Here is a 57,671-nt window from a genome sequence, read left to right on the forward strand (position 1 = left end):
CAAAGAAACCGTTCCTTTCGTAAATGGTTGCTCGACACTTCCATTTTACCAAAGAACGGTTTCTTTTTGTTTTACAAAAACAGGACTGCCCCGCAGGTCATTTTCATGACCCTTTTGGGACAGCCCCTTTTATTATCTTTTAAAGTATAAGGGTGCGGCGATTCGTGACAGATAAGCGCGCTGTTTTGCATGCTGAGCTTTTAAAGGTTTTGCGGGTCCAAAAGCCTGCATCCGTACAGGCATTTTCTGCCGACCAACTGCTCTTGATCAAATACCTGCAAATGTGCAGGCAATTAGAAAGTAAAAGCCGGAAATGCGGTTATAGAAGGAAAATACCTGCATATTTGCATCTACTTTGTTTGAAATGCAACTAACGGACAAAAAAGATGTATATTTGCAGGTTTTGCGTTGCCTAACGATGGGCGTGGCGAGTGACCAACTTTTCGGGGAGACAGTCGACTGGTCCATCGACTGCCATTCCGTAAAAATTAAGTTTCGGAAGAAGGCGAAAAAGAGAGCAAGGTGTGAAAGGTTTTGAGGCTCTTGGTGAAGTTCAATAGAATAGTCGCCATCTGCAAGCGAAGGACGGGGGCGGACCTCCGTCCTTTTTGCGTGAATAGGTTTGAACGGAGGGCGATCTTCGTTTATTGTTATTCTCAACCGAATGATTGCAAATCGGTAAACGACGAAGGCAAAAACGTCACACAATTGCATACGATAAGGAAACGGCGGGGCGTTCGCTTCGGTTTGAAAGGAGAATCGCGTTTTGGAAACGGCGCTGCTTGGCAGCTTTATATCCGCGATGGCGACGGTGCTCGGAGCCGTCCCGATCTTGTTCATCAAGCGGCTGTCGGAAAAGTGGAAGGACATGCTGGTGGCGTTCACCGCCGGCATCATGGTGTCCGCGTCGATGTTCGGACTGATCCCGCAATCGCTCAACGAGTCGGGGCTCGTGCTGCTGACCCTGGGCCTGCTCATCGGCATCGTCTCTCTGGATCTGATCGAAAAAAACATACCGCACGTGGACGTCGAGAACGGCGCGCGCGTGCGCGGTTTCGACAACAAAGCTTTGTTAGTATTGGTAGCGCTCTTTATACACAATATACCTGAAGGGCTTAGCACGGGCTTCAGCTACGCCAGCGACAGCGAGGGGCTCGGCACGATGGTGGCCGTGGCGATCGGCGCGCAAAATATGCCGGAAGGCCTGGTACTGGCGGTCTTTTTGCTCCGGTCGAACGTCGGCAAGCTGAAGCTGCTGGCACTCGTGACGCTTACGGGGTTGATGGAGGTCGTCTCCGCGGTCATCGGCTACTTTACGGCAAGCTATGTCGACTCGTTGATCGGGATCGGTCTTGCGTTTGCGGCCGGCGCCATGCTGTTCATCGCATACAAGGAACTCATTCCGGAAAGCCACGGTCACGGGTACGAGCGTCCTTCGACTTATTCGTTTATTATTGGCTTGATCATTATGATCTATATCGCGCATTGGTTCGGTTAGAAATGGAGGGAGTCGCATGGCCTTCGAATGGCCGGGTTACGACCCGCCGGGGTACGGCGATACACATTCGCTTTTAGAGGCTGAGGTCATCGACCTGCAGGCGTTGCGCGGGGCGCGGATCTGCAACGTCTGTTCGGCATGGGACGTTCAAGCCGAGCGATGGTGCGCGTCTTCGCCGGTCGTATTCGAGCTGGAAGGCCTGCAGCTGGAGATCGGATTCAAAAACGACCGGCTCATTCGGTTGACGATCAACGAGATTCAGATGAGCGCCTCGAATGCGGGCGATCGCTTCGCAGGCCCGGGCGCCGGGCGTCTGCCATACGAGTGGCGGACGGACCGGTGCGAGCTGGCGCCCTATGTGGGCCGCTTTATTCTGGGCGCCGACTTTTTGGAAAAGAACGACGGCGTAAGAGGGATCGTCGGCATTTGTTTTCGGATAGACGGCGGGACGCTGGAGCTCGTCAACGTCGCTTCGGCCGGCGGCGTCGAGATCGGAATTAATCCGCCAGGCTGCGCCACGTCCGGAACCAAACGCGTAATCGCGATCTGATCGCTCACGAAGCCGATGACGCGGAGGATGCGAAAAGCAAGTATAAAAGTCAACCCGACCGGAGCGATTCATCGTTTCGGTTCTTTTCATGTTATAATAATGGCTTCGGCATTTTGGGCAGCACCAGACAAGAAAAGGTTGGAGGCAATGAAGATTGAGCAAGCGATATCCATTCGAAGTCGTGAGCGGCAAACCCTTCGTCGAACAGGTCGGGGAGTGGGTCGCAGACGTTTTTTACGATATTTTGCCCGAAGCCGGGTTCGAGGTTCGGGACGAGCAAATTTTTATGGCCTATCAGGTGGAGCGGGCGTATGCGGATAAAAAAACGATCTTTGCCGAGGCGGGCGTCGGTACGGGCAAAACGCTCGTTTATTTGCTTTATGCGGTTTGTTATGCGCGTTACACGGGCAAGCCCGCAGTCGTCGCATGCGCGGACGAGTCTCTGATCGAACAGCTCGCGAAGCCGGAAGGCGACCTGGCGAAGCTGGCCAAGCATCTGGACTTGACGGTCGATGCCAGACTGGGCAAGTCGCAGGATCGTTATTTGTGTCTGCAAAAACTGGATGATGCGCGGCTGGGGTATGCGGATACGGAGCTGTACAAGGATATTTACGATAGCCTGCCGCCTTTCGTCGGCAAGGCGGAGGCGCTCCAGTCGTTCCATGCGTACGGCGACCGCAAGGAATATCCGGATCTGGACGACGTGCAATGGGGGCGCATCGGCTGGGACAGCTTCCGAGACTGCTTCGTCTGCGACAAGAGGCATCGCTGCGGGATGACGCTGTCGAGGGAGCATTATCGCCGGGCGGCGGACGTCGTCATATGCTCGCACGATTTTTACATGGAGCATGTATGGACGTACGAGAGCCGCAAACGGGAAGGACAATTGCCGCTCCTGCCCGAGCACAGCTCGGTCGTATTCGACGAAGGCCACCTGCTGGAATCCGCCGCGCAGAAGGCGCTCACCTACAGGCTCAAGCATGCCGCGTTCGAGGAACTCGTCACGCGCTTGCTTAAAAACGATATCCGGGAATCGCTGGCGGTGCAGATCGACCGTGCGATCGAGCGGAGCGAGATGTTGTTCGACGCGCTGGCTGCGCGAAGCGTCAAGGTTGCGGGCTCCGACCGGATGGAGATCAAGACGGATGCGGCGCTGCTAAGGTCTGTCGCGGAGCTCGATGCCGTGCTGGAACGGATCGAGGAAAATCTCGTGTTCGAGAGCGAGCTGTTCAATCTGGACGGCTACCAGCTGCGGATCGTCGAGGAACATCTGGAAATGATGCGGATCGCGCTCGGCCTGTTCGCTGGTCCGACACCGCCGATCTGCTGGACGATGGACGGTTTGACAGGGCTCACGCTCGTCATTATGCCGCGCACCGTTCGCGAGGTGCTCGGAGAGCGGGTATTCGCGAAGCCGATGCCGATCGTATTCTCTTCGGCCACGCTATCGTCGGGCGAATCGTTCGATTATCTCGCCCATAGTCTGGGCGTGCCGAATTACTTATCGTTCAGCGTCGCTTCGCCGTACGATTATCCCGAGCGGATGAAGGTGTCGGTGCCGCGAGCGCATCCAGCTGCTTTAATAGAAGATTCAAAGGCGTTGACGGCGTGGAAAGCAGAAGCGGCGCTCGATGCCATTAGCCGGGCGAAGGGCGGCGTTTTGATCCTGTTTCCGACCCGGGAAGCGTTGGCGGCGTTTAAGGCGGCTTACGAACGTACGGGAGGGGAGGGTGGCCGCCGGTTTCTGTTCGAAGGCGATCGCGAGATCACGGTATTGATCTCCGAGTTCCAAAGCGATATGAGCAGCGTACTATGCGCGGTTACGCTGTGGGAAGGCCTCGACGTGCCGGGGCCGTCGCTTGCGACCGTCGTCATGTGGGCGCTGCCTTACCCGCCGAACGATCCGGTATTCGACGCCAAGCGCCGGGAGTCGGCCGACCCTTACCGGGAGGTGGACTTGCCCTACATGCTGCTCAGATTCAAGCAGGGCTTGGGGAGGTTGATCCGAACGCGCCAAGACAGCGGAGAGATCGTCGTATTAGAGCCATCCATAGCAGCGGGAGAGCGGCCCGAATCGGACATTCGGGCTTCGCTTCCAGCAGGCGTCGATTTAACGATCGCATAGCGATCCGGCCTGCCCGAACCGGATAAAAATTAACGAAAAGCAGCCAGCAATCAGGGCTGCTTTTGCATATTTATGGGGTTTTTTCGTAAAATAACGTTAATAAAGTTATGTAAACTAGATGCAATACGAATCAGCGTCAAGCGTTCGTACGCATACTCAAAAAAAATGTTTAAAAAGCCAGGAATCGAGTGATTCAGACAGAAGTCGAGTGGGTACATAACCATGACAGGTTTGCGATGAAACCGCCATAAGACTTTTTGCTCGACAATCTATCGAAATTCAAGGAGGAGCGGAATGGAAGACGCCGCCCATATCTTGCTAGTAGACGATCGTCCGGAAAACCTGATGGCCATCGAAGCGATATTAGCCGGAGAGCCATACATTTGCGTAAGGGCGTATTCGGGAATCGAAGCGTTGCGCTGTCTGCTTGAAAAGGAATTCGCCGTCATCGTCATGGACATCCATATGCCGGATATGGACGGGCTCGAGACGGCAGCCATGATCAGAGCGCGCGAGAAGTCGCGCGTCGTGCCGATCATCTTCGTCTCGCAGGATGCGCACGAAGGGCAGTACGATTTCGACGGCCATGCCGGAGGCGCCATCGATTACTTGACGAGACCGCTTGCACCGCACATTTTCAGATCGAAGATCGCGGGCTACGTCAGCATGTACGAGACGACCAAGGCATTGCAGATGCAGAGCGAGCTGCTGCAGCAGCAGACCAAGCAGCTTGAGCGGACGAATCATGCGCTTGTGCAGGCGAAGGAGACGGCCGAGATCGCGCTTCGGGTCAAATCCGAATTTCTCGCCGTGATGAGTCATGAGATCCGTACGCCGCTGAACGGCATCATCGGGATGTCCGATCTGCTGCTCTCGTCGGATCTGCCCGAGGAGTACGCCAGCATGGTCGGCATCATACATACGAGCGGCAACGTGTTGCTATCGGTCATTAACCACATTCTCGATTTTTCAAAGATTGAGTCGGGCAAAATGGAATTGGAGGAGGAGCCTTACGATCTCAGGCTTTGCCTCCTCGAGACGATCGACTTGTTCACGGCGGCTTCGCGCGAGCGTCAGCTGGAGCTGATCGTCGTGCTCGATCCCGGCCTGCCGTCGATCTTGATCGGAGACAAGAACAGGCTGCGCCAGGTGCTGATCAACATCGTAGGAAACGCGGTCAAGTTCACTAAAAAAGGCGGCGTCTACATATTCGTTAAGCAGCTGTCGGAGGAAGACGGACGTCTGGACGTCGAATTCACGGTACTAGATACGGGCATCGGCATTCCGGCGGACAAGATCGGCCAGCTCTTCCATCCGTTCGCTCAGCTCGATACGTCGATGAATCGCAAGTTCGACGGCACCGGTCTCGGCCTCTCGATCAGCAAATCGCTTGTTGAGCTGATGGGCGGGGCGATTCGCATCGAAGAGACGCGGGAGCCTGGCGCGATGTTCGTCTTTACGGTGCGGGCGGGCCGGGTGCCGGGGGATGCAGCAGAGCCGATGCGCCCCGATGCGCTCGCCGTGCTGCCCGAACGGACGGGCGAGGACGACAAGCGCTGGCCGGAGGGATTGCGCGTGCTGATCGGCGAGACTTGTCCGATCTATCGCTCATTGCTCGTACATATGCTGGACATGCTCGGCATTGACGCAAAGGTCGTCTCGGATCCGGAGGAAATGCATCAAGCGCTGCTCGGGGGCGTTTTCGATCTCGTCTTCGTCGACGAAGAGCTGCTTGCGACGGCTGTTCCGCAGGGAGGCGCAGATCGCAAAGGGCGAACGAGACGCGTTCCGAGAGAACCGCCGTTCGTAGTCGCTTTATGCTCGAGATACGAGGAAGCGATGGAACGCGCAAGCAAGGCAACGGCATCCGCCAACATCGACGACTATATACAAAAACCAATTTCCCTTGAGCGCTTAAAACGCTTGCTCGGCAACCTTTCAAATTAGAAAAGTTATTATTTATGCTTCATGGGGGATGAGGATCAATGACGGATCGGGATATGGATCAGCTGTCCGGAGACAATCTGGCGGATAGCGGAGAACTGCTGAATGCGCTGATGGCTTGGAAAAAAGGTAATTTCTCTTATCGCATGCCTTACCATTATACGGGCGTGGCCGGTAAAGTCGCCGATACGTTTAACGAGATCATGGATATTCAGGAATCGATGGTTCACGAGATTCAGCAGCTCGCCCGCGTCGTCGGCAAAGAGGGCAACCTGTCTCGCAGGTTTGCGCTGCAGCACAAGGGGGGAGCCTGGGACCAGACGGTCGAATCGCTGAACGGCCTGATCGACGATCTTACGCAGCCGACCAGCGCGATGGTTCGGGTCATCAACGCGGTCGCGCAAGGAGATCTATCGCAAAAGGTCGAGCTCGAACTGGAAGGGAGGCCGCTGACGGGAGAATTCCAGCGCACTGCGGCTAATATCAACACGATGGTCGACCAGCTGTCGATGTTCTCGTCGGAGGTCACGCGCGTGGCGCGCGAGGTCGGCACGGAGGGCAAGCTCGGCGGACAAGCCGACGTCAAGGGCGTATCCGGCACGTGGAAGGACTTGACCGAGAGCGTCAACAACATGGCGAGCAATCTGACCGACCAGGTGCGCAACATCGCGGCCGTGACGACCGCGGTCGCCAAGGGCGATCTGTCCAAGCAGATTACCGTTAATGCGAAGGGCGAGATTCTCGAGCTAAAAAACACGATTAACACGATGGTCGACCAGCTGTCGATGTTCTCGTCCGAAGTTACGCGCGTGGCGCGCGAGGTCGGCACGGAAGGCAAGCTCGGCGGTCAAGCCGACGTTAAGGGCGTGTCCGGCACCTGGCGCGACTTGACGGAGAGCGTCAACTACATGGCTTCGAATTTGACCAATCAGGTGCGCAACATCGCCGTCGTGACGACGGCCGTCGCGAACGGGGATTTGTCCAAGCAGATCACGATGGACGTTCAGGGCGAGATTCTGGAACTGAAGGTCACGATCAATACGATGGTCGGCCAGCTGTCGACATTTGCGTCGGAGGTCACGCGGATGGCGCGCGAGGTCGGCACCGAGGGCATCCTCGGCGGACAAGCTGAGGTCAGCGGCGTAGCCGGCACTTGGCGCGACCTGACCGAGAGCGTTAACTATATGGCTTCCAATTTGACCAACCAGGTGCGCAATATCGCCGAGGTCACGACCGCCGTCGCGAAGGGCGACCTGTCAAAGAAGATCACCGTCGACGCCAAGGGCGAGATTCTGGAATTGAAGAGCACGATTAATACGATGGTGGATCAGCTCGGCAACTTCGCCTCCGAAGTTACCCGCGTGGCCCGCGAGGTTTCCAACGACGGCATTCTCGGCGGCCAGGCGGACGTCAAGGACGTCTCCGGCACCTGGAAGGACTTGACCGACAGCGTTAACTTCATGGCCGGCACGCTTACCGACCAGGTGCGCAACATCGCCGAAGTGACGACGGCCGTCGCGAAGGGCGATCTGACCAAGCAGATCACCGTCAACGCCAAAGGCGAGATCCTCGAGCTCAAAAATACGATCAACACCATGGTCGATCAGCTGTCGACGTTCGCTTCCGAAGTTACGCGCGTGGCCCGCGAGGTCGGCACCGAAGGGATGCTGGGCGGACAAGCCCAGGTTAAAGGCGTGGCCGGCACCTGGCGCGACCTGACCGAATCGGTTAACGACATGGCGTCCAACCTCACCGACCAGGTGCGTAATATCGCCGTCGTCACGACGGCCGTCGCGAACGGCGACCTGTCCAAGAAAATTACGGCCGACGTACAAGGCGAGATCCTCGAGCTCAAGAATACGATCAACACGATGGTCGATCAGCTGTCGACGTTCGCGTCCGAGGTTACGCGCGTGGCGCGCGAGGTCGGCACGGACGGCAAGCTCGGCGGCCAGGCGCAGGTCAAGGGCGTCGGCGGCACCTGGAAGGATCTGACCGAGAGCGTCAACAACATGGCCCGCAATCTGACCGACCAGGTGCGCAACATCGCGGACGTCACGACCGCCGTCGCAAGGGGCGATCTTTCCAAGAAAATCACCGTAGACGTCAAGGGCGAGATTCTCGAGCTCAAGAATACGATGAACACGATGGTGGACCAACTCGGTAACTTCGCTTCCGAAGTCACGCGCGTCGCCCGCGAGGTCGGCACCGAGGGCAAGCTGGGCGTGCAGGCGGACGTCAAGGACGTATCGGGCATGTGGAAGGACCTCACCGATACGGTTAACTACATGGCGAGCAACCTGACGATCCAGATGCGCAACATCGCCGGCGTCACGACGGCGGTCGCGAACGGCGACCTGTCCAAGAAGATCACGGTCGATGTCAAAGGCGAGCTGCTCGAGCTGAAAAATACAATTAATACGATGGTGGACCAGCTCAATTCGTTCGCGTCCGAGGTTACGCGGGTGGCGCGGGAGGTCGGCACGGACGGCAAGCTCGGCGGTCAGGCGCAGGTGCGCGGTGTCGGCGGGATCTGGAAGGATCTGACCGACAACGTTAATATCATGGCCGCCAACCTGACCGACCAGGTGCGCGGCATCGCCAAGGTCGTAACGGCGGTCGCGAACGGCAACCTGAAGCTGAAGCTGACCGTGGATGCGAAGGGCGAGATCGCGGAGCTGACCGATACGATCAATAACATGACCGATACGCTGGCAATCTTCGCCGACCAGGTCACGACAGTGTCCCGGGAGGTCGGCGCGGAAGGAAAGCTGGGCGGACAGGCAAGCGTGCCTGGCGCCGCAGGCACCTGGCGCGACCTGACCGACAACGTCAACTACATGGCGAGCACGCTCACGACGCAGGTACGCGCGATCACGAACGTCGCCACCGCGGTGACGAACGGAGACCTGTCGCGTACGATCGACGTAGCCGCCGCCGGCGAAGTCGAGACGCTGAAGGACAATATCAACGAGATGATCCGGAACCTGAAGGAAACGACCCGGATCAACACCGAGCAGGACTGGCTGAAGACGAATCTCGCGAAGATCTCCCGGCTCATGCAGGGACAGCGGGATCTGTACGCCGTCTGCCGCATGATCTTGTCGGAGCTCGCGCCGCTCGTCTCGATGCAGCATGGCGTCTTCTATATGAACGACGTCGTGAACGCCCAGTCGGTGCTGAAGCTGTTCGCGAGCTACGCCTTCCACAATCGCAAGCATCTGTCCAACGAATTCCGCGCGGGCGAAGGCTTGGTCGGCCAATGCCTGATCGAGAAGCAGCGCATTCTGCTTACGAACGTGCCGGGCGATTACGTCGTGATCTCCTCCGCGCTGGGAGAGGCGACGCCGCTTAACATCGTGCTGCTGCCGATCATTTTCGAGGACCAAGTGCTTGCCGTGCTGGAGCTGGCTTCATTCAGATCGTTCAGCGAGATCGATATCGCGCTGCTGGATCAGCTGACCGACTCGATCGGTATCGTCATCAATACGATGCAGGCGAACCGGCGTACGGAGGAGCTGCTCGTCCAATCCCAATCGCTCACCGAGGAGCTGCAGAAGCAGCAGCTCGAGCTGCAGAATACGAACGAAGAGCTGGAGGACAAAGCGAAGCTGCTCGTCATTCAGAAGGCCGAGGTCGAGAGCAAAAACAACGAGGTGGAGGTCGCAAGACGATTCCTCGAGGAAAAGGCGGAACAGCTCGCGCTTACGTCGCGGTACAAGTCCGAGTTCCTGGCCAACATGTCGCACGAGCTGCGCACGCCGCTCAACTCGCTGCTGCTGCTCGCGGAGCAGCTCGCCGACAACCTGGACGGCAATCTGGCCGATCACCAGGTGAAGTTCGCCAAGACGATCCAGGATTCCGGCCACGAGCTGCTTAATCTGATCAACGACATATTGGATCTGTCCAAGATCGAGTCGGGCACCGTCTCGGCGGAGTTCAGCGAGCTTAACATCAGAGAGCTGACGGACGGACTCGACCGCTCCTTCCGCCATATGGTGGACGAGCGACTGCTCGCGTTCCGCATCAAGGTCGAAACGGAGGTGCCGTCGCGCATCGTCAGCGATCCGAAGCGTTTGCAGCAAATATTGAAAAATCTGCTCTCCAACGCCTTCAAATTTACGGAAAAAGGAGAGATCATGCTTCGGGTCCGCAAAGCGACGGAAGGGTGGAGCGATAGCGCGGACCGGCTGAACCGGGCGGCCTCCGTGCTGTGCTTTACCGTGAGCGACACGGGAATCGGCATTCCCAAGGACAAGCAGCAGATCATTTTCGAGGCGTTCCAGCAAGCGGACGGCAGCACGAACAGGGTGTACGGGGGCACCGGCCTCGGCCTCACGATCTCGACCGAGATCGCGGAGATGCTCGGCGGGGAGATTACGCTCTTCAGCGAGCCGGGCAGCGGCAGCGTGTTCAACCTGTATCTGCCGATCGATGCCTGGGACGTGCAGCCGGAGCCCAAGACGAGGCATATGCCAGAGGTGATCGACGTCTCTCCGCCCAAGCGCATCCGGTTGACCCCGCCGACCCAAGGGGCGCAGCTGCAGGATGACCGCGACGACATCGAGCCTGGCGATTCCGTCTTTCTGATCGTCGAAGACGACTTGAAGTTTTGCGAGATCGTCCAGGACGCGCTGAGCCGCAAGGGGATCAAGACGGTGATTACGTCCAAAGGCCTTCAAGCGCTCGAGCTGGCCAAAAAGTACAACCCGATGGCGATCACGCTCGATCTGCACCTCGGGGACACGGACGGCTGGCTCGTACTGGAGCATCTGAAAAACGACATGTCGGTCCGGCATATCCCAGTGTGCGTCATTACCGTCGACGAGGACAAGACCGAGCTGCTGCGCAAAGGCGTGTACGACTATTTGTGCAAGCCCGTCACCAACGACGAGCTTGATCTGGCGCTCGAAAGTCTCAATGCTTTCGCCTCCCGCGGGGAGCGTCAGCTGCTTGCCGTCGTGAAGTCGTCCGAACGCAGGAAGCAGATCGTCGATTCGCTCGCAGGGGGCACGCTCAAGATTACTGCGGTCGATACGGCGCGCAAAGCGTTGAATCAAATCGGCTCGAAGCCTTTCGATTGCGTCGTCACGGAAGGCGACCTTTCCGATATGCCGATGCCCAAGTTTCTGCGGGAGATCCAGAAGAAGTCGGTGGGAAGACGCATTCCGATCGTCGTGGAAGGCGGCATTAAGCTGAGCGGAGAAGAGCAGGAGGAATGGGAAGAAATTCTGAAGTCCTCCGTCGTAAAGGAAGCTCGCACCGCCGTTCAGCTGATGGACGAGACGACGCTGTTCCTCCACCGGAGATCGGACGAGCTGCCGGCGGGTTCGCGAGACGCGCTCGAGCGGATCTATCAGTCGGACGCAGCGATTCAATCGCGCAAGGTACTCGTCGTGGACGACGACGTCCGCAACATTTTCGCATTGACGACGATACTCGAGCGACACCAGATGACGGTGCTGCCTGCGGAGAACGGCCAGGCAGCGATCGACATTCTCGAATCGACGCCCGACATCAGCATCGTGCTGATGGACATCATGATGCCGGTCATGGACGGCTACGAGACGACCCGCGCGATCCGCGCGAACCCGGCGTTTGCGGAGCTGCCGATCATCGCGCTCACGGCCAAGGCGATGAAGGGCGACCGGGAGCTATGTCTTGAAGCCGGCGCCTCGGACTATATTACGAAGCCGGTCAACAGCGCGCAGCTGCTCGCCATGATGCGGAGCTGGCTCGACCGTGGAGAAGACAGCTAAGCGGTTCACTATTTAAGCAGAAACGTCCCCTTTCATCGAACCGATGAAAGAGGGGCGTTCCTGCTTTTTTTATGCTTTTCGGAAAGGGGCAGCAGAGCGTTCCCGAGAAGGCGAAGCCGCAGCATCAGACGACAAGAGCCGTCAGCCGGACCGGATACGTGCAGGAATCCGTTGAATGACAACGCATGGAAAGGGGAAAGACGCGCTTTCGCACGCTTCGTCGACAAAGGAAATCTAAATATTCGTTGACGAATTGACATGTTTTTCAAGGGGCCGTCTGTACAATCTATCCTATATTCACGATTCGCTCGTCCTTCATCAAAAGAAGAGAGGTGCAGTTATGCGTGGAGATAAGAAGCGGTTCCCCCTTGTTGTACTGATCGTCGCGACGCTATTTGCAACGCTTGGCCTGACCTCGCTCGCAGCATTGCAGGACCCGGCTGCGCCAGCCGCCGCAGCCCCGATCGCGACATCCTCACCCGCCGCCGTTACGGCCGGATCGCTGAGCAAGACGGCAGGGACTCAGGAACGGCACTCGTTTCCGGATATCGTACCTGCCCAAGCTTCGATCCATTTGTCTTACGTGGACGGTCCGTCTTCTGCCAATCCGAACGATCTGCCAGCGGATAACCGGAAAAAACCGCTTAAATTCACGCTGGACGAGGAACTTGGCACGAGCGGAGCCGGCACGGTCGCCGGCAGCGGCGAAAAGCCCGGCGGGGACGCTCCGAAAACGATAACGAAAACTTCATCCGTTTCTATATACGAAGTAACGGCCTATTATTTAAACGTGCGCGCCAATCCGTACAATGGCTCCAAGGTGCTCCGCGTGGTGGAAAAGGGGACGCGTCTTGAAGTGGCGGCAATTACGGATAAAGGCTGGCTCCGGTTGAAGGAAGGCGGCTACGTTCACGGCGGCTATGCATCGTTAATCGATCCTGACGCGCCTGTCGGCGCCTCTGCCGTTGGCAGCCCCTCGTCAGACCCGCCCGCGGAGCTGTCGCCCCCGGTGGCGGTGGCGGCCGTATCTGAGCCGCAAGCCGAGCCGACAGGATCGGACGCAGCGAATAGCGACGCCGCGGAGCAAGATCCGCCCGATCCTTCGAGTCCTACCAACCGGGTCCGTTCGGACTCCGGCTTGACGGAAGAACATATCGCCAAGCTGTTCGAAGGAACGGCGCTCGCTGGTAACGGCATCGAGGACGTCGTCCTGGAGATCGAGGACGAGTACGGCATTAACGCGCTGTTCACGATCGCGGTCATGAAGCTGGAGAGCGGCAACGGGAAGAGCAAGCTGTCCAAGACCAAAAATAATTTGTTCGGCTTGAACGCGACATCGGGAGACAAGGACAATAAAGCGTTCCGCTTTAAAACAAAAGCCGATTCGGTACGCAAGTTCGGACAGCTGCTTTCGGATAAATACGTAGAAAAAGGCTTGACGACCATCGATAAAGTCGCCGCCAAATACTGTCCGGCAAGCTCAAGCTGGGCCGGGAAAGTCATGGGAATTATGAAAAGCGATTACCGCAAGCTATAGTCTTGCGTTATAATGTTATTAGCATGTGGACTGTCGGATTTTCGACAGTCTTTTTCGCAATTCTGCAAAATGTTTTGAAATCGCTCTTTTGGGGTATAGACAGTCCGTGTAGACTCGAAACAGATCGGCGGACATGCGAAAGGAGTAAACGCGATGTCAGGCTTGCCGCAGTCCTTGCTCAGCTTGGGAGATCAGTGGTTTAAATTATCGCGTCACGGCATCGGAATCGCGGATTCCTCCGGAAGGTGGGTTGCGGTGAACGATGCGCTGGCGAGTTTGCTGGGATACGACGAAACCGAGCTGCTCGGCATTCCGGTACAAGCTTTATTCGCTCAGGACGACTATGAGGGAGCCGGGCGTCTTGAGGCAGCGCACTATACGGACGCCATGCGGGGCGTCCATCTCAAAAACAGCGGCGGCAAGCCGGTGAGGTTCGACGTCTCGTCGGGAAGGCTGGAGTCGGACGCGGGAGGGGAAGCGCTCACGCTCTGGCAATTCTATGAAGCAGAAGGAAAAAAACGGGCCGAAGACAAGCTGGAGGCCGTTCGGGAGCGACAGCAAGTCATTGGCGAAAATATCGTCGATCTCTATTACATATGCGATTCTGAAGGCCGGCTCGTGGAAACGGCGCCGAATGCTTATACGCTGCTCGGCTATAGTCAGGGCGAGCTCGTCGGGCTCGACGAGCGCATGCTTTTTGACGAACTGGATCAGAAGCGCTATAAGAGTCAATGCCCGAAGGCAGAAGAGCCGAAGGAATACAGGCTGAAGCGCAAGGACGGAAGATCCGTTTGGTTCGAAGCGAGCATCAAGCTGATCGAGGGCAATAACGGGAATTCATACAAGCTGTTCATCGGCCGCGAGATCACGGCGCGCAAAAAACACGAGAGTATGTCCGCGGAGGCCGAACGAATCGCGGCGATCGGCAGCTGGGAATGGGAAAAGGAGAGCGGGGGCTTCTCCCACTCGGCGAATCTGGCGCTCATTTACCAGGACGCTTCGCATTGCGCCGATAGCGAAGAGCTGAAGCTGACCGACCTTGTCGCTCCCGAAGACCGCGAAGCTTTTTCGGAGTTATGCATGGCAGCCGCCGGCGGCGGAGAGCTCAGCTTCGAATCGCGCCTGACGATGCGGGACGGCTCGGTTAAATACATGCACATCCGCGGTACGGTCGCGCATACGGATCCCGGCGAAGCCGGCGGATTAGTCGGCACCGTACAGGATATTACGGATCGCAAGCTGGTCGAGCTTAAGCTGCAGGAGAGCGTCGAACGATACACGTCGCTTAAGAAATACAATCACGACGCCGTCGTGTCGATCGATCTCGACGGGCGCGTCATTAATGCCAATCAGGTCGCGCAGGAATTGACGGGCTATACGGTAAGCGAGATGGTCGGCAATCCGATCGCCAGGTTCACGGGCTGGAAAAGGTTCGTGCCGCTGCGCGGGAACGTCGTCGCCTCCGAAGCCGAGGTTCGCCAGAACGACAAGATTACGCACAAGGACGGCAGCACGCGCGAAGTGCTGACGACGCTGGCGCCGATTATCATTCATGGCGACAATGTCGGCTACTATCTGATCATCAAGGATATTACGGAACAGAAAAAGCTGCTGATCGAAAAGGAAAGCGCGGAGTCGACCAACAAAGCGAAAAGCGAATTTCTCGCGATGATGAGCCACGAGATCCGCACGCCGATGAACGGAATCATCGGCATGACGGACCTGCTGCTCGACGGCGAAAACCTGTCCGATACGCAGCGGAGCTATCTCAATGTCGTACGGAAGAGCGGGGAGACGCTGCTCGCCATCATCGGGGAAATATTGGACTTTTCGAAGATCGACTCGGGAAAAACGGAGCTTGTGCCCGAGACGTTCGACATACGCGGCTGCGTGAACGAATCGGTCGACGTCGTCTCCGCCAAGGCGAGAGACAAGGGGCTTTTATTGGAAATATCGGTCGACCCCAAAGTCCCGAGGCTTGCCGTCGGCGATGTCAGCCGGTTGAAGCAGGTGCTGATGAACCTGCTCAGCAACGCGGTCAAATTTACGACGTCCGGCGGCGTATACGTGACCGTCGTTAAGACCGATGCCGCAATGGGCAAGCTCGGGCTCAAGTTCACGGTGAAGGATACTGGAATCGGCATCCCCAAGGAAAAGGCTTTCAAGCTCTTTCAGCCGTTTTATCAGATCGACAACCAGTTCTCGAAGGAAACGGAAGGAACGGGCCTTGGACTTGCGATCAGCAAAAAGCTGGCCGTTTTGATGGGCGGCGATATTTGGCTGGAGCACCAGGAGGCGCAAGGCGCCGCGTTTTCTTTTACGGTCGAGTTGGACCCTGCCGAGCCAATCGCGGACGCCGCGGCGCAGCCTGCGGATGCGGCGCAAGAACCCGACGACACGCGCCAGCTGCGAATCCTCGTCGCAGAGGACAACAAGATCAATCAATTGGTTATGCTTAAAATATTGGAAAAGCTGGGCCATCGCGTCGTGATTGCAGAGCACGGCGTCGAAGCGGTCGAAACGGCGACGCGCGACGAGTTCGACCTGATCTTCATGGACGTGCAGATGCCCGGCGTCGACGGCATCGAAGCGACGCGGATGATCCGCGACCGTCTGCCGGCGGATGCATGTCCGATCATCGTGGCGGTTACGGCGAACGCGCTCAAGGGAGACCGGGAGCGTTTTATGGCAGCCGGCATGGACGAGTATATGAGCAAGCCGATCTATTCGAGTCTGGTCAAGGAAATGATCGGAAATTTTTTCGGCCGTTGATCGCGTTCGGCCGTTGATCACGCGATAGGAAAGAAGCGATTTCGTTGACTAAAGACAGCAAGCTGCCGTTCCACCCCGTCCTGTCCGCTTGGTTCGCATCGACATTCGGAGAGCCGACCGACGTTCAGATCAAAGCATGGGCTTCGATCGGCGAAGGAAAACATACGTTGATCGCCGCGCCGACCGGATCGGGCAAGACGCTGGCGGCCCTTCTGCCTTGCCTCGACCTCATCGTGCGAAACGATGCGGACGGCAAGCGTCAGCCTGCCGTCCGCACGCTGTACATTACGCCGCTGAAGGCGCTGAACAACGATATCCATTCCCATGTGACGGACTTCGCGCTGCAGCTTGACGCATGGGCCCAAGAACGGGGCGAACATTGGCCCGGGATCCGGAGCGATGTTCGTACAGGGGATACGACGCCGGCCAAACGGGCTTCCATGCTGCGCCGGCCGCCGGATCTGCTTGTAACGACGCCGGAGTCGTTTTATTTGCTGCTGACCTCGGTCAAAGGCCGGGACATGCTGTCCACCGTCGAGCAGGTCATCGTAGACGAGATCCACGATCTTGCCGCGGACAAGCGGGGCTCGCATCTGTCGCTGTCGTTGGAGCGGCTGACGGCGCTGTGCGGCCGGTCCGTCCAACGAATCGGCGTGTCCGCGACGCAGAAGCCGTTATCTCGGGTCGCGCAGTTTCTGGGCGGCTGGGAGGAGGCGATGCTCCCGCGGCCGGTGACGATCGTCGAGAGCGGCATGACCAAGCGGCTGAGCGTCAAGGTGACCGTGCCCGAGCCATCGTCGCCTGCGGCGGGGCGCGAGGCCGTCTGGAAGCCGCTGCTCGACCGGATCATGGAGGCGATGGCGGACAGCCGGTCGGTGCTGTTGTTCGTGAACAGCAGGCGCCTGTCGGAGCGGCTGACCTTGCGCCTGAACGACCATGTCGGCTACGAGATGGCGCGATCCCACCACGGCAGCCTGTCGCGGGAACGGAGGCTCGAAGCCGAGCGCCTGCTGAAAAGCGGGGAGCTGCGCTGCATCGTCGCCACATCGTCGCTCGAGCTCGGCATCGACATCGGCCATATCGACCTCGTCATTCAGATCGACACGCCGCTGGCGGCCGACCGCGGCATCCAGCGGATCGGACGCGCGGGACATGCCGTCGGCGAGGAGAGCCGCGGACTGATGGTCGTCCGCGCCAAGGCGCTGCTGCCCGAGGCCGCCGTCCTGAGCCGGCTCGTCTCCCGGCGCGAGATCGAAGATATCGCGATCCCGTACGGCCCGATGGACGTGCTGTCGCAGCAGACGGTGGCTATCGTATCGATGGACGATTGGCACGCGGACGACCTGCTGCGGCTTGTCCGTCGAAGCGACAGCTACAGGGGCTACGACGAGCGGCGTTTCAAGGACATGCTGAAGGTGCTGTCCGGCTTCTATCCTTTTTTTAAGCCGCTGCTCGAATGGGACGCGCGCAGCGGCATGTTGACGGCCAAGGCAATCGGCAGGGCCGCAGCCGTGCGGGGAGCGGGTACGATTCCGCAGAGCGGCGGATACCCGGTCCATCATATGGACAGCAGGGCCCATCTGGGCGAGCTTGACGAGGAGTTTATCCAGGAGAGCCGCGTCGGGGACGTGTTCCAGCTCGGAGCGGGCTCTTGGATGATACGCGAGATTAAAAACGACCGCGTGTACGTCGCCGAAGCGGCGAACCGGTTCAGCGAGGTGCCGTTCTGGCGCAACGAAGCGGGCGGGCGCACGTACGAGCTGGGCGAGAAGATCGGCGCCTTCTGGCGGGAGACCGTCGGGCGGCTCGGACTCGGAGCCGAAGCCGGCGACACGGATTCCGCCGATCTGTCGCGAGAACGCGTCTACGACGACGAAGCATCGGCCTGGCTGCGCGACGAATTCGGCATGGACGCCGCAGCCGCGGCAGCGTTAATCGGTCACGTGCGCGCGCAGCATCGCGCCAGCGTCGTGCCGACAGACAGGCGTATCGTCGTGGAGCATTACCGGGACGTGATGAACCAGACGCATATGGTCATACACAATTTTGTCGGACGCAGCGTGAACCGCGCTTGGCTGCTGGCGCTTCAACGGCAGTTCGAGCTGCTCATGCCTTACCGGCTGTACGGCAACGCCAAGGACAACGGCATCGAGATCGTGCTGCCGGAGTGGGATGCCTCCTGGCTGCGAATTTTAAGCCAGGTGTCGACCGCGAACGTCGAGACGCTGCTGTCGGAAGCGGTGACGGGCTCGCCGCTGCTCGCGGTTGCCTTTCGCAAGATCGCGGAAATGTCGCTTCTGCTGGCGCGAAGCTTCACGCGCACGCCGATGTGGCAGAAGCGGCTGCGCAGCGAGGAGCTGCTCAGAAAGGCGCTCCCGTACGGCGCGCAGTTCCCGTATCTCGGCGAAGCGATGCGGGAGGCCCTTAACGAATACCTGAGCTTCGGCGATCTCCGGCGTCTGCTGGAGGCGATCGACGCAGGGCATATCGAGATCGTCGTCCGCGAGACGCCGTTTCCGTCGCCGCTCGCTTCGCAGTTCATGGCAGATTACGTGAATATGCGAATTTACGAAGGGGACGGGCTGGACGAATCGACGCGGCGCCAGATTTTGCAGATCAACCAGGAGCTGGCCCGCGATCTGTTCGGCGCCGGCGCTGCCGGCTCTGCCGTGTCCGAAGAAGCGCTGGCGCAAATGCAAGCGAATCTCTCGGCGCCGGCCCGCGAGCCGGACGGACCGGCCGATCTGTCCGCGCTGCTCAAGGCCAGAGGCGATCTCACGGCCGGCGAGATCGTCAAGGCGGCCGGCGAACGCAGTCTGACTTGGCTAAGCGGGCTCGAAGAGAGCGGAGCGGCCGTCGCCGTTCAAATGCCCGGCGACGAAGAGCCGCGATATATCGCATCCGACGAAACGGAGATTTACGCGCGGTTTCCGCAAGATACGGCTTCGGTCCTGTTCATTCTGGGACGATATGCGGATCACAGGATGTCCTTCACCGAAGCCGATCTCGTCGAGCGGTATCCGCAGCTCGACCTGTCCGGCGCGGCCGCTGCCGTGCAATTGCTGCTCGAGCGGGAACTGATCCAGCGGGCGCCCCATGCCTCCGGCGAGGACGAGCGGCTTTGGACGAGCGTACAGGTCGCCTCCAAGCTGGTTCGTTGGTCGGTGCGGCAAGCCAGATCCCAAGCCGAGCCCGCGGACGCGATCCGCTGGTGCAGCCAGATCGCGCTGCTCCAGCATGCGCTGCCCGGCTCGCAGATGCAGGGGGGCGAGGGCTTGCTCGCCGCGATCGGCAAGCTGCAGGGCATTTTTTTGCCGCTGTCGCATTGGGAGACGCTGATCTTGCCCGCGCGTGTCCAGGGCTACAGAAAGGAAGACCTGGACCTGCTATGCGCGACGGGCGAGGTGCTCTGGATCGGCCGGCGCGAGGAGGAGGAGCGGGAAGGCAAGGTCGCTTTTTTCCTGGCGGACGACAAGGCGCTGTACGAACCTTATGCGGAAGCTGCGCTGCGGCAGGAAGCGAAAACGCGCCATCCGCGATTAGCCAAGCTCATACGGGAGAGCGGAGCGAGCTTCCTCACCAAGCTCTCCAGGGATACCGACACACGGCCGTCGGAGCTGCTGCCCATGCTGGTCGATCTGGCCTGGGAAGGCCTCGTTTCCAACGATCAGTTCGCGCCGCTCCGGCTTCACGCCGACCCGGCCAACGCAAGACGACAGGCGCAAGGGCGCACCGGATCGGGGCTGGGGCGCTGGTATGCCGTGTCAAGCCTGCTTGAATCGGCAAACAACGATATCTACGACGAAGACGACGATCGCGTCGGCGCGTCCGGCCACGGTGCGCCGGAAGACGAACAATCGCCGGTCCTTGCGTGGACCAAACATCTGCTCGATACGTACGGCATGGTGAACCGGGAACTGGTGTCGAAGGTATCGCCGTATCCTTGGGATGTCCTGCAAGGAGTGCTGCGTCAGCTGGAGGATTGGGGGCTCGTCACCCGGGGCGCTTTTATCCGGGGCCTGGACGCCTTGCAGTTCGCCACGCCGAACTTCCGCGATGCCGTCAAGCGGCCGGCGGGCAGCGGAGACGGTCAGCTGGCCGTTTTGTCGGCTGCCGACCCGGCCAATCCCTTCGGCCTGATCGCAGAGTGGCCGTCCGGCTCGAAAGGTCTCTCTTTTGCCCGCAAGCCAGGCAACTTTCTCCTGCTGGACGGGGAAAAGTGGCTTTACTGGATCGAAAACAACGGCAAACGCGTGTTCAGCCTCGAGCCGGAAGCCGACGATCTGAAGGCTAAGGGAAGGGCCGATCGTCTGCAGGCCGCGTTCCAGACGATCATTCGCCGGCAGAAGCTCGTCAAGCTGAAGCTGGACGAATGGAACGGCAAGGCGGCTGCCGATACGGACGCGGGCCGTGCGCTGCTGTCCGAAGGGGCGGAGAGGCAAATGAGATCGCTCGTGCTTTGGCTGAAAACTTGAAGCGAAGGCTGTCGAAAGCGCAACTTTTTTAATGCAAACCGGGTATACTTGAGATCGCAATTAATATGATCAGAGATGCTTCGACGATCGAGACGAGGCGCCCGCGCAAATCTGTTCCTTTATTCGAAAGGTGTGAACGTATGAAAACCGATTATGTAGACGTGCTGGCGAAAATCTCCGATAAACTATATCAATCGGGCATGGATGTCATGCTTACGGCCAGCCGGATGATCCCGGCCAATACGTTTTGCATTGCCAATCTCGATCGCGTATCCACCGTCGTCCTCAATGCATTTAACCGGGACAAGGTGATTCTTACGGAAGGGCTGGTCGTGGCTAACGAAGAGTCGTATTGCGCGTTAGTAACGGAAAAAGCCAAAGGACCGCTTGTCATCGAAAACAATATGACGCATCCGTTGACGAAGGATATGCCCGCGACGCAGTTCGTCGGAGGCTGCTCCTTTTTAGGCGTACCTTTGCTGACGCCCGGCGGTCAGATTTTTGGCTCGCTGTGCGCGTTCGACGATCATTATTATGCGTTCGAGGAACGTGATGTGGATCTGCTGCTGTCCTTGTCCCGGTTTTTTACGGACGTGCTGGCGCTGGACGAATCCGTCGAGCAGCTGCAGGCGGCGCAGGAGAAGGCCATACGCGTGCTCGAAGAAAAAGATAACCTGCTTGCCGTGCTAAGCCACGAGATCCGTACGCCGATGAACGGCGTGCTCGGCATGGCCAATCTTCTGCGTTCGACGTCTCTCACCGAAGAGCAGCAGAACTATGTCGCGGTGATCGAGGACTGCGGCGCGGGACTGATGGAGATGTTGAGCCAGATTCTCGAGCATTCCAAGATCGAAGCGGGGAAAATGAACGTGGACGCCGAACCCTTCAATCTCGTCGAGTGCGCGGAGCAGGCGGTTCAAATCCATGCGTTCGAAGCCGGAAAAAAAGGGATCGGACTCCGGCTTGAAATTGACGACAAGCTGATCGGTAACTATGAAGGGGACGGCTTGAAAATCAGGCAGATCCTCATCAATCTCGTTAGCAACGCCGTCAAGTTCACCGATCGCGGGGAAGTGCTGTTATCGATTAAAAAAGAAAGCAAAGCCGCCCAGGACGGCAGGATTTGGCTGTCTTTCAGCGTACGGGACACCGGCATAGGCATCGCGCCTGAACGCAGGGATCAGCTTTTCCGCTCGTTCTCCCAAGTCCATGACAAGTCGATTAAATGCAATTACGGCGGCATCGGACTCGGATTGTCGATCTGCCGCCAATATGCCGAACTGATGAACGGGACCATCTCGCTGACGGAGACCGGGCCGGACGGATCTTGCTTTACGTTGACTTTGCCGCTGCGTTCGCTTACGAACCGTCTGACGATAAACGCAGGCTAAGCGCGCAGGACGACCGAGGTCTCCTGCGCGCACGGTCGTGGATCGGCGCATGGCGCGCCCTGACCGTCACCCCCATTTGATGCCCGTTTTGAAGCCCGCGCCGTGCCCCGCCGCTTGGCCGCCAAGCTGGACCCCGGCGCCTTGCGGACCCAGATGCGCGCCCGCTTCCAGACCGACGCCATATTTGCCCCCCACGTGGCCGCCCGTCGCTGCTTCGATGCCCGCGCCCGCGCTCATTTGACCTTTCGCCTGAACGCCTGCACCATACGGTCCGCCGAGCTGTGCGCCGCCCTGGAACGAGGCGACTTGGCCGCCGCCGAGCTGTGCGCCGGCCTGGACGCCTGCGCCGTGCGGTCCGCCGAATTGTCCGCCTATTTTCGCGTGAATGCCCTGCCCGCCCCCGACGCCGCCGCCGGCCTGCAAGCCGAGTCCATGTTCTCCGCCAACGTAGGCACCGGTTTGCACGCCGGCTCCATGGCCGCCTCCGTAATAGCCATGCGCATGCATGCCTGCCTCAAGCGGTCCGATATGGCTTTGTGCCTGAAGGCCGGCTTGGTGCGCCGGACTGTCGGGACCGACTTGCTCCGAAGGAAGAACCGGCATCGGCATCTGTTCGAGGCCAGGGTATGGCGAGCCGGGCTGATACGGATTTGCATAGTAGGGGCGCGAGTCGTAGCCCGGCGAATAAGAGAGGCCCGGATATCCATAATAATCGGGAACGACGCCGCCGAAGGGCTGGACGTAACCATAAGCGTAGCCTTGACCGAATGCGCTCCGCGGATAGATATACATTGCTTCCGCCTCCATTTTAATCGATGATGCGTTAGCCTATTCCGCGAATGCCCCGGCGGACACCTGCCCGGGTGAATTTGGGCGCCGTCAACCAAGTAGCATGTGCCTGCATATGGGGTAATGGACAGCATAGGCGCACAAAAATCGTCGCCGCAACCGAAGGGAGGGGCCGGCATGCCCGCATCGATCGCCGATGTTACGGAATGGCTCGAATCGCAAACGGACAAGGAACTGGTCGTAACCAAGCATGAGGACCACGATCTCGACGAGGTCAGAATCAGGCTCGAGCGCGTCGAGCGCAAAGGAGAGCGGAGCGATTCGCCGGATGACTATACGAACGGCGCCTCGTTGCTGCTGAGAGGGAATGGAACGGTCGTCACGGAAGGCAGGGAGGAGCCTTTGCCTTCCGATGCGTTCGAGATTCCGCTCGAGGGCTTAAGCCTGACGGAGACCGCGGACGATGCGGCGCTGCTCGTTACCGAGCGCGCCAGGTACTCGATTAAAGTTAGAAACTAAGCATTGAAAGTTTGAAACTAAGCATTGAAAAACGCCCGCAGCCGAATAAGGCCGCGGGCGTTTTGACAAGCTGGGGAATGGAAGGGGCGATCAATCGCCCGATGCAATCGCGCTTTTGCCGCCGAGCACGATGACGCCGCCGCCTACGAACATGCAGACGATCAGAATAATAATATAGGCCATTGCCAACACCTCCGGATTTGGTTACCCTTATCGTAACTTAATCTTACCCGATACGGGTACCGACGAATTCGTGACAAGATCAGGGTGTCGGATGCCGGATGGCGTCCGCAAGCTCCGCTGGCGGAGCATCCCGTCGCGATTCGCAGCCATGGAGGAATGATGATGACAGTACATATCGCGCTGCTGCGCGGCATCAATGTCGGCGGCAACAACAAAGTCAAGATGGCCGAGCTCAAGTCTGCTTGCGAGCAGCTGGGCCTCGAGGGCGTACGCACTTACATCCAGAGCGGCAATATCGTCTTTCGCTCGGAGCGCTCCGCGGAAGAGCTGCGCGAGCTGCTCGAGACGCTGCTGCTTGAAAATTTCGGCGTCAAAAAGGCCACGGTGCTCCTTCGCTCGAATGCCGAACTGCAGCGGTTGCTGCAGGACTGCCCGTTTTCCGAGGCTCAGATCGCGGCGGCCAGCCAGCTATACGTTAATCTGCTGGACAAGCCGCTGGATGACGATCAGCTGGCCCGGATCGGCGAATTGTCCGCGGAAGGCGAACAATGCGCGATCGGGGATCGGGCCATTTATTTGCTGCTCACGCCGAGTATTCTGGATTCCGCCTTCGCGATTTTGTTTCAAAAAATGAAGCTGACGCTGACAGCCCGCAACTGGAATACGATGAACAAGCTGGGCGAGCTGGCGGCGCAGACTGAAGCGTAAGGCGGCGATTAGGGCTGCGTCCTGATAACGCTGTCCACGATGCCGTACGCCATCGCTTCTTCGGCACTCATGAACGTGTCGCGGTCCATATCCTTTTCCACCCGTTCCAGCGGTTGACCCGTGCGATCCGCGGTGATCTGGTTCAACCGTTCCCGGATCTGCAGGATGCGCTTGGCGCTGATGGCGATATCGCTCGCCTGGCCTTGCACGCCGCCATGCGGCTGATGGATCATGATCTCGCTGTTCGGCAGCGCGAAGCGTTTGCCCTTCTCGCCGGACAGCAGCAGAATCGCCGCGAACGATGCGGCCATTCCCGTGCAGATCGTATGAACCTCCGGCCGGATGAATTGCATCGTGTCGTAAATCGCCATGCCCGCCGTCGTCGATCCGCCCGGACTGTTAATGTACATGCTGATCGGCTTATCCGGGTCTTCCGCAGCCAGGAACAGCATCTGCGCCACGATGGAATTGGCCATCAGGTCGTCGATCGCCGCGCCGAGGAAGACGATGCGGTCTCTCAGCAGCCTGGAATAAATGTCGTACGAGCGCTCTCCGCGCGCCGTCTGGTCGATCACATAGGGGATATATCCGTTCATTGCAGGTTCCTCCCGTCGTTTGGTTTGCGCGTTCGAATCGGTAAACGTTCGAATCCGGCTGAAGGATACGGCAGATTTTTATTTTTTCACGCGTATCTTTTTCGATGATCCGTTCGTTTACTTGAATAACCGGGTGAAATGGAACTGCGGCCTGTCAGAGAAATGAGAGGGGGAGTATTTGTATGATCGATTCTGCTGCGGATATCGAGCGCCTGTCTGCAAGCGTCGGCCGTTATAGCCTGTCGCTCGTCCGTTCGCTGCCTGCGGCGGAGGACCTGGCGCAGGAGAGCTGGAGCCGCGCGCTGCTCGCGCTTCGTGAGGGCGGCGGCCATGCCAATCCGGAGGCGCTTCTGCTGCGCGTGGCGAGGAATGTATGGATCGACGGGTTGCGGCGCGATGCGCGCAAGGTCAAGCTGCTGCAGGAGATGCGGCCGGAGGAGGTCGCGATCGACCGTCCGCTGCTGGCGATGGAGCTGGCACCGGTGTTCGCCGCGCTGAATGCGTGTTTGCCGAAGCTGCAGCGGACGGTATTTCTCCTGCGCGATGTCCTTGACTATTCGATCAAGGAGACCGCAATTCGGCTCGGCACGTCGGAAGGGGCCGTCAAGGCAGCGCTCGTACGCGCGCGCAGGTCGCTTGCGCTCGTACGCGAGGCGCTCTCTCGGGAGGAGGGACCGACGCTTCCCGCGGACGAGGCTGAACGGATTGAAGCGCATCTGATGGCGGATGCGTATGCGAGAGGGGACATCGGCACGCTGGTGGCGCTAGCGAACGGGGAAGCGCGCATGCAAGCGAGGCAGCTGGCCGTGCAGGGAGCGGCGTCGCGCTTGGGGCATGGCCTGCGGGCTTCGCCGCCCGAAGCGATTCTGGCCCTTGGAATGCGCCAGGCCGCTTAGTGACGGACGCTTCCAATCATTTAAAGCCGGAACCACGCACCTGAAGGGTGCAGGTGCTTTCCGGCTTTTTTACGACATCAGAAATTATAAAATTGGAAGCGATTCGTAGGCTGGTGAACGCATCTTCTGCATGACGGAGCTTTTCGGCGGCTTGCGGGCCGAGAAGCCTGCATTTATGCAGGTATTTTTCCGCCAAACAACGGATGCGATGAAATGCCTGCAAATATGCATGTAAATGTTAAGCGCAAGCCGGAAATCGGGCCGATGACGTTAAAAAGCTGCACTTCTGCATCTATTCTGTTAAAACGGGCCGACCTCGGCGGAAATAGATGTATATTTGCAGGCATTGCGGCGAAAGAAGAGGAACGACGCTGTCGGCGATACGTTGGCTTGTCGGAATGACTTTCGTAACAGCTTTTGTAACGCGTTTCGTTACAGCTTTCTTAACAGCCGTTGAAACTTCTGTCGAAACGGCTGTCGGACGAGCCGTCAATAGGCGGTCCTCGTTATTGCAAGCTTCGGATATCCGCCAACCTTAAAGGGACCGTCAGGGGCTTGACCCTGACGGTGTTTCTTAAGTATGCAACCGTATAGGCAACCTTAATTTTACCTAAATATCTCTTTCATACAATTGACATCCAGCGTGTATGAAGGGCATAATACACTCATAGTGTATGAACCACTTAGTACACACACTCCACGATAAGGCGAGGCAGAGCGATGGATAATCACGGCGGCTGGATGGAGACGGCGTTTAACACGCGAGATCCGGTATACCTGCAGGTCGTCCGGCTGTTCAAGGAACGAATCGTCACGGGCCGGCTGGCGGCGGGAGAGGCGATCCCATCCAGACGGGAGATCGCTTCGCTGCTCAAGATGAACCCGAATACGGCACAGCGAGCTTACAAGGAAATGGAGGAACAAGGCTTGATCGTTACGGAAGGCAACTCGCCAAGCCGAATCACGAGGGACGAGGACGTTCTCCGCAATATCCGGTCGGAGCTGCTTGGCGAAGCGGTCAGGACGTTCGTGGGTTCGATCCGCAACATGCATGTGCCGCTCCAGGAAATCGTCGAATTGGTCAAGGAAGAATACGAATCGGACGCGGGCAACCGGGATCGGGGAACCGGAGGTGGCGGCGCATGATCCGCATCGAAAATGCCCACAAACGTTACCGCTGGCGCAAGGTGCTGGAAGGCGTGACCTTCACGGCGGAGAAGGGTCAGATCACCTGTCTCGTCGGCATGAACGGAGCCGGCAAGTCCACGCTGCTGAAGGCGATCATGGGACTGACGCCATTGTCGAAAGGAAGCATTCGCGTCGACGGGGTCGGCTCGAAGCGGGAGCTTTACGAGAAGGTTTCTTTTATCCCGGACCATGCGGCGATGCCGGGCGGCTACAGGCTTGAAGACGGCCTTCAGTTTATGGCCGACTACTATAAGAGCTGGAACGATTCGCGGGCGGACGAATTGATGACTTTCTTTCGCCTCGACCCGCGCGAGCGCGTCGGCAATCTGTCCAAGGGGACGGCGGCCAAGTACGGATTAGTGCTCGGACTTGCTGCGGACACGGAGTTCGTGCTGATGGACGAGCCCTTTTCGGGGATCGACGTGTTCAGCCGGGAGATGATCGGCGAAGTGTTCTCGAGCCGCCTGATCGAGGACCGGGGCGTGCTGGTGACGACGCACGAGATCGACGAGGTCGAATATTTGCTGGATCGCGCCATCCTGCTGAAGGACGGCAAAGTCGCCCGCGACATCGATTGCGAACAGGTACGGGACGAACAAGGAAAGTCCGTGCTTGACGTGATGCGGGAGGTGTACCGGGCATGAGCCATTATTTTAAGCTGCTGGCGTTAGAGGTTCGCAGGTTTCGTTATATTTTGGCGGGTTTGATGTTATTTACGCTTATTGTGGAGTGCGCGGCTGTCGCGACGGAGATTCATCGCTTTGCCAACCTCTATCGCGTAAAAGAAGGAACCCGCGAGCCCGGCGTGATGCCCGACACGCTCTCGTTCGCGGAGGTCATCGGAAATACCCAGCGGGGATTTGCGTTAGGCATTCTTGTTCCGCTCGTCGCTTTAATTGCTTATGTACTGCTCATTTGGTATAGAGACTGGTTCGGACGTCATCCATTTGCATACAGACAGCTCATGGTTCCCGGCGGGCGGATCCCGCTTTATTTCGCCAAGCTGACCGCCATTCTATTATTCGTGTTATCGATGCTGGCCTGGCAGTTGCTTTCTATGCCGGTTCTAAAACTTGAGTATAACATGCTGATACCCGAGCTGTTGAAGGAGCCAAGCCTTTTCACCGATGCTATGTATGCGAGCGAGGTCTTTAAGCTGCTGCTGCCGCTTCATTTCGAGCAATTTCTGATCAATTACGGTCTCGGCCTGCTCGCAGTGCTGCTCGTTTTTGCCGGAATTTTGCTGGAACGCAGCTACCGGATCCGCGGCATTATTATTGGAGTTCTGTATATAGCGCTTAACATTACGTTACTCGTCCTTGCGACAATGTCTATCGAGCTTCCGTTATATCCGTCGGAAGCCAGGGCTGTGTGCATGACGATTTTGGGATTGGAGGTCGCAGGAGCGATATGGCTGAGCTTAAAGCTGATCACCGGCAAAGTATCCGTCTAAGACGAAAGGGGCTGTTTAGATTTGCGTGGGCCGGATCGCTCGCTATCTTTTCGATCGTTATGCTTACCGTATATTACGGCTACGCTGCCGACGAGCGACTCCCAAGTTTTCATCTGGAGACGATCGAGGGCGACGCTTCCATCGGAGCAGCTATACAACTTGATGGCAGCTATGTCGGTCGCTGGGGCAACCGCGGGATGAAGGTAGACGTCGAAGGAACGACTTACACCGACTCAAACAGGGTAGGCCGGTTATTCATATTGCCGTTCTCAAAAACATACAACGCGTCGACCGAAGCGCTTATCAAGGCGCATCGAGGCTTTATGCGAGGAAAGGAATACGGATGGTTTGACCAGACAGACGACATGCTCGTGTATGTCGAAGTTGTCCCCAAGCATGGTGAGGTTTTAGTAAAGTTGTCTGTTCTGAACAAAAAAACGGATAAGTCGGCTGATTTTACATGGCTTGCAGGCGCGTGGAAACAGCGGGAAAATGTCGGTCTCGCGGACCTGCAGATTCAAGGAGGAAAGGTTCACCTATTGTTGCAACGCACCGACGTCACACGTTCGAACATGCAGAGCGATCCGCTTCTTTTCGACTATGTGTTCGATGTTACGGCCGGGAAGCTGATCGACACGCGAGAAATTAAGCTTCCTGTTCAATCGGGTTATAATCTATCGGTAGCAGGTAATCAGTGGGCGAGATCAGACACAAAGAATGCCGTTCTCTTTGCATCCAGGCAAGCAAAGGCGGGGAAAGCGGCTGGAGGCGATCACTCGGCATCTTCGGCTTCAGAAGAGCCGCCGATTATTGAATATGAGCCGTTTGTTTACAACTATGCAGAGGGCAGTTTGCAGCCGCTTGATTTGGTCATCCCGAACAATATGGCGCATGCGAATTATTATGTAAACGGCGATAAGCTGTATTCCGTGACCGTATCAGGAGATTCGAAAGGCTGGAATGGGAAAAGTTTTGGCGTCGTGGAGACCGATCTCTCGAAGCAAGAACAGACTGCCGCCTATACGATTCTTGCTTCGGATTTAGGCGGCAAAGAGCTTTATCAACCGAGATTCAGCAACGGTAAATTATACTTTGTCGTTCCAGGTGCGCAAGAGAACGGAGCGATGGGTAGGACTTCTACTAAGGTAGCTGTCGTTGATGCCGGAACCGGCAAGACGATTTATCAAGGCCAAGTTGCGTACGACGGTCCGAGCAGTAAATCGACTGCTGAGTTAAAACAAACCGTGCTGCTCAATCTGGAGCTCCGCACGTGAAACGCCGCATCGATATCCTCCGCAGCCTGGAGCTCGAGGCTTACCGGATGGCCTATTATTTGCTGGAGGAAGAGACTTCTGCCGGCGAAGCGGCAACGCGGGCGCTGCTCGCGCTGCACGCAGCGCAGGAACTGACGGCATTAACGCAGGAGGAGCGCCGTCGCCTGCTGAAGCGACTCGTCATGCGGGAGTCAATCTCGAGCTTCGGCCAAGCGGCTGCGAGGGCGAACTGATTCGTGGACAGGCAAGTGCGCAAGCGGGTTTGCGGCGCTTTAAGGATGTTGGCGGGCCCTCAAAACCTGCATATATACATGTTTTTTCTAACGACCAACGGGATCTGATGAAATACATGCAAATATGCAGGTAAAATCACAGCACAGGCCGGAAACCCGGCTGACAGAGGAAAAAACCTGCATTTTCGCATCTTTTTTGTTAAATGGGCCGATATCGGCGAAAAAAGATGTATATTTGCGGGCATTGCGGCGAAAAGATCGACGCGGGCGACGCGGGCGACGCGGGCGACGATCGGCCGGCTCAACGGAACGTCAGGTCGATGCGCCATTGATAGGCGTTTCTCGTGTACCAAGTTTCGGATGTCCGCCAAACCTAAAAAGACCGTCAGGGCGATCTTCGATCGTCCCTGACGGTTTTCTTAACGTTTGCGGCGCATATGCCTTGCAGGCGTCTTGCGTGAACGCGCTTTGACGGCCGATCTCGCAGCGGGGATGCGGCCGAGGGCCCGGGCATAACGCATGACTTTGCGGTGGGTGGACTTATCACGCAGATGCCTGAAAAGATATGGATCGGGCGACGTATTCAGCTCGATGATCCACGGCTTGAGGGAATGGTCGAGTCCGATATCCGCGCCGACCATATTGATCTTGGGATAGGCTCTGGCCAGCGCCCTTGCGGAGCGAAGACCCAGCGCCCGCAGCCCGCCTTCGGTCTTCCTGGCTGCGGCGGAGCCCAGCTTCGGCCGAAGCAGGCGGCTTAAGGCGACGGGCGTGCCGCCGTCGTGATAATTCGTGACGGCTTTCCCCTTCTGAGCGACCCTCGCGATGACGCCGGTCGGCTCCCAGACGCCTGCCGGATTTTTTTGCACCATGACGCGAATGTCGAAGCGCCTTCCGTTCGTTTTGAGCAGGTGCACGCCGCGCTGCGCGAGATACGGACGCTGACGTTTGGTCCGCGAGATGTGTCCGTACAGTTTGTCGATGGACGAGAAGCGCTTTTTGCTTAATCCCGCATGACAACTGTACGGCATCCGATGCCCATGCGTCCGCTCGATGCGCATCACGCCCCGGCCGAACGTTCCGGCGACAGGCTTCACGTAGATCATGCCATAGCGGTCCAGCATTTTCGCGAGCGTCGCCCGATCCATTCTCCGCGTATCGGGGATGTGCGGAGCGACGGCGGGATCTTTAAGCGCCGCGACCGTCTTAGCCCATTTGTTCGCGATATGCATGCCCTTGCGGTTAATCACAGCGGTTCCCCCTCCAATCGCCATACCATATGCTTGCCCGCCGTGGCCCGACACGGACAAGAGTTGGAAGATTCACGTTCCGCCGGCTTCGGTTAATGAATGATAATCGATCGATCGCGGATACACTGCAGAGGGGGAATTCGAATGCAAACGATATGGAAAGGCGCGGTCAGCTTCGGGCTGGTCAACGTGCCAGTCAAAATGTTCTCGGCGACGCAGGATAACGACCTGCCGATGCGCATGCTGCACAAGAAGCTTAACGTGCCGATTCAATATCACAGAACCTGTCCGAAGTGCGAGGAAGAAGTGAAGTGGAGCGATATTGTCAAAGGGTATGAATACGAGCCCGGCCACTTCGTGACCTTCGACAAAGGCGAACTCGAGGAGATCGCATCCGAAACCTCGCGCGAGATCCGTATTCTAGACTTCGTGGATCTGGACGAGATCGACCCGATCTATTATCAGAAAACGTATTATCTGGCGCCGGAGAGCAATGGCACGCACGCTTACAATCTGCTCGTACAAGCCTTGCTCGATACGCGCAAGATCGGCATCGCCAACGTCAGCATTCGCTCGCGCAGCAGCCTGGCGGCAATCCGTATCGTGGACGGCGTCCTGTCGATGTCGACGATGTTTTACGCCGAAGAGATACGCAGCAAAAAGGAAATTCCCAATCTGCCCGAGGAAACGAAGGCGGACGAGCGGGAGCTTCAGATGGCCCGCATGCTGATCGATCAGCTAAGCGCCCCTTTCGAGCCCGGGAAATATGAGGACGTCTACAAGGAACGGCTGATGGACGCAATAGAAGACAAGGTCAAGGGCAAGGAAGTCAAGCTCGCGCCGGAAGAGAAGAAGACCAACGTCATCGATCTGATGGAAGCCTTAAAAGCGAGCTTGAAGCAGGCGGGGCCGGACAAGTCCGAGGCAGGCGGCGACGATGCCGGAGGAGAACCGGAGAAGACGGAATCGAAAAAAACGGCCCGTAAAAGGACCCCGGCCAAAGCCAAAAGAGACGAGCCGAAGACAAAGTCGGCAAAAGCGGAGGCGCCAGCCTCCAAGTCTAGGACAAAAAAGACAGGGAGCTGACCGATGGAGCCATTTACCCCGATGTCTCCCGTCGCGGAGGACCGCAGCCCGACGGGAAGCGCATGGGTACACCAACTTAAATGGGACGGCTACCGCCTCATCTCGGAAGTGCGGGGCGAGAGCGTCAAGCTGTATTCCAAGCGCATGCTGCTGCAAAACGATTCCTATCCCGAGCTGACCGCGGCGCTGGCGAGCCGGCCGGGAAACTACATACTCGACGGAGAAGCGGTCATCCTGGATCCCCGAACAGGCAAGCCGAGCTTTCAGCTCATGCAGCAGCGGGGCAAGCTGCTCGGCGACCGTCTGATCGAAGCTTCTGCCACGCGGCACCCGGTTCAATATATTTTGTTCGATCTCCTGGCGGCGGACGGACAGGACCTACGGAGACTGCCTTATACGGAACGCAGAGAGCGGCTGCTCCGCCTGACGCAAGGCTGGCAGTCGCCGTTCTACGTGGCCGACGAATTCGAAGACGGCGATGCGTTATGGCAATGGGTCGAAGCGAACGGATGGGAAGGCGTCGTCAGCAAAAAAAAGGCGGCGCCTTACATGGAAGGCAAGGAGCATCGGGACTGGCTCAAGCGGAAGACCGTTCATCATATGGATGTCGATATCGTCGGCATCATCTGGAAGGAAGGACGCGTCTCCAGTCTCGTCATGCGCAAAGGCGACCGCTATATGGGGCGCGTGTCGTCGGGCTTGAACGAGAAAGCGAAAGCGGCCCTCCGCCGGCTGCCCGCAGGCCGGGCCCGCACCGATTATTGGGACGGCGTGCCCGAAGGGCTGCGCGGCGCGGATGTAAGATGGCTGGACGCGCCGCTCGCGGGAAGGGTCAGCGGCAGGGAGACGACGGACGCGGGACTGCTGCGCCATCCCAAACTGATCGACCTGGAGGGGATCCCGCTATGAGCGCGGCAGACGTCTATTCGATCGAGGTCGAAGGCTGCGAGATCAGAGTGACGAATCCGGACAAGCTGATGTGGCCCGATGCCGGCATCAATAAGGCCATGTATTTGCAAAAGCTTGTCGCGCTGTCTCCATACCTGCTGCCTTACTGCAAAGACAGGTATATGACGGCCATCCGTTTCCCCGACGGAGCAGGAGGGAAAGCCTTTTATCAGAAAAACGCGCCGGAGCCCCTGCCGCCGTTCGTGCGGACTGCGGTGCGCGATCAGGTGCGTTATATCGTCGCGGATTCGCTTCCTGCCTTGCTGTGGATGGGCAATCTCGCCGTGCTTGAATTCCACCCTTCGTTCGAATACGTAGGCGGAGAGGAGCCGGCCGAGTGGGTGCTCGACATCGATCCGAGCGAATCGCTGCGCGGGCGGCTGATGGAGGCGGTCTCGCTGATCGGCGAAGCGCTGGACGGCATGGGCATCGCATCCGTGCCAAAGACCAGCGGCGCGACAGGCGTACAGATCGTCATTCCCGTCCGTCGGGGCTACAGCTTCGAGCAGCTCCGCAAGGCAGGCGGCTTCGTCGGCAAGTATTTGTCGGAAAAGTATCCGCGGCTGTTCACGATCGAACGGCTGATCAAAAACCGCAAGGACCTGATTTACGTGGATTACGTGCAGCATGCCGCAGGCAAAAGCCTGTCGGCCCCTTATACGCCGCGCGGACGTCCGGAAGCGACCGTATCGACGCCGTTGACTTGGGATGAGGTACGAAAAGGAGCGGATCCGCGTGACTTCACGCTGCATACGATCGAAGCGAGGCTTGCCGACAAAGGCGATCTGATCGAAAAAGCGCCGAAGCAGTCGCTGGAGGCGATTTTACAGTTCCTGAAATAAGTGCAATGGCTGCAATCTGTAACAATTTATGGCTATACGGTCCCGATTCTTATGATGTAAACTATAAGAGTCGGGAGGTGTGACATGGAGATCGGCGCGGCATTTTTTATGAGCATCACCATCCTGATCACATTTACGTTTTTATTTAACCTCATTTACAAATATGTATTTCAGCATACGTCCGGCTTAATCAAGCAGGCGGCCATGGTCGTCGGTTTTATCGCGCTCGGATGGCTTGCCATGAAGTTCGGTGTCCGGTATAACGGCTCGGCCATCTTCGATCTGCGCAACGTGCCGATCATTTTTGCTACGCTCGTTTTTCGCGATCCCCGTCCGATTCTGGCCATCGGCTTCGGCATCGCGATGGCGCGGCTTGGCATCAATGGTTTGTCGGCGTCCGCGTTCACCGCATTTTGCAATATCTCGACGCTGGGAATGGCCGGCGCGGGACTGGTCAGCCTCTACAGGCGACGGCCGAGCTGGGGATATCCGCTTAAGGCGGCCGTGTCGCTGCTGACGATCAACACTTTGCAGGTTGGCGGTGTCCTTGCCTACGGGGCGGTCAACCGCGTTAATTACGCCACGCATGTCATGCCGTACTCGCTGCCGACGACAATTCTGCTCGGCACGTTTTTCCTGTTCATTATTCGGGACTTTTTCCTCGACCAGCGACGTGCCGTTCAGCTCAAGGAAACGAACGAAGCGCTCGAAAAGCGGACGCAAGAGCTGCTTAATACCCAAAAGATGCTGGAGGAGAAGGCCGAATTAATCCTGCAGGCATCCAAGTACAAGTCGGAATTCATGGCGAACATGTCGCATGAGCTGAAGACGCCGCTTAACAGTATCATTCTGCTGTCGCAGATGATCGGCGAGAACGAGGAAGAGGGCCGGTCCGAGGACAATCGCCGCTACGCGAATATCATTCAGGCGTCGGGCGAGCAGCTGCTGCACATGATCAACGATATATTGGACCTGTCCAAGGTCGAGGCCGGCAAAATGGATATCGTGCTGGACATTTTGTCGCTTAGCGACACGGTCGAGCTGCTCCATCGCCAGATGAAGCCGCTCGCCGAAGTGAAAAATCTGGATCTCCGTCTGCACGTCGAGGACGACGTGCCGCAAACCTTGCTGTCCGATGGACTGCGCTTGGGCCAGATTTTGCGGAATCTACTCGTTAATGCCATTAAATTCACGGATAGCGGCTACGTCGCGCTTATAGTCTCTATCGAGCGGCAGACTAATGGAGGAAGCGGCGACCACGTCGTATTCATGGTGAAGGATACGGGCGTCGGCATCGAGAAAAGCAAGCAGGAGCTAATCTTCGAAGCGTTCCGCCAGGAGGACGGTTCCATCAACCGACGCTTTGGCGGTACGGGTCTCGGGCTGTCCATCAGCCTGCAGCTCGCCGCGCTGCTCGGCGGTACGTTGTCGCTGCGCAGCGCGAAGGGAGAAGGCAGCGAGTTCTCGCTGCGTCTGCCGCTTGCGTCCGCGATCGCGCCTTCCGTCTCGGAGAGGCAGACGGCGGCTTCGTTAGAATAAGTTGCAATGTCGTCCTCTCTGGAAGCCTGTTCGCCATTTCTCGCCGGTTTGATACGGCGGGGAAAGCGTGATACAATTTTGAACGCGCGTTTACAATCGATGAAAGAGGTGTTCGAATTGAAGTACAGGAAATTGGGACAAACAGGCCTCAAAGTCAGCGAGATCAGCTTCGGCAGCTGGATGACCTACGGCCACACCGTCGGCCAGGATACCGGCGCGAAGCTGATCGATCGCGCATTCGAGCTTGGCATCAACTTTATCGACACGGCCAACGTGTATGAACGCGGCGAAGCCGAGCGCATGCTGGGCGATGTGTTGCCGCGTTATCCGCGGGAATCCTACGTGCTGGCTACGAAGGCTTTTTGGCCGATGGGCGACGGACCGAACGATCGCGGCTTGTCCCGCAAGCACGTACACGAGCAGCTGAATGCCAGCCTGAAGCGATTGAAGCAGGATTACGTAGACGTTTTCTATTGCCATCGCTACGATCCCGACACGAGACTCGAGGAGACGCTTCGGACGATCGAGGATTTCGTGCGGCAGGGCAAGGTATTGTACGTCGGCGTGAGCGAGTGGACGGGCGCGCAGATTCAAGAAGCGCTTCAGGTCGCGGACAAATACCTGCTCGACCGGATCGTCGTCAACCAGCCGCAATACAATATGTTCTACCGCAACATCGAGAGCGACGTACTGCCGGTCAGCGAGAAAAACGGGCTGTCGCAGGTCGTATTTTCTCCGCTCGCGCAAGGCGCTTTGACTGGCAAATACAGACTCGGTCAGGATTTGCCGGCGGACAGCCGGGCTGCGGATCCGAAGACGAATATGTGGATCAAGGGCTTCTTGACCGAGGCGCATCTGCAGAAGGTCGAAAAGCTGGACGCGGTCGCCAAGGAATTGGACCTGTCGCTGTCGACGCTCGCGATCGCCTGGATCTTGCGGCACGAGAGCGTAGCCAGCGCGCTGGTCGGCGCCACGAAGACGTCCCAGCTCGAGGAAAACGTTAAAGCCTCCGGCGTATCGCTGTCGCAGGAAACGATCGATCGCATTGAGGAAATCTTGTCCTGACCGTGAAGGGATGATCGTCCGATTCGATCTTGGGGAATGCCCGGCTGATTCAACCTGTGCGCGTTCGTCCAAGTTTATGTATACGAACATAGACGAACCGACAGGAGGAATGGCTATGCCCTGGGACAAAGACGATTACCCGGATTCGCTCAAAAACTTCATGGCGCCCGTTCGGAACAAGGCGATCGACATCGCCAACGAGCTGTTGAAGGACGGCTACTCCGAGCGTCGGGCGATCTCGATCGCAACGGCCAAAGCCAAGGAGTGGGGCGAGGATCACGACAAGCAGATTCGTAAAAAAGGGCACTGATACGACAAGGGAGCGAACGCCGGAGACGGTCGTTGCGCTCCCTTGTTTTTTTCAGCCGACTTTAAGTTTCGGCTTAGAGCTTCAGTCCGCCCATCAGCGGCATGATCGTCTTGATCATGTCCATGCCCATCTTCATGAGCGGCAGCGCCTTCTGCATAAAGCCCATCAGGTCGTCCATGCCGCCGAGACCGCCCAAACCCCCGCCGCCAAGACTAACGCCCGTGGCGCCGATGCCCGCTGCCGCGCCGGGAACTGCCGCACCTGGAACTGCAGCGGCAGCAGCGTCCGTCGCAGCGCCCAGCGCGCTGATTTTCGCTTTTTGCCAAGATCGCTTCGCCGCCTGCGGATTCCATTTTTCCGTTCCCCGCACGCCGGAGAGCGTGAGCTCGCGGCCCCTGATCTGTCCGATCAGACCCACATAGTAGGAACCGTCCTTCATCAAAACGCAAACGGGTTGGCCCGGGCGGGTTCGAGCGGTTTTTCGCTTCCGCGCTTTCGGCCGAACTGCCATAACCGGTCACCTCCTTTATTCAGCGGCTCGAATCGTATAGGATAGCTTTATACGGCTCCGATCCGTCCGTCTGTTTAATTGGATCGCCGGTCCATGAGGTCGGCGAGGCCGTAAACGTTGCTTCTTCATTTTATGCGCGACGGACCGGATAGCTTGTGCATCTAACTATTTCTGCAAAGGGATCCACGGCTAGAATAGGGGGGATTGTCGATGACCGAAGACGCGACGGGACTCCCTGCGCTCGCGACTTTCGCGGGCGGCTGTTTTTGGTGCATGGTCAAGCCGTTCGACGAGCTGCCGGGCATCATTAGCGTCACGTCCGGCTACACGGGCGGACATACGGAACATCCGACCTACGAATCTGTCGGAAGCGAGACGACGGGGCATGCGGAAGCGGTCCAGATCGCTTTTTTTCCAAAAATATTTCCTTACGAGCGGCTGCTCGACATCTTCTGGCAGCAGATCGATCCGACGGACGGCGGCGGTCAGTTTGGCGATAGGGGAAGTTCGTACCGGACGGCGATTTTCTATCACGACGAACGGCAGCGTCAGCTAGCTGCGGCGTCGAAGCAAGCGCTCGCCGCCAGCGGCCGTTTCAGGTCCCGCATCGTTACGGAGATCGTTCCGGCGGGCGCTTTTTACCCGGCCGAGGACGAGCACCAGCACTATTACAAGACGCATGTGCGCCATTACAAGATGTACGCGGAAGGCTCGGGCCGCGAAGACTACCTGCGCCGCGCCTGGCGGACCAAGCAGGACGAAGCGAGCCTGAGGCGCAGGCTGTCGCCGCTTCAATACGAGGTGACCCAGCACGGCGATACGGAGCCGGCATACGACAACGAATACTGGAATTTTTATGAACCCGGCATATACGTTGACATTGTATCTGGCGATCCGCTATTTGGTTCCGATGACAAGTTCGACTCGGGGACGGGCTGGCCGAGCTTTACGAAGCCGCTTCACGAAGGCTTGGTGCGAAGAGAAGCCGATTATCGGGGAGGCGTCATACGCACGGCGATCGCGAGCCGGCTCGGGGGTACGAGGCTCGGGTACTTGCTATACGACGGACCGGGAGCGGACAAGCTCCATTACCGGGTCAATTCGGCCGCGCTCCGCTTCGTGCCTTCGGATGGTTCCGGGAATGAGCATGCAGTGAAAAGTGAACGTTTTATCAAAAACGAACAAATGTTCGATAAATAGATTGAAAAAGCGGTCATCCCCCTTTAGAATGGAAAAGAATACGATTCCAAAAGACGGAAAGGGCCGAAGACATGAACGTCCGATATGCAGAGATCGACGAGGCGATCGCCTACATTCACCGGAATCTGGACGAGCCTCTGCCGTTGTCGCGCCTCGCCCGTCACGTCGCTTTCAGCTCTTATCACTTCGCGAGGATTTTTAAGGAACGGATCGGCCTTCCGCCGCTTTATTACGTATCGTCGCTGCGGCTGCAGCGAGCCAAGGATCTGCTGCTCAATTCCAATCTGTCCGTCAGGCAGATCGGTCTCGAGATCGGACAGCAGAGCCTCGGCACCTTCACGACCCGGTTCACCGAGCGGGTAGGGATGACGCCCGGAGAGTTCCGCCAATCCGAGCCCGAGGCCGCCAGGTACTTGCGTGCGCTCCGCGATCTGTCCGACTGGCAGGAGCATGCTGCGGCCTCCGAGGCGGGAGGCATGCCCGTTACCGGTACCGTCGTCGCGGACGAGCCGTTCGACGGCTTCGTGCTGATCGGCTTGTTCGCCAAGCCGATTCCGGAGGGCTTGCCGATCTACGGCACGCTGCTGCCCGGCCTGGGCAGGTTTGCTTTTAGAGGCGTCAAGCCGGGCATCTATTACCTCATGGCGACGTCGGTCGCTTGGGAGATGCAGGCCAAGGACTTTTTGCTGCCGCAGCGGACGCTTCGCACCAGATCCAGGGCGCCGCTATTCGTCGGACCGCACACCGAGCTTTATCCGCAGCAGGTCAGGCTGTATCCGCCACGGCCGGACGATCCGCCGATCCTGATATCGCTCCCGGTGCTCATGAATCAATTTTTAAGCAGAATCGGCAAGTAATCATGCGTGCCAAGAGCTTCGCGTCTCCGCGAAGCTTTTTTGCGTTGCTTGGCTTTGCGTTGCTTGGCTTTGCGTTGTTTGGCGATGATTTAGGCGGATGCGGCGGGGCGACTCCACCATGCGTAAGTCCCGGCTCCGCAATAAGATATACGACGGGCGCTATAGACTGATCATCCGATCGGTCCGGCCACTTGCCCCCGAGAGGAGAATCGGCTTGCAACCCATCGTGACCGTCGTCATCCCTTTTTACAACGATCCCTACGTAAACGAAGCGATCGACAGCGTGCTCGCGCAAACGTACCAGCCGATCGAGATCATCGTGGTCGACGATGGCTCCTCGGCGCACATTGAACGCATCCTTCCGTCCTATGCCGGGCGCGTGCGCTATATCGGCAAGGCAAACGGCGGTACGGCAAGCGCGTTGAACGCCGGCATCCGCGCGGCTTCCGGGGAATATGTCGCCTGGCTCAGCTCGGACGACCGGTTCCGTCCGGACAAGATCGAGCGCCAGCTGAGTTACATGGGCGAGCGGAACACCATGATCTGCTGCACGGATTTTGCCGTCATCGACGGGGGCGGCACGGTGGTCGACAGCCGCTACGGCGAGGCTTATCCTGACGGTCTCGCGCTAATGCGGCTGCTTGCAACCGTCAACGCGATTAACGGCTGTACGGTCATGATGCGCAAAGACATCTTCCAGATCGTGGGGACGTTCAACGAAACGCTGAGGTTTACGCAGGACTACGACTTCTGGGCAAGAACGGTGCTCAGCGGCATTTCTATCGACTATTTGGCCGCGCCGCTGACGGAATACCGGTTGCACGACGGGATGGGCACGATTCAGAATCGTCCCGGACTCATGGCCGAATATGACGGCCTTCGCGCGTTTTACGGTCACCGGATCGCGGCCTTGTTCGCGGAGGGAGGGGCGTACGGATGAAAATACTGCTGGCTACCTACTGGCTGCTCCCGCATGTCGGCGGCGTGCACGCATTTATGGAACAGATTCGCAAAGCGATGTCGCTCCAAGGCCATCAAGTGGACCTGTTTGGTCACAGCCCGGATTATAAAAAGTACCATATGTACAGCGACGGCAGATCGTTCGAGAAGGCGCATGTCATGCCGATGATCGACTCCAAGCTGCGCGCTTCAAGCGTCGCGCATCATCTGGACGACCCGGTCATCCGTCAATACGAGATCGACCGCTATTGCCTGGAGCTCGCCGCAGCTTATTTCGGTTTGGGCGATTACGACGTCATTCACGCGCAAGACGTTTTCTCCGCACGGTCCCTTGCGCGGGTCAAACCGAAGCATACGCCGCTCGTCGCGCACATCCACGGCTCTGTCGCCCATGAGCTGCGCGCGCATTTCCGCGACCACCCGGAGCTTGGCATCGTCGAGCAGTCGCCGGCCTGGCGGTATTGCCATGCAATGGAATATTACGGGGCTTCCTCCGCAGACGTTACGGTCACGGCCAATCAATGGATGAAAACGATTTTGACCCGCGATTTTGGCGTCGAGCCCTCGCGCATCGAGGTTTTTCCGTACGGCCTGGACACGGATACCTTCCGCGCCCGCAGCGTGCTGGCGACACCGGTGCGCAAGCCGGCAGGCAAGAAGGTGATCGCCTGCTCCGCGCGCCTGACGTTCGTCAAAGGCATCGACCTGCTGATCACGGCGCTGGCTCAATTAAAGCAAGTACGGCAGGATTGGGTATGCTGGCTGATCGGCGACGGCGAGCTGAGAGGCGATCTCGAACGGCAGGCGAGAGAGCTCGGCCTGCAAAACGATATCGTTTTTTGGGGCTTCAGGCAGGATGCGCCCGCCATGCTTGCCATGACAGATATCTTCGTCCATTCCTGCATTCTGGACAATCAGCCGATTTCCGTCATCGAGGCGCAGCTCGCGGGTACGGCGGTCGTCGTCTCCGACGCGGGCGGTCTGCCCGAGATGGTCGACCACGGCAAGACCGGGCTTGTTTTCCCGAGCCGAGACACGGGCATGCTGTGCGCCTACCTGTACGATCTGCTGCAGCATGACACCTATCGCGCGCGGCTTGCTTATGCGTCCAAGCTATGGGCGGAATCCCATTGGTCGATGAGCGCGATGATCGAGCGGCTCGCCGGCGTTTATGAATCGGCGGGACAAATCGCGCGCAGCGGAGGGAGGGGATTGCCATGACTTCCGACAACATCCTCGTGCCGGGCGCTTTATTCGCGGGCCTGTTCGATCCCGCCGCGGCTGCCGGGCCGGATCTCGACGTTAATTACGAAGTGTGGAACCGTATTTATAATGCCGTGCCTGAAGGCTACAAGCTGCCAGATTTGCCGGTCGCGACCTTGCGGCTGCCGGGCGTCGGATGAACGCCGCAAAAAGCTGCGATATAGCCCGCGAGGGCATATCGCAGCTTTGGCGCAGCGGGATGCGGCTTTAATGCGATTCCTTAAAGGCGATGCCGGACAGCATCCGATCCCAGTAGGGATTATTGCCGCCCCAGATGACGTCGGGATGCCCCGGCAGTTCTACCGTGCAGACACGTTCCAACGGCCAATCGGTCTCCGTGAGCATATCGACGTCGGTATGATTGACGAGCAAGACGCGGAAGTCATGTTTGACGAAGCCCGACAGCACGCTTTGAAGGCCTAGCGCCTCGTCCATCGAACCGCCGCATCGCACGAACAGCAGCTTGCGGGCGGTTTCGGCTTTTTCAAGCAAGCGTGCAGCGCGACGGTCATATTTGAGTTTAACGGCGGGATGGTCTTCGAGCAGCTCCGGCGAATTGCGATGAACGAAGAAATCATGGTTGGAGAAGGCGTTGTACTCATTTTCCCTCACCAGAAACAGCTTGTCGCTCGCGTTTTGCACGTAAGTCAGGTGATCGCGGTCCATGAAGCCTTGGAAACGGTCCGCTACCAGACGGTTCACGTCCGCGAGCCGGGGCGTGCTCATCCAGTCGAGCGGTCCCGCAAACGGCCGGAGACCGCACCGTTCGAGCTGGATGGACGACAGGCACAGCTCGCCAAGACTGAAGATACCGTCGTACTCCCCTTCGATGTCGACTAATCGCATATGCGTTCGCCTCCAGGTTAACAGCAGGTTTCTATATTATAAATGCTTTTCGTCAACGAAAGGTTTGGACGAACATGCAGGGCGATCGCCGAATCTCGTCCCGCCCCCGGATAGATGCCTTAACCGATGCACCGCGCCGGAATATCGTATACCATCAAACGAACAAGAAGGTGAATCCATGTCCGTCTTCAAGATGGAGGCCGGCGCTCTGATGCCGATCGATTCGCGATTCGTCGGCATGCTCGAGGTGGACATCGTGAATCGCGGCGCGGAGGAGTTCAATGTTTGGATCCAAATGTCCGGCCCGGCGGGGCTCGTCTATGAGATGCTTGTCAGCGTCCACGGCGGCGGGCGGAGCAAGCGGCTCCAGGACATGCATACGTACGAGCAGCCGTTCGCGCTGCTGATGATTACCAATACGAAAACGTACGACGATATCGGCATCTCGATTCAGGTCAAAAATGCCGGGAACCTGGTCGCGGTATTTAACGAAGCGCATTTTGACCGGATGCATTGAAGCCGGGGGAGGTGTTCCATACCGTTGAAGGTACTATTTGCTTATTATGTGCCGAGCGGCGGCGTGGAAACGCTCAACAGACAGCGGATCCGGGCGCTTCGCCGCTACGGGGTTGACGGTCATTGTCTCTACTTCGAGCCTGGCGCGGGGTTGCAGAACAGCGCAGGTCTGCCGGTTAACGTCACGAACGACGACATGGAGATCAAACGGCTGCTCGATGCCGGCCGGTTCGACGCGATCGTCGTAACCTCGGATTATTTGTCGCTCAAGAAATTTCGCATGCTTGGCTATGCCGGTCCGCTTATCTTGGAGATTCAAGGCTTCGGCCCCAAAGTCGTCGCATGGCGGGAGCTTCAGGAAGCCGTTCCTTATGTCAAGCGTTTCGCATCGGCGCTGCTGAATCCGTACACGCCTCACATCGATGCGATTTTCGAGGAATTATTCCCGAACGTGCCCAAGTATCGCTTGCACAATTGCTTCGACGCTGAGGCATTCGCTTACGAATGCGTCGGCTTTGCGACTGGGCCCGAGATCGCGTGGATCGGACGGATCGAGGACAACAAAAACTGGCTCGAATTTCTTTTAATCGGCGCGCGCCTGGTCCACGAGTTCGACAAGGGCATTCGTCTTCGCATGTATGAGGATCCCGCGCTCGCAGTGAAGGAGGAGCGGGAGCGGATGGAACAGTGGATCGATCGGCTCGGCCTGCGCGATAACCTTACGTTTTTTCCCAACGTTCCGAACGCGGACATGCGCAAGCATCTGGCTTATATCGGCGATTCAGGCGGCTTCCTGTGCTCCACGTCCAAGGTCGAGGGGGCGCCGTACGCCATTCTGGAGGCGATGAGCTGCCGCTGCCCGGTGCTGACCAGCGATTCCGACGGCGTGTCATCCTCGATCTACCACGAGCAGACCGGCATTTATTATACGCTGGGAGACATTACGCAGGCTTACGAAGCGGCAATCAAGCTATTGACCGACCGCCAGCTCCGGTCATCTATCCGGGATATGGCGGCCTCGCATGTCAAAAGCCGGTTCGCGCCTCATATTTACTGCGAGGGCTTCCTGCGGATGCTTCGCGAATTGCAATAAAACCGTGCGATCAAATCGCTTAATCTAATCGTTCGATACCCGTTCGGAAAGGATGAATCAGTCATGATCAAATACAAACATAATACCGGCGCGGAGCACGGCAGCTTCCCGCCGTTCCCGATTCGCGAAGAGATCGTGCTCACGTCCGTCAGCCTGCATGGAATCGAGTCCGGAGACGAGATCGTCCTGCGCATCGAGATCGGATGGTCCAATCCGGGGACCTTCGATATGGGCGAGCTCGAGGTGACGCTCAGGAAGGATGCCCCGGACGGAGAGATGGTCGAGTGGTCGCTGGAATCTTGTTTTCTGAGCGCGGTCACCCGGCTGGAATACCGGACGACCGGAGGACTGCCGGATCAGGTGTATTACCTGTGCGTCCGTTCGACGGAAGGCCTCGCCATCATGAACGGGCCTTACAGGCTTGAAGGCAGGGTGGAGGCATAAGTCTCGGCGATGCCCGCGGCCGCGTCGTAGGCGCTGTCCCAACGAAGGACGCGCCGCGCCCTGCGCGGGTCGAGGCGGCTGTGCCGGATGTCGCCGGCTCTCGCGGGGGCGTGCCTGCGTGCGATGGGCGCTCCCCGGCATAGCTCGAGCAGACGAAGCAAATCGTTGACGGACGTGGCGCGGCCGGTACCGACGTTAAGCGTTTCGCGGGCGCCTCGCGCGAACGCGGCGATGTTGGCGGCCACAATGTCTTTGACGTAGACGAAGTCGCGCGTCTGCTCTCCGTCGCCGTGTACGGTCGGCGGGATTGCCTGGCGAAGCCGGTCCAGGAAGACGGCCACGACGCCGCCTTCTCCCTTGGGCGTCTGTCGAGGACCGTATACGTTACCATATCTGAGAATCGTGTAGTCTAGCCCGTGCAATTGGCTGTAGATTCGGATATATTGCTCCGCAGTTCTTTTGGACAAGCCGTAAAATGACATCGGCTCGGCTTTTGCTCGTTCGGATACGACCTCCTTGGCTACATTGCCGTATACGGCCGACGTCGAGGCGAAGACGAACTTGCGCGCGCCGGCTTGGCGGCTGGCTTCGAGCATGTTCAAGGTGCCCTCGACGTTGACGCTCGCGTCCTCCACGGGATTATCGATCGAGCGCTGCACGTCGGCCTGGGCAGCCAGATGATAGATGACCTCCGGCCGAATGCAGGCGATGACGGTCCGCGCTTCGGGCGAACGGATGTCCGTCTCGTGCAAGACGGCTCCGGCCGGCACGTTGGCGCGGTAGCCGGAGGACAGGTTGTCGATGACATGGACGTCCGCTCCGGCGGCGAGGAGCGCTTCGGACAAGTGGGAACCAATGAAGCCTGCGCCGCCTGTTACGGCTACGATCATAGAAAAGTGTCTCCCTCGCTCGAATTTGGAATAATCCAATGTATGAACGGGAGCCGGTTGTTGTTATCCGCCTTCGGGCGCCGTGCTATAATGGCGATAATCTGGCAAGTCGAACAGGAGAGCGGGAACATGGGGGAGCGGCTGCACATCTTGGTCGTCGAGGACGATGACGACATTAACCGGTTGCTCTGCAGCGTCCTGCGGACAAGCGGCTACGAGCCCCAGCCGGCGTATTCCGGTACGGAAGCCGGGCTATATTTAGGTCAGCGAGAATGGGCGATGGTGCTGCTCGATCTGATGCTGCCGGGCAAGCGGGGCGAAGCGCTTCTGGAGGAGATCGGCGATCGATATGAATATCCGGTTATCGTCATCTCCGCCAAGAGCGAGCAGCAGTCGAAAATAACAGCGCTTAAAACGGGTGCCGACGACTATATTACGAAGCCGTTCGATCTGGAGGAGGTCGCTGCGCGCATCGATTCCGTGCTGCGCCGGCACCGGAGGCTGTCGCAATCGCAGGGACAAGAAACGAAGCTGCTGCGGCACAAGGATCTCGCGCTCGATCCGGAGGCGAAGACGGCCGCCATCAGCGACAGACAGCTGTCGCTGACTGCGCGCGAGTACGACATATTGGCGCTGTTCCTGTCTTCTCCCAAGAAGCTGTTCGCCAAGGCGAACCTTTTTGAGAGCGTGTGGGGCGAGGATTATATCGGCGGCGGGGAAAACGTCGTTAACGTACATATGAGCAACCTGCGGAACAAGCTTGCCAAAGCGAATCCGGAGGAAGAATATATCGAGACGATCTGGGGCATGGGCTACCGTCTCAAAACTTAAGGATTTCTTATGAATCGCCTTTATCAAGTCTTATGAATCGGCCTCTACACTTAAGCCAAGAAGAGGAGGCTGGAAGAAATGAACGAATATGTGCTTCGGACGCATCAATTGACCAAACAGTACAAAAGCCAGACCGCGCTTGACAACGTAGACCTCACGATTCAACAAGGGACGATCTACGGCTTTATCGGGCAAAACGGGGCGGGCAAGTCGACGCTGATGAAGCTCGTGACGGGACTTGCGTTCCCGACATCCGGCACGGTGGAGCTATTCGGGGCGACGGGCGGCTCCGAGCTTGTACGGGCGCGCAAGCGTATGGGCGTCTCGATCGAGAGTCCGGCGTTGTATCCGCAGCTTACCGCGGCCGAAAATCTGGAGGCGCACCGGCTGCAGCAGGGCATTCCGGGCCGGGATAGCGTGAAGCGGACGCTCGAGCTGGTCGGCTTATCGGGCACGGGGAGGAAAAAAGCGAGAAACTTCTCTCTCGGCATGAAGCAGCGTTTGGCGCTGGGCGTCGCCCTGCTTGGAGCGCCTGAGTTTCTCATTCTCGACGAACCGACGAACGGCCTCGATCCGATGGGGGTCGTCGAGATGCGCGACCTGCTGACGAAGCTTAACCGGGAGATGGGTATCACGATACTCATCTCGAGCCATATATTGAGCGAGCTGCATTTGCTAGCCACGCATTATGGCATCATCCACAGAGGGAAGCTGCTGGAGCAGTTGACGAGCAAGGAGCTTCAGGAAAAGTGCAGGCAGTTCATACACATTAAGGTCGATCGTCCCGAACGAGCCGCGGCCGTGCTTGAGCGGGAGCTTGCGACAACGGCTTTCGAGGTGACAAGCGACGGCTCCATTCACTTGTACGCGTATTTGGATCGTCCGGCAGCCGTTTCTTCTATGCTTGTCGGAGAGGGGCTGGCGCTCGAGCAATTCATGCCGATGGGCGAGGACCTGGAGAGCTACTTTACGTCGCGGATCGGAGGCGGCCAGCATGCTTAACCTTTTGCGTTCGGAATGGTACAAGCTGCAGCGTAACCGTTCGTTTTGGCTGCTGCTTGCCGTCTTGTTCGTCTCCGCAACGGCGTACGTCCTGCTTAACTATTTCGACGACCCGGAGGACGGCGGCGCGCTTACGGCCGTAAGCGGGCTAGATATGATGACCGCTGCTATGGCCGGCAACACTTATATCATCAAGATCGGATTCTGCGTGCTGGCCGGCTTTTTTATCTCGAGCGAATACGCGACGGGGACGATCAAACGGGCGGTTGCGTCGGGCTACAGCAGGTCCCGATATATCACGGCCAAAATGCTTGTGTTTATGTTCGGCGCCATTTTGACGGCGCTCGTTTTTCCGCTCGTGAATCTGGCGCTCGGCACCGCGCTTTTTGGTTTAGGGGAGCTTAACGGCGTTTCAGAGACGGTGTTTATCCTTAAGGCTTTTGCACTCACGATTACACTTGCGGCCGCGTTCGCGGCTGTTACCGGCGCAATCGCGACGCTGCTCACGGATAGCGGCAAGACGATCGGCTTCGCCTTCGTATTCTACTTTTTCGTGGACGGTATTTATATTTTGGCTGGCCGGCACCTGCCGTTCGTTCAGACGCTTTATGAACATTCGATATTTAACTTGATTAATAACTATGCGGATCCGATGATTAGCCGAGCTCATTTCGCGGAGAGCGTTTATGTGCCCATACTGGTAGCCCTCGCATTTGTGGCAATATCGATGGCCGTCTTCAGAAGGAAAGAAATCAAGTAAATTCGTTTGAAAAGGAGGGAGTCGCGTGGTGCTTGCCGCCGTCGTTGCCGCAGGTTTAACGGCTGCGTTCTGCCTGTTGCGGTTGCTCTTGGTGAAAAGGGAGATACGACGGCTCACCGGGCATCTGCGGCAATACAACGGCGGCGAGTCCGCCGGCAAGCTCACGCTCGGCATGCCGGACCGCGACATAGAGTCTCTTGCGATCGAAGTCAACCGGCATACGGATTTAATCGTGTCGGCAAATGCGGAGCGCAAGCGGACGGAGGAAGAGCTCAGGCAAGCAGTGGCTAACATCTCGCACGATCTACGCACGCCATTGACGTCCATTTTTGGCTACATTCAAATGCTGGATTCCGACGGTCTGTCTGAAAGGGAGCGCAGCGAAGCGCTTGGCGTGATTCGCAAGCGGACGCTGCGGTTGCAAGCTTTGCTGCACGATTTCTACGAGCTGGCGATGATCGATTCCACGGATTACGCATTGAAGCCGGCGAGACTAAGGCTGGATAAGCTTTTGCCTGAGATTCTGATGAGTTTCCACGACCAGATGAAGGAAAAAGAGCTCACGCCGACATTTGAGCTGGAAACGCGGCGCATCGAAATTCGGGCCGACGAGTCCGCGCTGCGAAGAGTTGTCGAAAATCTCGTTGTCAACGCGATAAGGCACGCGGTCGGCAACCTCGACATCCGCCTCGAAGTCCGTTCCGAATCGGCGTTTCTCAAGCTGTCTAACGCGGCGCCGCAACTGCGAGGCACGGACACGGAGCTGCTGTTCAACCGTTTTTACATGGCTGATGCGTCCCGCTCGGGACTTAGTTCAGGCCTGGGGCTGTCCATTGCGCGCGGTCTGATGGGCAAGATGGGCGGTACGTTGACCGCCGAGATGCAAGGGGATACGCTGTGTTTGATTTGCGAATGGAAGTTGCTTTAAAAAAGCCGGATATCCGGCTTTTTTTGCTCCTTCAAAAGCGAAAGCTCGGTATCATGCATGGAACGTCCGTTAGTTGCAAACAGTATGCGAGGACAAATTCATTGAGTACGGATGGACGACAATTGACGGCGAGGAGAAGGTTGCCGAAAATGAGGGAGTCTAAAAACCATAAACAAACTGCGGCACTCCTTGCGCTATCCTCGATCCCGCTTATAATGACGTTGGGGAATTCGATGCTGATCCCGGTTCTCCCGGCGATTGAGCGGGCGCTCGGCATTTCCTCGCTGAAGTCCAGCTTGGTCATTACAGTCTATTCAGTCATGGCCATTATACTTATTCCCGTCGCCGGGTATTTATCCGATCGGGTCGGACGCAAGCGGATCATTATCCCAAGCCTTATTCTGGCGGCTGCCGGAGGCGGCGTGTGCATCTGGGCGGCTGGAATGAACAGCTATGGCTTGCTGCTCACCGGGCGCGCGATTCAAGGCATTGGCGCAGCTGGCGCCATGCCCATCGTATTGCCGCTCGTCGGGGACATGTTCAAGGACGAAGAGCAGGTCAGCACGGGACTCGGGTTGATCGAAACGTTTAACACTTTTGGCAAAGTACTGAGCCCGATCCTCGGCTCTGCGCTCGCTCTCATCGCATGGCGGACGCCGTTTTGGTCGATTCCGGTATTGTGCGCCATTTCGATCGTGCTGGTGCTGTGGCTCGTCCGGCCGCCGAAAACCGACAAAGCCGGTAAACCGGCGAGTCCCAAAGTGTTTCTTGGCTCCGTATGGAAATTATACAAAGAAAAAGCGCGCTGGTTAACCGCATTGTTTATCGTCATTTGCTTCACCATGTTCATTCTGTTCGGCCTCTTGTTTTACTTGTCCGAAACGCTCGAAAAAGAGCATCAAATGAAAGGCATCCTGAAGGGGCTCGTGTTAGCCATTCCGCTTGCCGTCCTGTGCGCGGCTTCCTTCGCAGCGGGCAAATGGATCGGAAGACACAAAAAACTAATGAAGTGGACCGTCACTATCGGCTTTTTCATTACATCCTTATCCGTGGCAGGGTGTTTGATTTGGGACGTAACGGTGGGACAAATATCGTTTCTTAGCGCTGCTGGACTTGGCATCGGGGCGGCTTTGCCGTGCCTGGATGCGTTCGTCACCGAAGGCATCGAGAAGGAGCAGCGGGGCTCGATCAGTTCTTTTTACAGCAGCATGCGATTCGTCGGCGTTGCGGCGGGACCGCCGGTCGCTTCCCTGCTTATGCAGCAGTCCGTTTCGTTGTTTTTTTGGGTCATGGTGGTATGTGCGTTTGCGGCTTCCTTGCTGACTCTGTTCCTTATTCGTCCCAAGGAGGACGCCCAACCCGCTAAGGCATGAATGAAGCTTCATCCTGCAAGAGGTCCGCGAGGACCTCTAATTGGCGTTTGTTGCGAATCGAGAACGGGTAATAATAGGCCATCATCTGCCGTGGCGACTACTAAGGGGGTACCGAGTCGTGTCGATTAATACGCAGCAATCGATTCCGGCTCTCGATCCCCGGACTTGGGATTGGAGCCTTGTTACGGATAATGGACGCCGACCTTTCGATGCCGGAGTCTCTGCAGAGCTAGTCCGGATTAGCATGGAAGACCGCAAGAGGGATGCTGAAGAACTACGATGGTTGCTCAAAGGCATTCGGCGTGAGCTTGGGTTTTACAAGGCCATTTATCCAGATGACCCGTTCGAGCTGCAACTTGCCGCCGCATTCGCGAACCAGCTGGAAGCGCTTGAACAAAGGACGACTTCGTTTATCGAAGATCCGGGGACCTGCACTTGGGACGCATACTTGCGGCTCAAGTATGAGATTCGCAAACTATATAAGCAACTTGGCGGCATCGTTTCCGGGAGCGATTGGCAGACGCCCGGCAAACAGCTTCAGGGCGGACGGCAGTCGTTAACCGACGAAGCCGGATTCGCGCAAGAGGAAGAAGGGACCTACCAACGTTGCTACGGCAGTGAAGCGGTGAAAAATTATGAAGACCAAGCGATAAAAGCATTCTACGGCATTCCCAATGAAGCGAAGAGCCGAAGCGCACTTTTTTTGACAACGTCCGGCATGAAAGCGTTGGAACTCGCCATTGCCGCGTTCCGATCGTTCTCGGTTAACCGGTTGCCTTGCATCGTCCAAACAGGCTTTTACGGCGAAGGCGTGGAGCTAGCCCGGACTTTACTGGATGATATAAATGAACTGTCTCCGGATGAAATTTATCATCTGCTCGAAACATCGCAACCGATAGGCTGCTTGATCGTCGATCCCGGAAAATGCTGGCCTGTCAGGCAGCCGGTCAGCTTGCGTACCTTATTCGATTCCTTGCAGCGTCATCGGCCGTCTGCGGACGAGCGACTGTTCGTCATTATCGATCGGACGCTCACAGGCATCTCGAACCGGATGTTCGAGCGTTACGAAGCCCGTCTGCCATCCCATGTCGTACTGATAAGCATTGAGAGCGGGATCAAATATTTGCAGTACGGCTTTGACCTTGCAAACGTCGGCTATCTGGTCGCCTGCAGTCAAGCTATGGAAGAGGAGGCGTTCCGTGCCCGTTGGATCGAGCTGTTGTCGATTCTCGATGCCGGCGCGAGCCCTCTGGACGTACGCCAGCTACCGGTTCCGGATCTCGCCACGGTTTCTGAGCGGCTCGGCCGTTTGAACCGGAACGCAAGCTGGATGAGCGCGTTTCTGGCGTACCTAAAGACACAAGGCCGCATCAGACACTATTTTCTGTCCGTAAATCCATCCGATGAGTTTTTGCTCGAAGGTAAGCAATGGCTCGGTTCCGTTTTTTACATCCAATTAAATGAGGATCTGTCCGAGCAGGCATTTCAAGAGCGAATCGATGCATGCGCAAGAGCCGCTCCGGCCGGCATACACCTGGTTTCAGGCGGAAGCTTCGGCTTCGATTCGCTGCGGTTAAACGCCGTACATGGAGACAAACCAGAGGAAAATGCGCTCCGTTTATCGGTAAGCAGGGCGCCGCTGGATCATTTGATGGATACGATGCGAGTCCTTGACGATCTGCTGTTCCGCGCTTAAAAAGCATAATCGTGTATAAAAGACAACCGGTTGTAAAGGCTAAACGGCATGTCGAAGCTTGACATTCGCAATTCGTACTATCAAAATATTGCCTAACGGGCTTTTACATCGATATAAGGCAGGTAGAAGAATGGGACGCAAATGGAACAATATTAAGGAAAAGAAAGCCTCCAAAGATGCGAACACAAGTCGCGTATATGCCAAGTTCGGCGTCGAGATTTACGTAGCGGCCAAAAAGGGCGAGCCTGATCCGGAAGCCAATCGCGCGCTCAAGGTCGTACTTGAACGTGCCAAGACATACAACGTGCCGAGAGCGATCATCGACAGAGCGCTCGACAAGGCGAAGGGATCATCCGAGGAGAGCTACTCAGAGCTGAGATACGAAGGCTTCGGGCCGAACGGCTCGATGGTCATCGTCGACGCGCTTACGAACAACGTTAACCGTACGGCTTCCGCCGTCCGCGCGGCGTTCAGCAAGAACGGCGGCAATATGGGCGTTAACGGTTCCGTCGCTTACATGTTCGATGCTTCTGCAGTCATCGGCGTTTCCGGCAAGACCGCCGACGAAGTAATCGATCTGATGCTAGAAGCAGACGTCGACGTCCGCGACGTCGTCGAAGAAGACGAAACCGTCATCGTATATGCCGATCCGGAGCAATTCCACGCTGTGCAAGAAGCATTTAAGACAGCCGGTGTCTCCGAGTTCGCCGTCGCCGAGCTTTCGATGATCCCCCAAAATTACGTGACGTTGACCGAAGACGCCCAGGCCCAGTTCGAGAAAATGCTTGATGCCATCGAAGATCTGGAAGACGTTCAACAGGTTTACCACAACGTCGATACTGAAGAGTAACCGCCCGAGCCCGCGCAAGCGGGCTTTTTTAGTTTTTGCTTCTTCGCATGCCAGTTCTCGATTGAGCGTGTCTCGCCCCGGTGCGCCCCTCCCACATCACCTACTTTCTCACATTACGACGCTATCCCCTTCGCGCAGGAAAGGCGAAATTATTAAGCCCCGGTAGCCTCTAATATGCTATCCCTTTCCGCAGGAGCAGCAGATTTTAAGTTGCAAGAAGTATATTAAAAAGGTTATAATGAGAACATATGATCCTGTTTGGTTAGGGGGAAGTGGGATGAGCGCTTCGAACCGTTTGTGCGAGCAGGCACCGACTTTTAGCGAAGAAGATTGCGAGATCGCTCTTTTTCGTGCGAAATGGCCTGACGGCTTTCGTTGTCCCCGATGCGGGGGACTCGATTTTTATCGCATTGTTTCCCGCGGCCGCAGACTGTTTGAATGCAGCTCATGCTCCCGCCAAACCTCGCTTACCGCCGGCACGATTTTGCAAGGCACCCGCACGCCGCTCGTCAAGTGGTTTCAGGCGTTTTTTTTGATGCAGACGGGCATCTCGGCCGTACTGTTGGCCGAGGTTATTCAGGTTACATATAAGACGGCTTGGCTCATCAATCATAAGCTTCGCTTTGCGATCCAGGTGCACGACGAGGGACGGCCGCTGACGGGCGACTTGCAGTTGCTGGGAGATTTCTACGCGCGGCCTGCGACAGACCGCCCTTCGGATCCTTTGACATATCGGGACGAGCCTGCCATCGCAGGTGCATCGATCGATACGGAGAGCGGCGAGATTGCGGAGGTCAAAATTAAAAGAGTGTCTGCTCAGACATTCAATCGGCGCACGTTTGAGATTGATTCATTCGGCAGCTTTTTATGGCGTCATGCATCAGAAAATCGTGCAGGGGATCGGCGCATTGAGATCGTGAAGGCGTCTGGTCGCGAAGGCGTAACGGCATTGGGCGTCGTATGGCGCGGCGCGATCGGTTGGCTCGCGCGGACGTTCGGAGGCATCGGGCCAAAGCATTTGCAGGCTTATCTGGACGAGTACTGCTTCCGTATTAACCTACGAACGGATGGTTTTAATGCATTACTGTCCCTCTGCGGCCGGATCGGTACTATCACGCAACCGGAGCTTGTGCGCAAGAGGCACGGCGTCCGCTCCATCCGCTGGTCCGGCCATGTGCATACAGCGAAGCTGTCTCGTTCTGTCTGCGTTTCCTGATGCAGAGGCGCTCAATGAACCTTAATTTTTCAAGGTCCTTCTCAAATCACGGACTTGAAATTTCTATTAAATTTAGCATTTACATATGTCGATCGTCTCTTAAGCCTTTCTGTAAATTGTTGAATTCCTAAGCTTCCTGAACTTCTTGAACTACCTTCTTGAACTTCCCATTCCTCCTGCTTTCCTTTCTCCCAGTTCATCCTGAGTGAAGGGGATATCGTTAAAATGCGAAATAAGGGTACTATTGCTCACGAAACGAGATGATCATTTCGAAGGTGATTGTGAGCATAATGAATGCCTAGGAGAAGCAAAACAACTTTGCTTGATACAAGATGGAGTTTGCGGAATGATTTCTAATCAAGAGGTTAGTGTGATAGACTCCTATAGAAGATGGGCGCAAACGGTATAAAAAACGAATGCGCTATTGGGAGTGTCATGCATGTATGGAGCGCGTTTGTTTCTGACTATAGGAAGCTTGTTTATGGCTGTAGTATTTGTTTCGTCATTCGCGTTTACGGTTGAAGCCTATGATTCGTTTGCACAAACGCTTGCGTCTACCGTGTGTTGCGCACTTGTCGCGCTTCTGATCGCGCATGTACTGAACCGGCGACCGGGACGGAAGACATTTCTTGTTTTGCTCGTTGTAATTGGCTTAGGTTTGAGGATCGGGTGGATTTGTATTAACGATGCGTCTCCTCGATCGGACTTTCTGTTTTTGTATAACGCGGCGCGCGAGGCGGCAGGCGGTAGCTTCGGATTTGCTGATTCGGCATATTTTACCAGTTTTCCTTACCAGTTCGGTTTTACGATGTACGAGGCTGCGATTATACGTTTGTTCGGCGATTCTTTAATCGTTCTAAAGGTATTCGGCGCTATTTTTAATATGGGGACCGCCGTTATCCTGTATTTTACTGGCGCACGCTTGTTTAATGAGACCTGCGGAAGGCTCGCTTCGTGCTTCTTCGCTTTTTATTTGCCAAACATTTTGATGTGCTCGGTGCTTACGAATCAACACTTGTCTGTTTTTTTATTTTTTCTGGGATGCTCCCTGCTGCTTAAGCGCAGGGGCTCTCTGCTGTCTTGGCTATGGGCTGGGATTGCGATCGGGCTTGGTCAGTTAATTCGGCCCATTGGCGTAGTTTATTTGTCTGGCATTGTTCTGTTCGCGCTGCTGGAAGTGTGGAAAAAGCTGCGCGAGGGAAGAAGGCGCAAAGCCTGGCGCCAAGCAGGGATGCTGCTCGCTATGATCGGAATCTACGCCACGATACAATGGGCTGCGAATGCGTCGTTACAGAATGCGGGTATTACGCATCAAGCGTTGTCTGACGGAGATAAGTATTGGAAGTTTATGGTGGGCCTGAATTCGGAGACGAATGGCGGTTGGAACAAGGAAGACGCGCAATATGCAAACGGATATGCGTACGGCGAGGAAAGACATCAGGCGGAGCTTTTGCGAATCAAGGAAAGGCTTGAAAATAAAACGGAAGTATTGTCGTTGATGGGCAGGAAGCTGGTGCTGATGTGGGGCAGTGGGGATTCGTCAGCCTATTGGAGCCTTGAAGGTACTGGACGCGTTCAACTGGAGCGATCGCTGAGCTTGGCAGAGCGGCCGCAATACGTCGTATTTTGCGGGTTTGCTTTGTTTGCATTGCTTGCGCTGTGGAGAGCCGGGATGTATAGGGGACCACTGTTGTATATCCTTCTGTTGCTGATATACGCAGGCGCTCACCTTGCGATCGAGATTCAGACGCGCTATCGACTGGATTTAATGCCGGCCGTCATGCTGCTCGTCAGCTATGGCGTCTGGCAGACGTATAGCTCGATTCGTAGAGCAGCGTCCTCGTTCGGCGAGACGTCCAAGGATACTGCCGGCGGCGTTGGAATTTGACGTTTAAGAGCATGGCGAAAATATGCCATGCTCTTTTTTTGCGTTTAATCCGGCTCCCGGTAACGGATCCCGCTCAGCATGTAGCTCCAGTAATCATGATTGCCGTTCCAGACGGATTCGCGATCACCCGGCAGTTCCACCGAACAAACGCGAGCGAGCGGCCAATTGGTTTCGACAAGCGTACTTGTGTTCGTTTCGCTAATATGAAGCAGGTTGTACTGATGTGCGACAAAACCGTCCAGCGTATCCCGCAGTTCGTTCACCTCTTCGAAGGTGCCCCCGCACCTTACGAATAACAGGCGCTGTCCATTGGCGGCCCGCTCTAAAAATCTGGCCCGCTGGCGGTCGTATTTTGTTTTGACGTATGCATACATCTCAAGGTTGAAGGGATCGTTCTGATGCGCGAAGAAATCATGATTGGAGATCACATTGTAGTAGGTTTCCCTGACGAGATGATGGGTGCCGCCGAACGTATTTTCGAACTTTAAATGTCCGCGCTCCATAAACCCTTCGCAGCGATTCCGCAAAAATCGGCTGATGTCCGGCAGCGTATAGGAGGCGACCCAATCGAGAGGACCTGCGTAAGGCCTAAGACCGTTGCGCTCGAGTTGAATGGCTGTGAGGCATAGCCAACCGAGACTGAAAATCCCGTCATAATCTCCCTTGATATCGGCTAGCCGCATGCCGATTCCTCCTTCAAAATCTTTCGCCACTCCTTACATTGAATGCGCGAATGGACAGGACGGTATGGATGAAGAGAGGGGGGAGAGCGCCGCTTCTGAAAATGACAGTCATTCATGTCCCTGTCCAAAGACTTTCCGGAATCATAACTTGAAGGGAATGGCAAACGTGATAGGGGGATCGCGATGAAGCAAATCGTTCAGACAGGCGCGGTCAAGGATTGTTTTCCGCGCTTTGCAGTGAGGGATGAGATCGTTCTGACTGCGGTACAACTGCAGGATGTCGAACCGAAGGACGAGATCAAGGTCGGAATCGAGATCGGCTGGGACAATTCGGGGGCCTGGGATATGGGCGAGCTTGAGATTTTGCTTCGGAAGGGCAGCCCGGAAGGGGAAGTCGTCGAGTGGGCGCTTGAATCTTGCTTTTCAAGCGCCTTTACAAAGATCGCCTACAAGACGATCGGCGGGGAGCGGTCACAATCGTATTATTTGACCGTTCGATCGCCGCATGGGCGTGCGGTTATAAGCGGACCTTATTGGCTCAAAGCTAATGTCCGCTCCGGACAATAAAAAACCGTCGAACTAGGCGTTCAACGGCTTGGTGCGGGCGCTTCGCCTGGCGGACCAGAGTCGCCAACCGGTCAGAAAGGCGCCTGCCATGCAGATGGCGGATGCCGTCAAAAATACGACGTGCATGCCGGCAAGGAACAGATCGGGACTTGCGGAGCCAAAGTCCTTGATCCGGCTGCCGGCCCTGGCGCTCATGACGCCGAAAAGCGTCGTGGTTGCGAGCGTGATGCCGGCGATCATGCCGACGTTGCGTATGAGCGCATTGATGCTGCCGGCGATGCCTAACTGCGTTTTGGGCACCTTGGACATGACAAGCGAGTTGTTCGGCGACTGGAACAAGCCGCTGCCGAGACCCAGCAGGCCCATC

At 57.2% G+C, this 57,671-nt stretch carries 49 protein-coding genes (1 of these 49 running past the window's edge); 41 read left to right on the forward strand and 8 right to left on the reverse strand.

The features are described from left to right. Window positions 1-766: 766 nt before the first annotated feature. The 9 genes from ACFOTD_RS15070 (at window position 767) to ACFOTD_RS15110 (ending at window position 22,051) form a co-directional block, all read left to right on the forward strand. Window positions 767-1,498 (forward strand): ZIP family metal transporter, encoded by a 732-nt coding sequence (locus ACFOTD_RS15070; RefSeq protein ID WP_378120098.1) that lies wholly within the window; start codon window positions 767-769, stop codon window positions 1,496-1,498. 16 nt (window positions 1,499-1,514) lie between these two features. Next, complete coding sequence (locus ACFOTD_RS15075) at window positions 1,515-2,048, forward strand: hypothetical protein (RefSeq protein ID WP_378120100.1); 534 nt, start codon at window positions 1,515-1,517, stop codon at window positions 2,046-2,048. Window positions 2,049-2,202: 154 nt separating this feature from the next. Continuing rightward, a complete protein-coding gene (locus tag ACFOTD_RS15080; protein ID WP_378120102.1) occupies window positions 2,203-4,173 on the forward strand; it encodes an ATP-dependent DNA helicase in 1,971 nt (656 codons plus the stop codon). Window positions 4,174-4,467: 294 nt separating this feature from the next. After that, window positions 4,468-6,120, forward strand: a complete 1,653-nt coding sequence (locus tag ACFOTD_RS15085) for an ATP-binding protein (RefSeq protein ID WP_378120104.1) — start codon at window positions 4,468-4,470, stop codon at window positions 6,118-6,120. Window positions 6,121-6,158: 38 nt separating this feature from the next. Next, complete coding sequence (locus ACFOTD_RS15090) at window positions 6,159-11,876, forward strand: HAMP domain-containing protein (RefSeq protein WP_378120106.1); 5,718 nt, start codon at window positions 6,159-6,161, stop codon at window positions 11,874-11,876. 340 nt (window positions 11,877-12,216) lie between these two features. After that, a complete protein-coding gene (locus ACFOTD_RS15095) occupies window positions 12,217-13,413 on the forward strand; it encodes a glucosaminidase domain-containing protein (protein ID WP_378120108.1) in 1,197 nt (398 codons plus the stop codon). Between the two features lie 153 nt (window positions 13,414-13,566). Then, window positions 13,567-16,185 carry a PAS domain S-box protein gene (locus ACFOTD_RS15100; RefSeq protein ID WP_378120110.1) on the forward strand — a complete coding sequence of 873 codons (2,619 nt, stop codon included), beginning with the start codon at window positions 13,567-13,569 and terminating at the stop codon, window positions 16,183-16,185. Window positions 16,186-16,229: 44 nt separating this feature from the next. Then, on the forward strand, window positions 16,230-20,660 hold the full coding sequence (locus ACFOTD_RS15105) for a DEAD/DEAH box helicase (protein ID WP_378120112.1): 4,431 nt from the start codon (window positions 16,230-16,232) through the stop codon (window positions 20,658-20,660). Between the two features lie 140 nt (window positions 20,661-20,800). Next, window positions 20,801-22,051: a GAF domain-containing sensor histidine kinase gene (locus ACFOTD_RS15110; protein WP_378120114.1), complete on the forward strand. Its 1,251-nt coding sequence runs from the start codon at window positions 20,801-20,803 to the stop codon at window positions 22,049-22,051. Window positions 22,052-22,117: 66 nt separating this feature from the next. Here the strand turns inward: ACFOTD_RS15110 and ACFOTD_RS15115 are convergent, their stop codons facing one another. After that, window positions 22,118-22,843, reverse strand: coding sequence for a hypothetical protein (locus tag ACFOTD_RS15115; RefSeq protein WP_378120115.1), 726 nt, complete (start codon window positions 22,841-22,843; stop codon window positions 22,118-22,120). Between the two features lie 174 nt (window positions 22,844-23,017). Between ACFOTD_RS15115 and ymzB the strand changes: the two genes are divergently transcribed. Further along, window positions 23,018-23,359, forward strand: coding sequence for a protein YmzB (gene ymzB, locus ACFOTD_RS15120; protein ID WP_378120116.1), 342 nt, complete (start codon window positions 23,018-23,020; stop codon window positions 23,357-23,359). 345 nt (window positions 23,360-23,704) lie between these two features. Beyond that, complete coding sequence (locus tag ACFOTD_RS15125; protein WP_378120117.1) at window positions 23,705-24,250, forward strand: DUF1697 domain-containing protein; 546 nt, start codon at window positions 23,705-23,707, stop codon at window positions 24,248-24,250. Window positions 24,251-24,258: 8 nt separating this feature from the next. Here the strand turns inward: ACFOTD_RS15125 and clpP are convergent, their stop codons facing one another. Beyond that, the gene (gene clpP / locus ACFOTD_RS15130) at window positions 24,259-24,900 is read right to left on the reverse strand and encodes an ATP-dependent Clp endopeptidase proteolytic subunit ClpP (RefSeq protein WP_378120335.1); all 642 of its coding nucleotides are present in this window, start codon (window positions 24,898-24,900) and stop codon (window positions 24,259-24,261) included. Window positions 24,901-25,028: 128 nt separating this feature from the next. On the opposite strand from clpP, the gene ACFOTD_RS15135 reads away from it, so the two are divergent. The 6 genes from ACFOTD_RS15135 to ACFOTD_RS15160 all read left to right on the forward strand — a co-directional run bounded on the left by ACFOTD_RS15135 (window position 25,029) and on the right by ACFOTD_RS15160 (window position 29,890). Then, entirely contained in the window at window positions 25,029-25,742 is a 714-nt protein-coding gene (locus ACFOTD_RS15135) for an RNA polymerase sigma factor (RefSeq protein ID WP_378120118.1), read from the forward strand. A 741-nt stretch (window positions 25,743-26,483) separates the two neighbouring features. Beyond that, a complete protein-coding gene (locus tag ACFOTD_RS15140; protein ID WP_378120337.1) occupies window positions 26,484-26,888 on the forward strand; it encodes a GntR family transcriptional regulator in 405 nt (134 codons plus the stop codon). Continuing rightward, the gene (locus tag ACFOTD_RS15145) at window positions 26,885-27,574 is read left to right on the forward strand and encodes an ATP-binding cassette domain-containing protein (RefSeq protein WP_378120119.1); all 690 of its coding nucleotides are present in this window, start codon (window positions 26,885-26,887) and stop codon (window positions 27,572-27,574) included. Before ACFOTD_RS15140 ends, ACFOTD_RS15145 begins: the two co-directional genes overlap by 4 nt. Further along, entirely contained in the window at window positions 27,571-28,383 is an 813-nt protein-coding gene (locus tag ACFOTD_RS15150; protein ID WP_378120120.1) for a hypothetical protein, read from the forward strand. Before ACFOTD_RS15145 ends, ACFOTD_RS15150 begins: the two co-directional genes overlap by 4 nt. Beyond that, window positions 28,341-29,657, forward strand: coding sequence for a hypothetical protein (locus tag ACFOTD_RS15155; RefSeq protein WP_378120121.1), 1,317 nt, complete (start codon window positions 28,341-28,343; stop codon window positions 29,655-29,657). The genes ACFOTD_RS15150 and ACFOTD_RS15155 overlap by 43 nt, the downstream gene beginning before the upstream one ends. Then, entirely contained in the window at window positions 29,654-29,890 is a 237-nt protein-coding gene (locus ACFOTD_RS15160) for a hypothetical protein (protein ID WP_378120122.1), read from the forward strand. Before ACFOTD_RS15155 ends, ACFOTD_RS15160 begins: the two co-directional genes overlap by 4 nt. Window positions 29,891-30,309: 419 nt before the next feature. On the opposite strand, the gene ACFOTD_RS15165 is transcribed toward ACFOTD_RS15160, so the two are convergent. Beyond that, window positions 30,310-31,140 carry a YheC/YheD family protein gene (locus tag ACFOTD_RS15165; protein ID WP_378120123.1) on the reverse strand — a complete coding sequence of 277 codons (831 nt, stop codon included), beginning with the start codon at window positions 31,138-31,140 and terminating at the stop codon, window positions 30,310-30,312. Window positions 31,141-31,284: 144 nt separating this feature from the next. Between ACFOTD_RS15165 and ku the strand changes: the two genes are divergently transcribed. The 6 genes from ku (at window position 31,285) to ACFOTD_RS15195 (ending at window position 36,930) form a co-directional block, all read left to right on the forward strand. Next, window positions 31,285-32,226, forward strand: coding sequence for a non-homologous end joining protein Ku (gene ku, locus ACFOTD_RS15170; protein ID WP_378120124.1), 942 nt, complete (start codon window positions 31,285-31,287; stop codon window positions 32,224-32,226). Between the two features lie 3 nt (window positions 32,227-32,229). Then, on the forward strand, window positions 32,230-33,135 hold the full coding sequence (locus tag ACFOTD_RS15175; protein WP_378120125.1) for an ATP-dependent DNA ligase: 906 nt from the start codon (window positions 32,230-32,232) through the stop codon (window positions 33,133-33,135). After that, window positions 33,132-34,016 (forward strand): non-homologous end-joining DNA ligase, encoded by an 885-nt coding sequence (gene ligD, locus ACFOTD_RS15180; RefSeq protein WP_378120126.1) that lies wholly within the window; start codon window positions 33,132-33,134, stop codon window positions 34,014-34,016. Before ACFOTD_RS15175 ends, ligD begins: the two co-directional genes overlap by 4 nt. Before the next feature lie 84 nt (window positions 34,017-34,100). Then, window positions 34,101-35,555, forward strand: coding sequence for an ATP-binding protein (locus tag ACFOTD_RS15185; RefSeq protein ID WP_378120127.1), 1,455 nt, complete (start codon window positions 34,101-34,103; stop codon window positions 35,553-35,555). A gap of 117 nt (window positions 35,556-35,672) precedes the next feature. Next, a complete protein-coding gene (locus ACFOTD_RS15190) occupies window positions 35,673-36,620 on the forward strand; it encodes an aldo/keto reductase family protein (RefSeq protein WP_378120128.1) in 948 nt (315 codons plus the stop codon). Between the two features lie 115 nt (window positions 36,621-36,735). Continuing rightward, a complete protein-coding gene (locus ACFOTD_RS15195; protein WP_090115892.1) occupies window positions 36,736-36,930 on the forward strand; it encodes a DUF2188 domain-containing protein in 195 nt (64 codons plus the stop codon). Between the two features lie 73 nt (window positions 36,931-37,003). On the opposite strand, the gene ACFOTD_RS15200 is transcribed toward ACFOTD_RS15195, so the two are convergent. After that, complete coding sequence (locus ACFOTD_RS15200) at window positions 37,004-37,441, reverse strand: hypothetical protein (RefSeq protein WP_378120130.1); 438 nt, start codon at window positions 37,439-37,441, stop codon at window positions 37,004-37,006. A 210-nt stretch (window positions 37,442-37,651) separates the two neighbouring features. Here ACFOTD_RS15200 and msrA point away from each other — a divergent pair, with 210 nt between their 5' ends. The 5 genes from msrA to ACFOTD_RS15225 all read left to right on the forward strand — a co-directional run bounded on the left by msrA (window position 37,652) and on the right by ACFOTD_RS15225 (window position 41,861). After that, the gene (gene msrA / locus ACFOTD_RS15205) at window positions 37,652-38,641 is read left to right on the forward strand and encodes a peptide-methionine (S)-S-oxide reductase MsrA (protein WP_378120132.1); all 990 of its coding nucleotides are present in this window, start codon (window positions 37,652-37,654) and stop codon (window positions 38,639-38,641) included. A 71-nt stretch (window positions 38,642-38,712) separates the two neighbouring features. After that, window positions 38,713-39,498: a helix-turn-helix domain-containing protein gene (locus ACFOTD_RS15210; protein ID WP_378120134.1), complete on the forward strand. Its 786-nt coding sequence runs from the start codon at window positions 38,713-38,715 to the stop codon at window positions 39,496-39,498. A 214-nt stretch (window positions 39,499-39,712) separates the two neighbouring features. Beyond that, entirely contained in the window at window positions 39,713-40,438 is a 726-nt protein-coding gene (locus ACFOTD_RS15215) for a glycosyltransferase family 2 protein (RefSeq protein WP_378120136.1), read from the forward strand. Further along, complete coding sequence (locus tag ACFOTD_RS15220) at window positions 40,435-41,679, forward strand: glycosyltransferase family 4 protein (protein ID WP_378120138.1); 1,245 nt, start codon at window positions 40,435-40,437, stop codon at window positions 41,677-41,679. Before ACFOTD_RS15215 ends, ACFOTD_RS15220 begins: the two co-directional genes overlap by 4 nt. Beyond that, window positions 41,676-41,861 (forward strand): hypothetical protein, encoded by a 186-nt coding sequence (locus ACFOTD_RS15225; protein ID WP_378120140.1) that lies wholly within the window; start codon window positions 41,676-41,678, stop codon window positions 41,859-41,861. Before ACFOTD_RS15220 ends, ACFOTD_RS15225 begins: the two co-directional genes overlap by 4 nt. A 67-nt stretch (window positions 41,862-41,928) precedes the next feature. Here ACFOTD_RS15225 and ACFOTD_RS15230 read toward each other — a convergent pair whose 3' ends face one another. Continuing rightward, a complete protein-coding gene (locus ACFOTD_RS15230) occupies window positions 41,929-42,567 on the reverse strand; it encodes a DUF1796 family putative cysteine peptidase (protein WP_378120142.1) in 639 nt (212 codons plus the stop codon). A gap of 178 nt (window positions 42,568-42,745) precedes the next feature. Here ACFOTD_RS15230 and ACFOTD_RS15235 point away from each other — a divergent pair, with 178 nt between their 5' ends. The 3 genes from ACFOTD_RS15235 (at window position 42,746) to ACFOTD_RS15245 (ending at window position 44,620) form a co-directional block, all read left to right on the forward strand. Next, a complete protein-coding gene (locus ACFOTD_RS15235; RefSeq protein WP_378120144.1) occupies window positions 42,746-43,084 on the forward strand; it encodes a hypothetical protein in 339 nt (112 codons plus the stop codon). A gap of 24 nt (window positions 43,085-43,108) precedes the next feature. After that, a complete protein-coding gene (locus tag ACFOTD_RS15240) occupies window positions 43,109-44,176 on the forward strand; it encodes a glycosyltransferase family 4 protein (RefSeq protein WP_378120146.1) in 1,068 nt (355 codons plus the stop codon). A 63-nt stretch (window positions 44,177-44,239) separates the two neighbouring features. Then, the gene (locus ACFOTD_RS15245) at window positions 44,240-44,620 is read left to right on the forward strand and encodes a hypothetical protein (protein ID WP_378120148.1); all 381 of its coding nucleotides are present in this window, start codon (window positions 44,240-44,242) and stop codon (window positions 44,618-44,620) included. Here ACFOTD_RS15245 and ACFOTD_RS15250 read toward each other — a convergent pair. Continuing rightward, window positions 44,590-45,510, reverse strand: a complete 921-nt coding sequence (locus ACFOTD_RS15250; RefSeq protein ID WP_378120150.1) for an NAD-dependent epimerase/dehydratase family protein — start codon at window positions 45,508-45,510, stop codon at window positions 44,590-44,592. The two genes, ACFOTD_RS15245 and ACFOTD_RS15250, sit on opposite strands and share 31 nt — an antisense overlap. A 90-nt stretch (window positions 45,511-45,600) precedes the next feature. On the opposite strand from ACFOTD_RS15250, the gene ACFOTD_RS15255 reads away from it, so the two are divergent. The 9 genes from ACFOTD_RS15255 to ACFOTD_RS15295 all read left to right on the forward strand — a co-directional run bounded on the left by ACFOTD_RS15255 (window position 45,601) and on the right by ACFOTD_RS15295 (window position 56,054). Further along, window positions 45,601-46,341, forward strand: a complete 741-nt coding sequence (locus ACFOTD_RS15255; protein WP_378120152.1) for a response regulator transcription factor — start codon at window positions 45,601-45,603, stop codon at window positions 46,339-46,341. 78 nt (window positions 46,342-46,419) lie between these two features. Continuing rightward, window positions 46,420-47,343, forward strand: a complete 924-nt coding sequence (locus ACFOTD_RS15260; protein WP_378120154.1) for an ATP-binding cassette domain-containing protein — start codon at window positions 46,420-46,422, stop codon at window positions 47,341-47,343. Further along, a complete protein-coding gene (locus ACFOTD_RS15265) occupies window positions 47,336-48,103 on the forward strand; it encodes an ABC transporter permease (RefSeq protein WP_378120156.1) in 768 nt (255 codons plus the stop codon). The genes ACFOTD_RS15260 and ACFOTD_RS15265 overlap by 8 nt, the downstream gene beginning before the upstream one ends. A 25-nt stretch (window positions 48,104-48,128) precedes the next feature. Next, complete coding sequence (locus tag ACFOTD_RS15270) at window positions 48,129-49,031, forward strand: sensor histidine kinase (protein WP_378120158.1); 903 nt, start codon at window positions 48,129-48,131, stop codon at window positions 49,029-49,031. Window positions 49,032-49,153: 122 nt separating this feature from the next. Next, a complete protein-coding gene (locus ACFOTD_RS15275; RefSeq protein WP_378120160.1) occupies window positions 49,154-50,404 on the forward strand; it encodes an MFS transporter in 1,251 nt (416 codons plus the stop codon). A gap of 118 nt (window positions 50,405-50,522) precedes the next feature. Next, the gene (locus ACFOTD_RS15280; RefSeq protein WP_378120161.1) at window positions 50,523-52,100 is read left to right on the forward strand and encodes a hypothetical protein; all 1,578 of its coding nucleotides are present in this window, start codon (window positions 50,523-50,525) and stop codon (window positions 52,098-52,100) included. A gap of 130 nt (window positions 52,101-52,230) precedes the next feature. Then, the gene (locus ACFOTD_RS15285; RefSeq protein ID WP_378120163.1) at window positions 52,231-52,950 is read left to right on the forward strand and encodes a YebC/PmpR family DNA-binding transcriptional regulator; all 720 of its coding nucleotides are present in this window, start codon (window positions 52,231-52,233) and stop codon (window positions 52,948-52,950) included. A 277-nt stretch (window positions 52,951-53,227) separates the two neighbouring features. Continuing rightward, complete coding sequence (locus ACFOTD_RS15290; protein WP_378120165.1) at window positions 53,228-54,166, forward strand: transposase; 939 nt, start codon at window positions 53,228-53,230, stop codon at window positions 54,164-54,166. A gap of 481 nt (window positions 54,167-54,647) precedes the next feature. After that, window positions 54,648-56,054 (forward strand): ArnT family glycosyltransferase, encoded by a 1,407-nt coding sequence (locus ACFOTD_RS15295; protein ID WP_378120167.1) that lies wholly within the window; start codon window positions 54,648-54,650, stop codon window positions 56,052-56,054. A gap of 44 nt (window positions 56,055-56,098) precedes the next feature. Here ACFOTD_RS15295 and ACFOTD_RS15300 read toward each other — a convergent pair whose 3' ends face one another. Then, the gene (locus tag ACFOTD_RS15300; RefSeq protein WP_378120169.1) at window positions 56,099-56,737 is read right to left on the reverse strand and encodes a DUF1796 family putative cysteine peptidase; all 639 of its coding nucleotides are present in this window, start codon (window positions 56,735-56,737) and stop codon (window positions 56,099-56,101) included. A gap of 183 nt (window positions 56,738-56,920) precedes the next feature. On the opposite strand from ACFOTD_RS15300, the gene ACFOTD_RS15305 reads away from it, so the two are divergent. Then, window positions 56,921-57,304 carry a hypothetical protein gene (locus ACFOTD_RS15305; protein WP_378120171.1) on the forward strand — a complete coding sequence of 128 codons (384 nt, stop codon included), beginning with the start codon at window positions 56,921-56,923 and terminating at the stop codon, window positions 57,302-57,304. A 12-nt stretch (window positions 57,305-57,316) separates the two neighbouring features. Here the strand turns inward: ACFOTD_RS15305 and ACFOTD_RS15310 are convergent, their stop codons facing one another. Further along, window positions 57,317-57,671, reverse strand: partial view of an MFS transporter gene (locus ACFOTD_RS15310; protein WP_378120173.1) — the end only. 1,094 nt of this gene lie beyond the right edge of the window; the window shows 355 of its 1,449 coding nt (coding positions 1,095-1,449); its start codon lies beyond the right edge, outside the window — the gene reads right to left on this strand; its stop codon occupies window positions 57,317-57,319.

The organism is Cohnella sp. GCM10012308 (assembly GCF_042649185.1).
In the GTDB taxonomy this organism is placed as follows: Bacteria; Bacillota; Bacilli; order Paenibacillales; family Paenibacillaceae; genus Cohnella.

Excerpts from the sequence above, each read along its gene's own strand:
- ACFOTD_RS15100 (WP_378120110.1), top strand. The coding sequence starts at position 13,567 with ATGTCAGGCTTGCCGCAGTCCTTGCTCAGCTTGGGAGATCAGTGGTTT.
- msrA (WP_378120132.1), top strand. The coding sequence starts at position 37,652 with ATGACCGAAGACGCGACGGGACTCCCTGCGCTCGCGACTTTCGCGGGC.
- ACFOTD_RS15140 (WP_378120337.1), top strand. The coding sequence starts at position 26,484 with ATGGAGACGGCGTTTAACACGCGAGATCCGGTATACCTGCAGGTCGTC.
- ACFOTD_RS15225 (WP_378120140.1), top strand. The coding sequence starts at position 41,676 with ATGACTTCCGACAACATCCTCGTGCCGGGCGCTTTATTCGCGGGCCTG.
- ACFOTD_RS15235 (WP_378120144.1), top strand. The coding sequence starts at position 42,746 with ATGTCCGTCTTCAAGATGGAGGCCGGCGCTCTGATGCCGATCGATTCG.
- ACFOTD_RS15125 (WP_378120117.1), top strand. The coding sequence starts at position 23,705 with ATGACAGTACATATCGCGCTGCTGCGCGGCATCAATGTCGGCGGCAAC.
- ACFOTD_RS15250 (WP_378120150.1), bottom strand. The coding sequence starts at position 45,510 with ATGATCGTAGCCGTAACAGGCGGCGCAGGCTTCATTGGTTCCCACTTG.
- ACFOTD_RS15115 (WP_378120115.1), bottom strand. The coding sequence starts at position 22,843 with ATGTATATCTATCCGCGGAGCGCATTCGGTCAAGGCTACGCTTATGGT.
- ACFOTD_RS15145 (WP_378120119.1), top strand. The coding sequence starts at position 26,885 with ATGATCCGCATCGAAAATGCCCACAAACGTTACCGCTGGCGCAAGGTG.
- ku (WP_378120124.1), top strand. The coding sequence starts at position 31,285 with ATGCAAACGATATGGAAAGGCGCGGTCAGCTTCGGGCTGGTCAACGTG.
- ACFOTD_RS15110 (WP_378120114.1), top strand. The coding sequence starts at position 20,801 with ATGAAAACCGATTATGTAGACGTGCTGGCGAAAATCTCCGATAAACTA.
- ymzB (WP_378120116.1), top strand. The coding sequence starts at position 23,018 with ATGCCCGCATCGATCGCCGATGTTACGGAATGGCTCGAATCGCAAACG.
- ACFOTD_RS15285 (WP_378120163.1), top strand. The coding sequence starts at position 52,231 with ATGGGACGCAAATGGAACAATATTAAGGAAAAGAAAGCCTCCAAAGAT.
- ACFOTD_RS15290 (WP_378120165.1), top strand. The coding sequence starts at position 53,228 with ATGAGCGCTTCGAACCGTTTGTGCGAGCAGGCACCGACTTTTAGCGAA.
- ligD (WP_378120126.1), top strand. The coding sequence starts at position 33,132 with ATGAGCGCGGCAGACGTCTATTCGATCGAGGTCGAAGGCTGCGAGATC.
- ACFOTD_RS15245 (WP_378120148.1), top strand. The coding sequence starts at position 44,240 with ATGATCAAATACAAACATAATACCGGCGCGGAGCACGGCAGCTTCCCG.
- ACFOTD_RS15260 (WP_378120154.1), top strand. The coding sequence starts at position 46,420 with ATGAACGAATATGTGCTTCGGACGCATCAATTGACCAAACAGTACAAA.
- ACFOTD_RS15185 (WP_378120127.1), top strand. The coding sequence starts at position 34,101 with ATGGAGATCGGCGCGGCATTTTTTATGAGCATCACCATCCTGATCACA.
- ACFOTD_RS15300 (WP_378120169.1), bottom strand. The coding sequence starts at position 56,737 with ATGCGGCTAGCCGATATCAAGGGAGATTATGACGGGATTTTCAGTCTC.
- ACFOTD_RS15150 (WP_378120120.1), top strand. The coding sequence starts at position 27,571 with ATGAGCCATTATTTTAAGCTGCTGGCGTTAGAGGTTCGCAGGTTTCGT.
- ACFOTD_RS15090 (WP_378120106.1), top strand. The coding sequence starts at position 6,159 with ATGACGGATCGGGATATGGATCAGCTGTCCGGAGACAATCTGGCGGAT.
- ACFOTD_RS15200 (WP_378120130.1), bottom strand. The coding sequence starts at position 37,441 with ATGGCAGTTCGGCCGAAAGCGCGGAAGCGAAAAACCGCTCGAACCCGC.
- ACFOTD_RS15210 (WP_378120134.1), top strand. The coding sequence starts at position 38,713 with ATGAACGTCCGATATGCAGAGATCGACGAGGCGATCGCCTACATTCAC.
- ACFOTD_RS15195 (WP_090115892.1), top strand. The coding sequence starts at position 36,736 with ATGCCCTGGGACAAAGACGATTACCCGGATTCGCTCAAAAACTTCATG.
- ACFOTD_RS15095 (WP_378120108.1), top strand. The coding sequence starts at position 12,217 with ATGCGTGGAGATAAGAAGCGGTTCCCCCTTGTTGTACTGATCGTCGCG.
- ACFOTD_RS15295 (WP_378120167.1), top strand. The coding sequence starts at position 54,648 with ATGGCTGTAGTATTTGTTTCGTCATTCGCGTTTACGGTTGAAGCCTAT.
- ACFOTD_RS15220 (WP_378120138.1), top strand. The coding sequence starts at position 40,435 with ATGAAAATACTGCTGGCTACCTACTGGCTGCTCCCGCATGTCGGCGGC.
- ACFOTD_RS15305 (WP_378120171.1), top strand. The coding sequence starts at position 56,921 with ATGAAGCAAATCGTTCAGACAGGCGCGGTCAAGGATTGTTTTCCGCGC.
- ACFOTD_RS15075 (WP_378120100.1), top strand. The coding sequence starts at position 1,515 with ATGGCCTTCGAATGGCCGGGTTACGACCCGCCGGGGTACGGCGATACA.
- ACFOTD_RS15230 (WP_378120142.1), bottom strand. The coding sequence starts at position 42,567 with ATGCGATTAGTCGACATCGAAGGGGAGTACGACGGTATCTTCAGTCTT.
- ACFOTD_RS15175 (WP_378120125.1), top strand. The coding sequence starts at position 32,230 with ATGGAGCCATTTACCCCGATGTCTCCCGTCGCGGAGGACCGCAGCCCG.
- ACFOTD_RS15255 (WP_378120152.1), top strand. The coding sequence starts at position 45,601 with ATGGCGATAATCTGGCAAGTCGAACAGGAGAGCGGGAACATGGGGGAG.
- ACFOTD_RS15265 (WP_378120156.1), top strand. The coding sequence starts at position 47,336 with ATGCTTAACCTTTTGCGTTCGGAATGGTACAAGCTGCAGCGTAACCGT.
- ACFOTD_RS15085 (WP_378120104.1), top strand. The coding sequence starts at position 4,468 with ATGGAAGACGCCGCCCATATCTTGCTAGTAGACGATCGTCCGGAAAAC.
- ACFOTD_RS15155 (WP_378120121.1), top strand. The coding sequence starts at position 28,341 with ATGGCTGAGCTTAAAGCTGATCACCGGCAAAGTATCCGTCTAAGACGA.
- ACFOTD_RS15135 (WP_378120118.1), top strand. The coding sequence starts at position 25,029 with ATGATCGATTCTGCTGCGGATATCGAGCGCCTGTCTGCAAGCGTCGGC.